Consider the following 57211-nt stretch of genomic DNA (forward strand, 5'->3'; position numbering starts at 1 on the left):
CGGCGAGCTTTCCCGGGGCGAAGGCGGTGACGTCGATGATGCGGTCGGCCACCGCTTCGCGCACATCATGGTCGTGGAAGATGCCGAGCAGGGCGACGCCTGCCGCCTTCTTGGCGGCGATGAGTTCGATCACCACATCGCGGTTCCTGGCGTCGAGCGAAGCGGTCGGCTCGTCGAGCAGCAGGATCGGGTGCCCGGTGATGAAGCCGCGCGCGATGTTGACGCGCTGCTGCTCGCCGCCGGAGAAGGTCGCCGGCGGCAATGCCCAGAGTTTTTCCGGCAGGTTGAGCCGCGCCAGCAAGGCGCGCGCCTTGCTTCTTGCTGCTTCGCGATCCTCGCCGCGCTCCACCAGCGGCTCGGCGACGACGTCGAGCGCCGGTACGCGCGGCACGGTGCGCAGGAACTGGCTGACATAGCCGATGGTCTGGCGGCGCACGGCAAGCACGGTGCGTGGGCTGGCGCTGGCGAGATCGATGAGCCCGTCTTCGTGCGTGACGATGATCTGGCCTTCGTCGACGGCGTAATTGCCGTAGAGCATCTTCAGGATCGAGCTCTTGCCGGCCCCGGACGGGCCGCCGAGCACGGTGCATTCACCGGCGCGGATCGAGAAGGAGACACCGGCGACGACAGGCAGTTTGATGCCGTCGCGCAGATGCATGGTGAAGCTCTTGGCGAGATCGGAGACAACGAGAGGCGTCGGCATCAGAAGGTACTCCAATCGTTATTCGTTTGCGGGCAGGACAGAGGGGGGTGACTTGGCGCCATCGTCAAACCTGCAGAATCGAGGAAACAAGCAATTGCGTGTACGGCGCGCGCGGGTCGTCGAGCACACGGTCGGTGAGGCCGCTTTCGACGACGCGGCCGTCTTTCATCACTATCATGCGCTGGGACAAAAGCCGCGCCACCGCGAGGTCGTGGGTGACGACGATGGCGGCGAGGCCGAGATCGGTGACGAGGCCGCGCAAGAGATCGAGCAGGCGCGCCTGCACCGAGACGTCGAGGCCGCCTGTCGGTTCATCCATGAACACCAGCCGCGGGCCGGTGACGAGGTTGCGGGCAATCTGCAGGCGCTGGCGCATGCCGCCGGAAAAGGCGCGCGGCTCGTCGTCGATGCGGTCTTCCTCGATCTCGACGCGCGACAGCCAGTCAACGGCGGTGGCGCGGATCTTGCCGTAGTGGCGGTCGCCCACCGCCATCAGCCGCTCGCCGACATTGGCGCCGGCCGACACCGTCATGCGCAAGCCGTCGGCCGGATTCTGGTGGACAAAGCCCCAGTCGGTGCGCATCAGGAAGCGGCGCTCGGCCTCGCTCATGCGGTAGAGTTCGCGGAACTGGCCGTCGCGCATGCGGTAGCTGGCGGTGCCGGATGAGGGCAGCAGCCGCGTCGACAGGCAGTTGAGCAATGTCGTCTTGCCGGAGCCGGATTCGCCCACGACAGCCAGGACTTCGCCCGGCCACAGATCGAAGGTGACGTTGTCGCAGCCGACGCGCGAGCCGTAGAATTTCGAGAGCGCCGAAACGCGCAGCAAGGGTTCGTCGGTCATTGTATCTCCTTACCCTCCCCCTTGTGGGGAGGGTCGGCGCGCAGCGCCGGGGTGGGGGCTGCCGATGGGTCGCTACCCCCACCCGCGCCTTCGGCGCGACCTCCCCACAAGGGGGAGGTAGGGGTGCTGCGCCGCTTCTCGCAGTGGTCGGTGTCGGAGCAGACGAACATGTGGCCGCCGTGGTCGTCGAGGATGACCTCGTCGAGATAAACGTTCTCGGCGCCGCACAACGCGCAGGGCTGGTCGAAGGTCTGCACCTCGAACGGATGATCCTCGAAGTCGAGGCTGACCACATCAGTGAAGGGCGGCAGCGCGTAGATGCGCTTCTCGCGGCCGGCGCCGAACAGCTGCAAAGCCGGCGAGCGGTGCATCTTGGGATTGTCGAATTTCGGTGTCGGAGACGGGTCCATCACATAGCGGCCCTCGACCTTCACCGGATAGGCATAGGTGGTGGCGATGCGGCCGTGCTTGGCGATGTCCTCATAGAGCTTCACATGCATGAGGCCGTATTCCTCCAGCGCATGCATTTTGCGCGTTTCGGTCTCGCGTGGCTCGAGAAAGCGCAGGGGCTCGGGGATCGGTACCTGGTAGACCAGCACCTGGCCTGCGGCGAGTGGATATTCGGGAATGCGGTGGCGGGTCTGGATGATGCTGGCGCTGGCGGTATCGGTCGTAACCGCCACATTGGCGACCTTCTTGAAAAAGGCGCGGATCGAGACCGCATTGGTGGTGTCGTCGGCGCCCTGGTCGATGACCTTCAGCACATCGTCGGGGCCGATGATCGAAGCGGTAACCTGGACGCCGCCGGTGCCCCAGCCATAGGGCATCGGCATTTCGCGCGAGGCGAACGGCACCTGATAGCCGGGAATGGCGATGCCCTTGAGGATCGCGCGGCGGATCATCCGCTTGGTCTGTTCGTCGAGATAAGCGAAGTTGTAGCTGGCGATGTCGGTCGGTTGCGCGCTCATTCCGCGGCCTCTTTCTTCTCTTCAATCTTGCCGGGATTTTCGCGGGCGTCGTACTCGGCGCGCATGCGGCGCACGAGGTCGAGTTCGGCCTGGAAGTCGACATAATGCGGCAGCTTCAGATGTTCGACGAAGCCGGTCGCCTGGACGTTGTCGGAGTGCGAGATGACGAATTCCTCGTCCTGGGCGGCGGCGACAATGTCCTCGCCGAGTTCGCTTGCACGAAGAGCGCGGTCGCAGAGTGCCATGGCCATCGCCTTGCGCTCGCTCTGGCCGAAGACCAGCCCGTAGCCGCGTGTGAATTGCGGTGGCGCCTTGGCCGAGCCCTTGAACTGATTGACCATCTGGCATTCGGTAACGCGCGCGGTACCGAGCGGCACCGCGAAAGGCAGTTCGGGCACGTCGAGCTCCAGCTCGACCTCGCCGATGCGGATCTCGCCGACGAAGGGATGGTTGCGGGCATAGCCGCGCTGCGTGGAATAGCCGAGCGCCAGCAGGAAGCCCTCGTCGCCGCGCGACAGCGCCTGCAGGCGGATGTCGCGAGCCATCGGGAACTCCAGCGGCTCGCGGGTGATGTCGCCGGGGACATGGTCCTGCGGCATGTCTCCGTCCGGCTCGATCAGCCCATCGCGAGCGAGGATCGCCGAGACGCGCGGCATTGCCTGCGCTTCCGTCTCGCGCCGCAAGGGCGCGGCGACATCGGCGCCGGCGGCAAGCTCGGGATCGAGCAGCCGGTGCGTGTAGTCGAAGGTGGGCCCAAGCAACTGGCCGCCGGGCAGGTCCTTGTAGGTCGCCGAAACGCGGCGTTCGACCAGCATGGTGGCGGTGTCGATGGCATTTGTATAGCCAAAGCGCGGCAGCGTGGTGCGGTAGGCCCGCACCAGGAAGATCGCCTCGATCATGTCGCCGCGCGCCTGCACGATAGCGAGTGCGGCGAGTTCGCGATCGTAAAGCGAGCCTTCGCTCATCACCCGGTCGACGCCGAGCGCCAGCTGTTCGACGATCTGGTCGAGGCGCAGTGCCGGTACCGAGCGGTCACCGCGCCGACGGTCAGCGAGCAGGCTGTGGGCGTTGGCGATCGCGGCTTCGCCGCCTTTTACCGCAACATACATCGCTAGGCCTCCGTCGTCTTGATGCGTGTCGTACGCGGCAGGCAGGCGAGGCTGTCATGTGCCGCCAGGATGATGTCGACGCCGCGCGGAAAGCGGTTGATGTTCTGCTTCCACTGCTCGATGAAATGACGCGGCATGCGGGCCGGCGCGATCGTCGCCGTCTTCTCGATGCCAGGACCTTCGAGCAGCAGCGGCGTGCCTGACGTGAGATCGCCGACCTGCAGGATCAATGTGGTCGAGCGGTCGGGATAGTCCTGCGTGCCTTGCGAGAAACCGTCGAGCGCCATCATCTCGGCCGGCGAGGCCACAAACGCGAAATGCGCGTCGGCCGGGGTGTTGGCCAGCGGCGCACCGCTGTGAAAGCCGAGCCAGGACATGACCGCTGCCGAGGCATGCAGGGCCGGGTCGAGCCAGAGCGGCGTGTCATTGTCGCACAATGCCAGCGCAACCGCGCCCGATGTCGCCGAAAGCGGCGCCGGCGGGCGGGCCAGGGCCGGCAAGGGTTGCACGCTGCCCGGCCGCGCCATTGCGTCCATGACGGCGCGAAACACCGTCTGGGCGTTGAACACCGGATCGGCGAACCCGCCCTCGATCGATTGCGCTGCGATATCCATCAATCTTCTCCGCGAACCATGGTGAAGAAATCCACCTTCGTTGCCGCCGTTTCGGCGCGGCGCCTTTCTCGTGCCGTGGTCAAGGCAGCCCGCAGCGGCGCGAGAAGGCCCGTTTCGACCGCCTCTCGGTGGGCGGGGTCCTGCCACAGCGCGTCGGCGATGGCCGCCAGCTTCGCCTTCTGCTTGTCGCGGCCGAGCGCATAGCAATGGCCGACCTGTCCGGACGGCAGGCGCACTGTGGCGCGGGTCACGGTGGCCTCGCCGACATTGAACGGCGCGCCGCCGCCGCCGATGCGGCCGCGCATGGTAACCAGGCCGGTCTCGGGACCGCGCAGCAGTTCGGCCTCGGCAGGCAGGCCGGATTCGTTCCAGAGGCGAACGATGTCGTCGCCGCTGGACTGCGCCAGGGTTGCCATGGCCGCCTTGCGTTCGGCCTGGTCGCGCGCTTCCTGTCCTCGCATCAGCAACATCCTTGCTTCTAATTTGTCTATTGATATAGACAACCATACGAATTATACCCATTACCTAACGCGAGTCCATGACGGGTGCGTGACAGGGGCCGGCCAGGGGCGAAACCGTGAACGGAAAACACGTGGCTGACGGTATCGAGCGGCGCAGCGGCGTCTCGTTGTGGCGCCAGATCGCCGACCGAATCCTGCAATCGATCGCTGCCGGCGATTTCGCCGAGAATGCCGCGCTGCCGCCGGAGGTGGCGCTGGCCGAGCGCTATGGCGTCAACCGTCACACGGTGCGCAGCGCCATCGCGGCGCTCGTGCAAGACGGGGTACTGCGGGCCGAGCAGGGGCGCGGCACTTTCGTGCTGTCGCGCAAGCGGCTGTCCTATCCCATCGGCGCGCGCACGCGATTTTCAACCGGCTTGCAGGGCCAGGCGTCGGAGCGGCATATCGTGCTCCTGTCCTCATCGGTCGAGCCGGCCAGCCGGCGCGTCGCCGAAGCCCTGGGCCTTGCCAGGGGATCGGATGTGATTCGCCTGGAGACGCGCGGCGAGGCCGATGGGAAGCCGGTGTCGCGCGCTTCCGGCTGGTTCGACGCCAAGCGCTTCGCCGGCATCGATGTGGCCATGGCCGAGACCGGGTCGATCACCGCATCGCTCAAGCGTTTCGGCATAGACGATTATCTCAGGCAATCGACGGTGCTGTCGGCGCGTCACGCCGATGCTTCCGACCTTGCCGACCTCGATCTGCAGCCGGGCGGCATCGTGCTGGTCACGATCGCCGTCAACATGACGCCGGACGGCCGGCCGATCCAATTCGCCGAGGCGCGCTTCCCGGCAGAGCGGGTGGAGCTGAAACTGTCGGCGCTGTAGGGCGTGTCGGCCTTATACTAACGCTGGTACCAGACCAGCTCGGTTGTCAGCGGCTTGGCGTTTGGGGGTCGACCTGCGCGGGGCGTCGTCAACTCAGGCCGGGTTCACCGCCTGCCATCTTATGCCCCCACCTCGATCACGGCCTTGATCAGGCCGGATTTCTCATGCGCCCAGCGGGCGAGGTCACGTGGCGTGTCGGCAAGCGTGGTGCGGTGGGTGACGAGCTTGGCCAGCGGCACCGCGCCATCGCGGATCGAAGCGGCGACGTGGTCGAAATCGGCCCGCAAGGCATTGCGGCTGCCGACAAGCGTCATCTCGCGCTTGTGGAATTCGGGGTCGGAAAAGGCGATGTCGTCCTTGACGACGCTGACCAGCACCAATGTCCCGCCATGCGCGACATGAGCGAAGGCCGACTGCACCGAGCCGGTGTTGCCGGTGGCGTCGAAGACCACGTCGAAGCCTTCGCCTGATGTCGCTTCGCTGACCAGATCGGATGCCGCGCCGCGCGACCCGTCGAGGGTCTTGAAGCCGAGTTCATTGGCGGCGAAGCGGAGCCTTTCGCTGCTCATGTCGAGCAGCGTCACGTCGAGCCCGGCGATGCGGGCGAAGATGGCGGTGCCGAGCCCGATCGGTCCGGCGCCGATGACGAGCGTCCGTGCGCCGGGATCGGCACGCGAGCGCCGCACCGCATGGGCGCCGATGGCCAGGAATTCGACGGCCGCGGCATCGGCCAACGACAGGCCGTTGGCTGGATAGAGGTTTTGTTCCGGGATAAGGATCTGTTCGCACATGGCGCCGTCGCGATGCACGCCGAGCACTTCGATCCGGACACAGCAATTGGGTTTACCGTGCCGGCAGGCGATGCATTTGCCGCACGCCAGATAGGGATTGATGATGACCGGCTCGCCCGTGGCAAGACTAACGCCTTCGCCCGCCTCGACGATGGTCCCCGACACTTCATGGCCCATGATGCGGGGGTAGGCGAGGAAGGGATGCTTGCCCTCGAAGATGTGGTAGTCGGTGCCGCAGATGCCGACATGGCTGACCGCCACCAGCGCCCAGCCGGGAGGCGGCGAGCCAGCCGCGGGACGGTCTTCCACGACAAGGTCGCCGGGCGAACGGCAGACAACGGCTTTCATGCTTCAATCCAGTCGGTTCATGGAATCGCCGGCCGATTTTTCGACCCGGCCGGCGATCGATTTTACTTGCCACCTCGGCGGCGCAGGCCGTCGAAGTAGACGATGACGATGATCAACATGCCGGTGATGACGCGCTGCCAGAACGTGTTGACGTTGAGCAGGTTGGCGCCGTTGTTGATGGTGGAGAGGATGAACGAGCCGATCAGCGGCCCGTGCACCGAACCGATGGCGCCGAACAGCGACGTGCCGCCGATCACCGACGAGGCGATGGCTTGCAGCTCGTAGGTGTCGCCCTGCGTCGGATTGCCGATGCCGATGCGGGACGCGAGCAGCACGCCGACGAAGGCCGCGCACAGGCCGGACAGCACATAGGCCATGTAGATCGTGCGCGGCACGTTGACGCCGGAGAGGCGCGCGGCTTCCGCGTTCGAGCCGACGGAGAAGAGATAGCGTCCCCATCGCGTGTGGTGCAGGAAGACGTAGGAGGGCAGCGCAACCACGATCACCATCCAGAACAGATAGGGGATCCCCAGCAGCGAGCCGCGCGAAAACGCCTGGAACGCGTCGCTGTTGATCGATATCGAATTGCCATTGGTCATCAGGAGACCGATGCCGCGCAGCGAGGTCATGGTCGCCAGCGTGATGATGAAGGGCGGCAGGCCCATCCTGACGATGCCGAAACCGTGGAACAGGCCGATGGCGACCCCCACCAGCAGCGTCGCCAGAACCGCGATCCAGACCGGCCAGCCGGCATTGATCAGCAGTGCGACGATGACGGTGGCGAAGCCGACGATGGCGCCGACGGAAAGGTCGATGCCGCCGGTGATGATGACGAAGGTCTGGCCGACGGCCAGGATGGCGATCAGAGAACCCTGGCGCAGCAGGTTGGTGATGTTGAGCGCCGAAGCGAAGGACGGCGTGGCGACCGCCAGGATGACCCACATCAGAAGCAGCAGGCCAAGCAGCGTCAGCCCGAACAGGGCATTGTAGTTGCGCTTCGGCTTTTCGGCAGGGATCGCCTCGGTGCTCATGTCTGTCCTCCCGTCTTTTCTTGTTTCTCGGCCAGGGCCTGGCTCAGAATGTCCTCGTGATCGGCGGTGCGGAAACCATGCGTGGCCACCAGCTTGCCGCGCCTGAACACATGCAGCGTGTCAGCCAGTTCGTAGACCTCAGGCAGATAGGACGAGATCAGGATGATGCCCGCGCCCTTGGACAACAGCACACTGAACAGCCGGTAGATCTCGGCCTTGGTGCCTACATCGACGCCGACCGTCGGCTCGTCGAAGATGAACAGTTTGGCGCCGTGCGCCAGCCACTTGCCGATGACGATCTTCTGCTGGTTGCCGCCCGACAGGCTGGAGGCCAGCGCGCCGCGCGTCGGCGTCTTGATCCTGAGGTCGGCGATCTGCCGGTCCGCCTCGGCCTTCTCCTGCGCAGACGAGATCAGCAGATTTTTCGATATGCGTTTGTAGATCGGCAAATTGAGATTCAATGCGACCGGCAGGTTGAGACACAGGCCCTGGTCGCGGCGGCTTTCCGGTGCCAGCGCCATGCCGAGCTTGATGGCGTCGTGCTCGGAGTTGACCTGCACCTCCTTGCCTTCCCACAACACCTGGCCGGCCGATTTGCGGTGGCGGCCGTAGAGGGTGGTGACGAATTCGCTGCGGCCGGCTCCGATCAGGCCGTAGAGCCCGACGATCTCTCCCGCGCGCACCGACAGAGAGACATTCTCGAAACCCTTGCCGGACAGATTCCGCGCCTCGGCGATGACGGCGCCCGGCGTGAAATGCTCCTTGTGATAGATCTGCTCGATCGAGCGGTTGATCATCAGCTTGACCAGCTCCGGCTCATTGGTCTCGGCGATGTTGCGGGTGCCGACCAGCGTGCCGTCACGCAGCACCGAGACGCGGTCGGCGAGCTCGAACACCTCCTCCATGCGATGGCTGATGTAGATGATGGTGACGCCTTCACCCTTCAGGCGGCGGATCAGCGTGAACAGCTGGTCGGCCTCCTTGCGGGTGAGGTACGCGGTGGGCTCGTCGAAAATCAGGAATTTGGTGCCGCGCACGGTGGCGCGGGCGGCGGCGATCAGCTGCTGCTGGCCGATGGTGAGATCGCCGAGCACGACATGCGCCGGCAGGTCGAAGCCGAGACCGTCGATGATCTTCTGCGCTTCCCTGACCATGGCTCGCTGCTGGAGGATGCCGAAGCGCGAATTCTCCTCGCCGAGGAACATGTTGGCGGCGACGGTCAGGTGACGGCAGAGCACGACTTCCTGGTGCACGGCGTTGATGCCGAGCGCCATGGCTTCGTGCGGCGTCGCCAGGGCAGCCGGCTTGCCTTCCCACACAACCTCTCCGGAGGTGCGCGGGATGACGCCGGTCAGAAGTTTGATCAGGGTCGATTTGCCGGCACCGTTCTCGCCGACGATGGCGTGGATCTCTCCCGCCTTGAAGGCCAGGGTCACAGGCTTCAGCGCATGCGTGCCGGGATACCGCTTTTCCAGACCCTGCAGCTCGAGGATCGTCCTGCCGGGCTCTAGCACGGGGGCCGGATGCAGTTCCTGCGCGGTCGACGTCATGGCAATCCTCCCTGTTGTTTCCGGGGCGCAGAGGCCCCGGAAACAGTTGCGCGTGCCGATGCTCAGTTGAGCTTCGGGTTGAGCAGCGCGTCGATCTTGGGATCCTTCATGTTGGCCTTGGTGACCAGGTTGGCGCCGGTGTCGACATTGGTCTCGACCTTTTCGCCCTTGGAGGCGGCAAGCGCGGTCTTGATGCCGTCATAGCCCATCCGGTAGGGATCCTGGACGACGAGGGCGGAAATGACGCCGTCGTTGAGGAACTTGATCAGCTTCTCGTCGCTGTCGAAGCCAACCAGCGCCAGCTTGCCGCCGAGGCTGTTTTCGGCGACAGCCTGCCCGACGCCCTGCGCCATGATCAGGTTGGAAGCGAAAATACCCTTGAGGTTCGGATTGGCGGTGATCAGGTCGGTGGCGATGTTGAGGCCGGTGGTGGCCTGGCCGTCGGCATATTTGTCGGCGACCAGCTTCAGGCCCGGATATTTCGCCTTGAGCTGTTCGATGAAGCCCTGCTTGCGCTGTTCGAGCGAGCCGGCGCCAGGCGTGTTGGTGATCAGGGCAACGTCGCCCTCGATCTTGCCGCCATTGGCTTCGCCGATGGCCGCTGCGAGGCCGTCAGCGGCGACGCGGCCGCCCTGGACGTTGTCAGTGGTCAGGAAGGAGGTGAAGGCCTTGGAGTCGGCGCCGGAATCGATGCCGATAACCTTGACCTTGGCGGCGGCTTCGTCGATCGGCTTGCCGAGCGCCTTGAACTCGGTCGGCGAGATGACGATCGCCGCCGGATTGCTGGCGACGGCGTTTTCGAGGATCGAGATCTGGCCGTTTACGTCGGTCTCTGCCTGGGCGCCGAGCTCCGGCACGTTGACGCCGAGATCCTTGCCGGCCTTGCGGGCCCCGGCCAGGACGATCTGCCAGTAGAAGGACGTGGTGTCCTTGACGATGATCGGAATGGTCGCGTCCGCCGCCGAAACCGGCGCCGAGTGCATGACGCCGGCAAGCATCGACGCGGCCGCCAGCGCCATGACAGCGCGGCGATTGAGAATGCTGGTCACGAATTTCATGGAATTCCTCCCTAGGTCGCCCGGTGAACGATACGGAAGCTCGGTTCGGATAGGCGTAGCCAAACAGAACTTTATCAATAAAAAACAGTTGCAGTATTTTGATAGTGCATCGATCCGGTCGATGCAAGCGGTGTTTATGCCATCCTCGGGGCATGGCGGTCATGACAGCACTGGCGCCTTGCTCTCCCCACGCTGCCCGACGCTTCCGTTTCGTGTGACTAACGTATGGAATATTAATTCCATAAATTAGTCAATATAGAATGCCCGTTCCTTCTTCGGTTCGCGGGATCGTGAAGCCCCGCGATCGCACGCCTTCGCCCGGGCGGGCCGGCGGCTTCATGCCAATTCCTGCACCACGGTGTAGGGGCGGTATCTGGCGTAGTCCGCCTGAGGCACGTCGACATCGAGCAGTTCGAGATTTCGGGTCAGGTTCGCCAGCTTGGCGGTGCCGGTCAGCACGGTGGCGACCGAGGATTCCTGGAGGGGGAACTGGAACGCGGCGGCGGCGAGCGGGTAACCACCTTCGGCGGCGATCCGCTCCATCGCGCCGACGCGGTCGAGCACGTCACCGCTGGCGGGCTTGTAGTCGAAATGGGCGCCCTGCACCGGTCCGGTCGCCAATATGCCGGAGTTGAATACACCGCCGATGACCAGCGAAGTCTGTCGGGCGCGGCAGAGCGGCAAAAGTTCGGCTTCGGCGCTGCGATCGAGCAAGGAATAGCGGCTGGCGAGCAGGATACAATCGAGCGGCGCGCGACGCATCACGTCGAGACATATCCGGACTTCGTTGACGCCGAGCCCGTAGGCGGAAATGACGCCGGAGTTTTTCAGTTCTTCGAGCGCCTTGAGCCCACCGTCCATCAACTGGCGAAAGTGCATTTTGGTCTTCTCGACGCCATGCGTGTACACGCCGATGTCGTGCACAAACAGGATGTCTATCCTGTTTAGACCAAGCCGCGCATAGCTGAAGTCGACCGAGCGCATGATGCCGTCATAGGAATAGTCGTAGTCGAGCGCGAAGGGCAGCGGATCGACATAGGAGTGATCGGGAACCTGATCCTCCGGAACGGGCCGGAACAGGCGCCCGACCTTGGTCGACAGCACATAGGAATCGCGCGGCTTATAGCGCAGGAAGTCGCCGAAACGCCGCTCCGACAGGCCGAAACCATAGAAGGGCGCGGTGTCGAAATAGCGCAGGCCCGCCTCCCACGCGCCTTGCAACGTTTCCATCGCCGCCTCGCGCGAACAGGCGCGGTAGAGCCCGCCGATCGCGGCACCGCCGAAGCTTACTTCGGTGACCTCGAGCGCCGTCTGGCCGATGCGGCGTTTTTCCATGCACAACCTCCCCGTTGCCCGCCATTATCCGGCGCGGCAGATTCCAAGACCTCAAGCCGCAGCATTCCAGGAAAGTTCGCGGCCACTTTCCGGACTGCGCGACTTCAAAGAGTTAGAGCGTCGCGCCGAGATGCCAGGGCACGAACTCGTTGTCGCCGTAACCGAAATCCTCGCTCTTGGTCTTGCGGCCGGAGGCCGTCTCGACGATCAGTTCGAAGATCTCGCGGCCCATGCCGGCGATGGTCTTCTCGCCGGAGGCGATGACGCCGCAATTGACGTCCATGTCCTCTTCCATCTGATGATACATGGTCGAGTTGGTGGCGACCTTGATCGACGGCGTCGGCCGGCAGCCGAAGCAGGAGCCGCGGCCGGTGGTGAAGACGATGATGTTGGCGCCGCCCGCCACCTGGCCGGTGGCGGACACCGGGTCGTAGCCGGGCGTGTCCATGAACACCAGCCCGCTGCCGGTGACCTTTTCGGCATAGCCGAAGACGCCGTTGAGCGGCGTCTGGCCGCCCTTGGCGACCGCGCCCAACGACTTCTCCAGGATGGTGGTGAGGCCGCCGCGCTTGTTGCCGGGCGAGGGGTTGTTGTCGATCGAGGCGCCGTGCTTGGCGACGTGGTCTTCCCACCACTTGACGTAGCCATCGAGCTTCTTGGCGATCTCGGGCGTCGCGGCGCGATAGGCGAGCAGATGTTCGGCGCCGTAGATTTCCGTCGTCTCGGAGAGAATACCGATGCCGCCGACGCCGGCCAGGATGTCTACCGCAGCGCCCAGCGCCGGATTGGCCGTGATGCCCGACATGCCGTCGGAGCCGCCGCATTGCAGGCCGACGACGATCTCGCTCACGGGGATCGGTTCGCGCTTGAGCTCGCCGACTTCCTCGGCGATCTCGGCCAGTACGCCCATGGCCTTTTCGACCGATTTGCGCGACCCGCCGGCGTCCTGGATGTTGAAATGGCGTTTACCGGCGGCTGCACCCTTCTGGCCGTACAGCGTGAGCTGGTTGACCTCGCAGCCGAGCCCGACCATCAGCACGCCGCCGAAATTGGGGTGGCGGGCATAGCCGGCCAATGTGCGGTGCAGCACCATCATCCCGTCGCCGGTGGCGCTCATGCCGCAGCCCTGGCCGTGGACGATCGGGACGAAGCCGTCGATGCCGGGATATTTTGGCAGCAGCGTGCGGTTGGCCGCGTCGGCGATGGCGTGGCAGACGGTGGCCGAACAGTTGACGCTGGCGATGATGCCGATGAAGTTGCGCGTGCCGGCGCGGCCGTCGGCGCGGCGATAACCCATGAAGGTGCGGGCGCGGTCGGCCTCGGTCGCATGCTCGGCCTCGCTTGGCGGCACCACCGGCAGGCGGCCGGCCTCGAACACCAGATTGTGCGAATGGACATGCTCGCCGGGCGCGATGTCCTGCGTGGCGCGGCCGATCGCCTGGGCATATTTGACCACGGCGGACCCGGCGGGAATCGGCTTGATCGCCACCTTGTGGCCGGGCTCGATGATAGCGGCGGCAAGCGCTCCGCCGGGCAGCGCGGTGCCGGTCTCGATGCGGCCATTGGCGACCGCGACATTGTCGGCTGGGGACAGAAGAATTGAGTTGGAGGCGTTCACGGGCGTTTCCTGGGGTGATCCTGGGAGGCGCGGATTGACACGCGCTTGTTAAGAGTTAATGTCTTTTATCGTGAAAAAACAGTTTTACGTCAATTGTTTTTTCCGGCAGTTCCTGTGCGCCTGGATGAGTAGCGGCGCTGCAACAGGTAAGCGAGCCCCTCGGCAAAGCGATTCCGCTTTCGAGGGCGATAGGAACGTCATATTTGCGCTTCAAGCCGGCCGCCGCAAGCGCCGGCCAGCGATGGGTCAGGGCATGTCGAAGAGCAACAACGTCTACAAGGATGCCTATAACAGGTGCCTCAGGCTGCTCGACGAGACGCGCAGCCTGCCTTCGGAACCGGAACTGGGTACGCTGCTCGGCGTCAGCCGCACCACAGTGCGCAGCATCCTGGCGCGCATGGAAGAAACCGGGCTGATCGCCTGGAACAAGCGCGCCAAGACGGTGCTGCGTGAAACCCGCCCCGATGATTTCTTTCCCGAGGAAGAGACCGACACGCTGGCCGAGATCATCGAGCGGTCGTTCATGCGCAGGCTGCTTGCCGGCGGCGCCGAGGCCGGCATGCAGATCAACGAGCTCGAACTGGCGCGCGAGATCGGCGTCGGCACCACCAGCGTGCGCGAGTTCCTGATCCGCTTCTCCCGCTTCGGCCTGATCGAGAAGCGCCGTAACAGCCATTGGGTGCTGAAGGGTTTCACCCGCGCCTTCGCGCTGGAGTTGACGGAAATCCGCGAGATGTTCGAGCTGCGCTCGGCATCGGCGTTCACCGCACTGCCGCAGGACAGCGCGGTGTGGGTCGATCTCGACAATCTCGAAGAGGAACACCGCGGCCTCGCCCGTGACATCGCCACGCGCTTCAACGAGTTCTCGGAGCTCGACGAGCGCTTCCATCGGCTGATCCACCGCGCCTCGCACAACCGCTTCATCGTCGATTTCTATGATGTCATCGCCATGATCTTCCATTACCACTACCAGTGGAACAAGGCGCAGGAGCGCGAGCGCAACGAAATCGCGATCGGCGAGCATCTGGCTTATATCGCGGCGCTCAAATCACGCGACCTGGGCAAGGTCGATGCCGCCTGCCGCAAGCATTTGAAGTCGGCGCGCCAGACGCTGCTGACCTCGATCCCCGAGAGCCGGCACCCACAGAGGCCCTGATCGCGCCGCGTTGCCGCAGCACCGATTTGCCGATTTTCCGTCTCTTGCTGCCGTGGTAGACATCTTCCGGTGATCGCTTGAAGATGCAGATGGTTTGAACAGGCAAGTCATTTGACCAAAAAGGGGAGACGGTGGAGCATTCCGGTCGCGCTTGTCGCGGCCTACCTGCTGCTGCTTCAGTCGACGCTGAGCGCATTCGCCTTCGCCACCGGACCGGCCGCCTCGCAAATCGACGCCTTCGGCAACGTCATCTGCACCCACGAGGGCACTGCCCAGCTTCCCGATGGCGGCCCGCATCCGTCACATCTGCCGGCATGCTGCATGCTGGGCTGCAGCATGGTTTCAGCGGCCTTTGCGCCGCCACCCGATGCCGGGCTTGCGCTGGCCTCGCTTTCGTTCGAAGCCGTCGTTTTCATCTTTCCGGCGGCCACGCATCTCGATTTCGCGCGCCAACGCTCGCCGTCGAATCCGCGCGCGCCGCCGCTTTCGGCCTGAGCCTGCTGTACGCCCGGCGGAACCTTCCGCCGGTGCTTTCATCCAAAGAACGAATCGTTCGCGACCGGCCAACGGCGCGATCCCCTATTCATGGAGCAAACCATGTCCCAAGCTTTTCATATCGCGGCGCCTCCTTCGGGCGGCCGCACCAAATTCCTGCGCCGTTTCAATGAACGTGTCGGCCTTGCCGTGCTGGCGTTTGTGCTCTTGTTCTTCGGTGCCCAGGCCGTCTGCGCGCATGAATTCAAGGCCGGCGATCTCGAGATCGAGCATCCCTGGTCGCGCGCGACACCCACAGGCGCCAAGGTGGCCGGCGGCTATTTCACCATCACCAACAAGGGCAATGCACCCGACCGGCTGCTGTCGATTTCCTCCGACGTCTCCGAAAAAGCAGAGCTGCATGAAATGGGAGTCAAGGACGGCGTCATGACCATGCGGCCGGTGACGGGCGGCCTGGAAATCCCGGCCGGCGGCAAGGTGGCGCTAGCACCCGGCGGCTATCACCTGATGTTCATCGGCCTGAAGCGGCAACCCAAGCAGGGCGAAGAATTCGCCGCCACGCTGACCTTCGAAAAGGCTGGCGCCGTGAACGTCGAGTTCGCTGTCGAAGGCATGGGCGGCGGCATGGACGACCACGCCAATTGACCGCGCCATCCACAACTAGTGAATTCAGAGGGACCATCATGAACAAGTATCTTTTGTCGGCCGGCGCGCTTCTGGCGCTGGGAACCAGTGCCGCCTTCGCGCATATCACGCTCGAAACACAGGAAGCGGCGGTCGGTTCGACCTACAAGGCCATCCTGCGGGTGCCGCATGGCTGTGACGGCAAGGCGACGACCGCCGTGCGCGTGCAGATCCCGGAAGGGGTGATCGCGGTGAAGCCGATGCCGAAGCCCGGCTGGACGCTGCAGACCAAGAAGGGCAAGTACGAGAAATCCTACCAGCTCTACGGCCAGGCGGTGGCCGACGGCGTCAAGGAGGTCGATTGGAGCGGCGGCAATCTGCCAGACGAATTCTACGACGAGTTCGTCTTCCGTGCGATGCTGACGGCAGACCTCCCGGCGGGTCAGAAACTCTATTTCCCGGTGGTGCAGGAGTGCGATGGCGCCGCCGACCGCTGGATCGAAATCCCGGCGGCCGGGCAGGACGAAGACGCCCTGGAGAACCCCGCGCCCGGCATCGAGCTCACGCCGAAAAAGTAAGCTCTCGCGGTGCGCTCCATTGTCAGGAGCGCGCCGCATTTCATGGCAATGACATGACGGTGATATTCCCTTCCAGGACGGTTCGCGCGACCGGCAAGCTCATCGGCCGAGCTGCCATAGGGCTGCTGACCTTGGCCATGCTGATTGCCGTGGCCACGACAAATCAGGCCTTTGCGCACGCCGCGCTGATCAAGACCGATCCGGCCGACGGCGCCGTGCTGTCGCAGGCCCCGGCGCAATTCGCGCTGACTTTCAGCGAACCGGTCTCGCCACTGGTGCTGACGCTGGTGAAGCCCGACGGCACGCCCGTTCCGCTGACGTCCTTCCGCCTCAGCGACCAGACCGTCGTCATCGACGATCCGCAGGCACTCGGATCGGGCACGCATGTGCTGAGCTGGCGGGTCATCTCCGCCGACGGTCATCCGGTCGGCGGCTCTCTGCTTTTTTCCGTCGGCGCGGCGAGCCAGCCGCCGACTGTTTCCGAAGCCGTCGACTGGCAATTGCGCTCGGCGATCTGGATCGGCAAGGTCTGCCTCTATATCGGCCTGTTCCTCGGCGTCGGCGGCGCCTTCGCTCTCGCCTGGCTGGCGCGAAGTGGCCGCGCCGGACAGCGCTGCGTCGCCGCCGCAATCCTGTGCGGGCTTGTCGCGGCACCCATGTCGCTTGGCTTTCAAGGGCTGGATGCGCTCGGCGCACCGCTCTCGCATATGGCGCAGCCGGCCATCTGGACCGCCGGTCTCGGCACCAGCTTCGGCTGGACGGTGTTGATCGCGTTGATCGCGCTGGGGCTCGGCCTTTTGTCGCTGGCCGGACCGCGCGCGGCCGCCAGGCCCCTCGCGCTCGCCGGCCTGGCCGGAACGGGCCTCGCGCTCGCGGCCAGCGGCCACGCGAGTGCCGCCGAGCCGCAATGGCTGACGCGGCCGATGGTGTTCCTGCATGGCGCGGGCATTGCCTTCTGGGCCGGCGCGCTGGCGCCGCTCGGACTCGCGCTGAAACGGCAGGATGCCGAAGCCGTCACGTTCCTTCGCCGGTTCTCCGCCGCTATCATGCCGGTGGTGGCCTTGCTTGCCGCCGCCGGCGTGGTGCTGGCCGTCATCCAGGTGCAAACACCCGCAGCGCTGGTCAACACCGCCTATGGCCGGCTGCTGCTGGTCAAGCTTGCGCTGCTGGTCTTCCTGTTCACGCTCGCCGCCGTCAACCGCTGGAGATTGACGGCAATGGCCGAGGCGGGGGCGACGGAAGTGCGGCGCAGGCTCACCCGTTCGATCGGCGTCGAAATACTGATCGTACTCGCCATCTTCGGTGTTGCCGCCGGCTGGCGCTTCACGCCGCCGCCACGGGCGCTGGCGATTGCCGCGGCGCAGCCGGTGTCGGTTCATATCCACGCGCTGAAGGCGATGGCCGACCTCAGCATCACGCCCGGCCATGCCGGGCCGGTCGCCGCCTCGATGATCATCATGACCGGCGATTTCGGGCCGCTCGACGCCAAGGAGGTGACGCTGGTGCTGTCGAAGCCGGACTCCGGCATCGAGCCGCTGAAGCGGGCCGCGACAAAGCCCGGCGACGGCAGCTGGCGTGTCGACGATCTCGTCATCCCGGTCCCTGGCCGGTGGATGGCGCGCATCGACATACTGGTCTCCGATTTCGAGATGGTGAAGATCGAGGCGCCGGTAGACATCAGGCCGTGATGGCTCTCCAACACAATTCGGCGAGGCGGTTGACGCGAGCCTGAAGGCCCGTCAATCATCCTGGCAGGATGCATCTTGGCAAAAACCCGGGCAATCGCGGGCTCGAACAAACAAGATCCGAAAGCAGGGAAGAAACATGGAAAAAGCCGAAATTGGCCTGATCGGCCTTGGCACGATGGGCTCCAACCTGGCGCTCAACATCGCCGAGCACGGGCACCGCATCGCTGTGTTCAATCGCACCAAGGCGCGTACGGATGCCTTTGTCGAGAATGCCGGCGCGCTCAGGGATATGGTTGTCCCCTGCTACAGCCTGGAAGAACTCGCCGCCGCGATCCGGCCGCCGCGTCCGATCATCATCATGGTGCTGGCCGGCAAGCCGGTCGATGAACAGATCGCCGCATTGCGCGGCGTGCTGTCCCATGACGACATCGTCATCGATGCCGGCAACGCCAATTTCCGCGACACGATGCGGCGCTTTTCCGAGCTGGCGGGCTCCGGCCTCACCTTCATCGGCATGGGCGTGTCCGGCGGCGAGGAGGGTGCGCGCCACGGGCCGTCGATCATGGTCGGCGGCACCGAGGAGTCCTGGAAGCGCGTCGAGAAGGTGCTGACGGCAATCTCCGCCAAGTTCAAGGACGAGCCATGCGCGGCCTGGCTCGGCACCGACGGCGCCGGCCATTTCGTCAAGACCATTCACAACGGCATCGAATATGCCGACATGCAGATGATCGGCGAGATCTACGGCATCCTGCGCGACGGCCTGGGCATGGCGCCGAAGGAGATCGGCGCCGTATTCGCCGGCTGGAACAAGGGCCGGCTCAACTCCTACCTGATCGAGATCACCGCCAAGGTGCTGGCGTCAGATGATCCCAAGACCGGCAAGCCGGTGGTCGACATCATCCTCGACCGCGCCGGCCAGAAGGGCACCGGCAAATGGTCGGTTATCGAGGCACAGCAACTCGGCATTCCGGCGACCGCCATCGAGGCGGCGGTGGCGGCACGCGTCCTGTCATCGATCAAGGACGAGCGGCTTGCGGCGGAAAAAGCCTATGGCAACATCGGCGTCACCAGGATTTCGGGCGACAAGGCAGACCTGCTCAAGGATCTGGAACTGGCGCTGTTCGCCGGCAAGATATCAGCCTACGCGCAAGGCTTCGCCGTGATGAGCGGCGCTTCGAAGGCGTTCAACTGGAACCTGCCGATGCCGACCATCGCCAAGATCTGGCGTGCCGGCTGCATCATCCGATCGCAGATGCTCGACACCATGGCCGAAGCCTTCGGCCGCGGCGGCGCTTCGACCAATCTCCTGATGGCGCCGGCCTTCATCACCATGATGCAGGAGGCGCATCCGTCACTGCGGCGTGTCGTGGCCAGGGCTTCCGAAGCCGGATCGCCGGTGCCGGCGCTGTCTTCGGCCCTTGCCTATTTCGACAGCTATCGCCAGGGCCGCGGGACCTCGAACCTGATCCAGGCACAGCGTGATTTCTTCGGTGCGCATGGCTTCGAGCGTATCGATGACAAGGGCGCCTTCCATGGACCCTGGGGGAGCGGCGCCGCCGGCTAGCGGTTCAGCGTTTCGCGGAACGGCGTACCGCTCTATCTCTTTGTTTTTTGGGCAATGCCTTAGGAAAGCTACGCGGGAATTGCTCTGGCGGCGGGGCTTCAATCAGCCGCGATAGGCCACAACTTCGCCCGGCGCGCTGAGTGACTGCAGCGAGCCGGGCGCCGCGCCGCCGATCCAGCCGAGCACGGCGCGGGCGAGCTCGGAGCCGGCCAGCCGGAAGTTCTCGTTGACGATCAGCAGTTCCCGGCGGAACAGATGCAGCAGTTCCGACGATTGCTTCGACACCACGTCGATGTCGCGGCCGAGTTTCAACCCGGCGTCCTCGATGCCGGCAACAATGGCAAGCGTGGCGGCCGCGGCGCTGCTGACGATGCCGTCCGGCCTGATGTCGCGCCGCATCAGCTGCGCGGTCCTCATCCTGATCTGCTCGATCGAGTGGTCGATCGAAACGGTGTTGAACGGCACCTCCGAGGCGCCGACTTCGCTCAGCGCGTCGGCAAAGCCGTTCACGGTGTGGCCGTGATAGGTCAGGCCTACCGGCGGCGTCACCAGAGCCAGCCGACGCCGGCCCAGGCCGGCCAGATGGCGCACCGCCTCGGCCGCGAAGGCGTAATTGTCGAAATCATGATAGGGGTGCACGAGCCCCATATCGGTGCGGCCGTGCGTTGCAAAAGGTATGCCGCGCTCCAGCATGTAGCGGGCCCTTGGATCGTTGGGCTGCGTGCGCGAAATGATGACGCCGTCGGCGGAGCCGGTCTCGACGAGATAACGCACCGGATCCAGCGGATCCTGTGAGCGCGAGTAGGGCGTGACGATCAGATGGTAGGGCGTATCGGCGATGACTTCGGTGACGCCGTAGATGATGTCCGAGACAAAGCTCATGATCTCGTGCTCGGTGTTGAGCACGAGGCTGATGACGTTGGTCTTGCCGGTTCGCAGGCGCACGCCGGCGCGGTTCGGCCGGTAACCGATCTGCTTGGCCACGAGCTGGACGCGGCGCCTGGTCTCGGCGCCGATCTCCGGCGCGTCCTTCAGCGCCCGCGACACGGTGGTGACGCCGAGCCCGGTCATGAAGGCAAGCGTCTTCAGCGTCGGCCGCTCCCTGGCCGACGTCTCGTCATCGCTGTCCGTGCGCCGTCTGTCCATTCGTCCCGCCCCGTCAGGCGCTTAGCAGCCGCCGGCCAGGCCGGCAATCGCCGCCGTCGCTCCCATGGCGCGTCTCCTTAGCTGAACAAGCCTATACTGAAACGTTACAGATTGTCACGACCGGTGTTCGACCAGGCTGTGGCCGAGGTCGAAAGTCCGCATGGGCTCGCCGCCGAAAAGCGTTGGGAATCAGCAGGAAAGGCATTGGGAGCAAGCTTCTTGCGAGCTTTCTGTCTTGCCATGTGGGATTTTGCGTATTGCGCTGCACAACGGGCTCCATCCCGAAAGGATTTTGTTCGCGGCTCGAAAAATATCGAACTGACTTTCAAGGGAAGGGTTGCGCATATCTTGCAATTGCCGTATCGAAAATCTGTAACGTTTCAGATTCTGGGAGGAAACCGAAATGCGATACAAATTCCTGACCGCCGCGCTTGCGGCGACGGTGGCGTTGAATTTTGCCGGGCCGGCGGCCGCAACCGATCTGGAAGTCACCCATTGGTGGACATCCGGCGGCGAGGCCGCGGCGGTCGCCGAACTCGCCAAGGCCTTCGACGCAACCGGCAACCACTGGGTCGACGGCGCCATCGCCGGGTCCGGCGGCACGGCGCGGCCGATCATGATCAGCCGCATCACCGGCGGCGACCCGATGGGTGCCACCCAGTTCAATCACGGCCGGCAGGCGGAAGAGCTGGTGCAGGCAGGCCTGATGCGCGACCTCACCGATGTCGCCACCAAGGGCAAGTGGACCGAGGTCGTGCGGCCGAAGAGCCTGCTCGACGGTTGTACCATCGACGGCAAGATCTATTGCGTGCCGGTCAATATTCACTCCTGGCAGTGGCTGTGGCTGTCGAACGCGGCCTTCGAGAAGGCGGGCGTGCCGGTGCCGAAGAACTGGAACGAATATGTCGCCGCCGCCCCGGCGCTGGAAAAGGCCGGCATCGTCCCGCTCGCGGTCGGCGGGCAGGCCTGGCAGGCATCGGGCGCCTTCGACGTACTGCTCGCCGCAGTGGGCGGCACCGACACCTTCCTCAAGGTCTACAAGGACAAGGATGCGACGTTCGCCGCCGGTCCCGAAGTCGCCAAGGTCTTCAAGGCGGCCGACGATGCGCGCAAGATGGCCAAGAACACCAATGTCCAGGACTGGAACCAGGCGACCAACATGGTCATCACCGGCAAGGCCGGCGGCCAGATCATGGGCGACTGGGCGCAGGGCGAATTCCAGGTCGCCGGCAAGACCGCCGGCAAGGACTATACCTGCCTTCCCGGGCTTGGCCTGAACGAGGTCATCGCCACCGGCGGCGACGCCTTCTACTTCCCGCTGCTCAAGGACCCCGACAAGTCCAAGGCGCAGGAAGTGCTGGCCGAGACCTTGCTCGATCCCAAGACCCAGGTCGCCTTCAATCTCAAGAAAGGCTCGCTGCCGGTGCGCGGCGACGTCGACCTCAACGCGGCCAATGATTGCATGAAGAAGGGCCTCGACATCCTGGCCAAGGGCGCTGTCATGCCCTGGACGGACCAACTGCTCTCGCAGGACAGCCAGAAGCAGAAGGAGGACCTGTTCTCGGAGTTCTTCGCCAAGCCCGACATGACGCTCGAAGAGGCGCAGAAGCGCTTCGCCGACATCATCGCCTCGGCCGATTGACCGCCGACGAGCCGTCTCGCTCCCGACCCGGCCACCGCAGGGCCGGGAGCGAGGCGTGCTGACCTTGCCGCCCTTACCCGATCCAGCATGGCTGCACCGATGAGCAAGAGCGAACGCCCGAGCCAACTCTTCCGCAATCTCAATGCGAAGGTCGCCTCGATCCCGATGATCCTCACCGCGCTGGTGGTGTTTGTCGGCGGCACGGCCTGGACGGTGCTTTATTCCTTCACCAATTCGAAGCTTCTGCCGCGGCTGCATTTCGTCGGGCTCGACCAGTACTACCGGCTGTGGGCGACGCCGCGCTGGCTCGTCTCGATCGAGAATCTCTTGATCTACGGCGTGCTGTCGCTCGTCTTCTCGCTGGTAATCGGCTTCCTGCTTGCGGCCCTGCTCGACCAGAAGATCCGTTTCGAGGACACGTTCCGCACCATCTTTCTCTATCCCTTCGCGCTTTCCTTCATCGTCACCGGCCTCGTCTGGCAATGGCTGCTCAATCCCGATTTCGGCATTCAGGGAGTGGTTCGCGACCTCGGCTGGACGAGCTTCAATTTCGATCCGCTCTACAATTCGAGCATCGTCATCTACGGCATATTGATCGCCGCGCTGTGGCAAGGCACCGGGCTGATCATGTGCCTGATGCTGGCCGGCCTGCGCGGCATCGACGAGGACATCTGGAAGGCCGCGCGGGTGGACGGCATCCCCACCTGGAAGACCTATCTCTTCATCATCATCCCGATGATGCGACCGGTCTTCATAACCACGCTGGTGATCATCGCGTCGGGCATCGTCAAGGTCTACGACCTCGTCGTCGCGCAGACCAGCGGCGGTCCCGGCATTTCCTCTGAAGTGCCAGCCAAATATGTCTACGACTACATGTTCTTCGCCCAGAACCTCGGCCAGGGTTTTGCCGCCTCGACCATGATGCTCTTGTCGGTGATGATCGTCATCGTGCCGTGGGCCTATCTCGAATTCGGGGGCCGCAAGCGTGTCTGATCATGCCGTCTCCCTGGCCGCGTCCCCCGCCGCCATTCGCGCCGATGCCTCGGGGCCGAGCGGACCGAAGCCCCGGCACATGTTGTCGCGCCGCAACATCTTCCTGTACGGCACGCTCATCGTGGTGGCGCTCTATTACCTGCTGCCGCTCTACGTGATGGTTGTCACCTCGCTCAAGGGCATGCCGGAAATTCGTCTCGGCAACATCTTCTCGCCGCCGGTCGAGATCACGTTCGAGCCGTGGGTCAAGGCATGGTCGCAGGCCTGCACCGGTCTCAACTGCGACGGTCTCTCTCGCGGCTTCTGGAACTCGGTGCGCATCACCGTCCCCTCGGTGATCCTGTCGATCGCAATCGCCTCGGTGAACGGCTACGCGCTGGCCAATTGGCGCTTCAAGGGCGCCGACACGTTCTTCGTCATCCTGATCGTCGGGGCCTTCATCCCCTATCAGGTGATGATCTATCCGATCGTCATCATCCTGCGCGAGATCGGCCTCTATGGCAGCCTGAGCGGCCTGGTGATCGTGCATTCCATTTTCGGCATGCCAATCCTGACGCTCTTGTTCCGCAACTATTTCACCTCCATGCCGGAGGAACTGTTCAGGGCTGCGCGCGTCGATGGCGCCGGCTTCTGGGGCATTTATCTGCGCATCATGTTGCCGATGTCGCTGCCGATCTTCGTCGTCGCCGTCATCCTGCAGGTGACCGGCATCTGGAACGACTTCCTGTTCGGCGTCGTCTATACGCGCCCCGACACCTATCCGATGACGGTGCAGCTCAACAACATCGTCAACTCGGTGCAGGGGGTGAAGGAATACAATGTCAACATGGCCGCCACCATCCTGACCGGGCTGGTGCCGCTGGTCGTCTACTTTATTTCCGGCAAATTGTTCGTGCGCGGCATTGCCGCCGGCGCGGTGAAAGGGTGATGTCGATGGCGGCAAACGGCACCAGCGTTTCGATCCAGGACCTGTCGCTGAACTTCGGCTTGGTCTCGGTGCTGCAGACGCTCAACCTCGACGTCGCCGAGGGCGAGTTCATAGTGCTGCTCGGACCCTCGGGTTGCGGCAAGTCGACCTTGCTCAACTGCATCGCCGGACTGCTCGACATTTCGGACGGCCGCATCTTCATCAAGGGCAAGAACGTCACCTGGGAAGAGCCCAAGGACCGCGGCATCGGCATGGTGTTCCAGTCCTACGCACTCTATCCGCAGATGACGGTGGAGAAGAACTTGTCCTTCGGGCTGCGCGTCGCGGGCGTGCCCAAGGACGAGATCGCGAGGCGCATAGCGCGCGCCGCCGAGATCCTGCAGATCGAGCCGCTGTTGCAGCGCAAGCCTGCGGCGCTCTCCGGCGGCCAGCGCCAACGCGTGGCGATCGGGCGCGCGCTGGTGCGCGACGTCGACGTGTTCCTGTTCGACGAGCCACTGTCGAACCTGGACGCCAAGCTGCGCTCCGAACTGCGCGTCGAGATCAAGCTTTTGCACCGCAAATTGCAGAACACCATGATCTACGTCACGCATGACCAGATCGAGGCGATGACGCTGGCCGACCGTATCGCGGTCATGCGCGGCGGCGTCATCCAACAACTCGACGCGCCGCAGACCATCTATAACAAACCGGTCAACCGCTTCGTCGCCGGCTTCCTCGGTTCGCCGGCGATGAACTTCATTGACGGCAGGCTCGAGAAAGACGCTGGCAACTGGTTTTTCGTGGCCGACAATCTCAAGGTTCCACTCGGCACCTATCATTTCGACAAGCAACCGGAAGCCGGCCCTGCCGTGTTCGGCATCAGGCCCGAGCATGTCAGCCTGAACAGCGGCACGGGCTGGCCATTCTCGACGGCGGCCAATGTCGAGGTGGTCGAACCGATGGGGTCCGACACGCTGGTGTGGCTGAAGCTTGCAAAGCAGAATTTCAGCGTCCGGGTCACCTCGGAACGGACCCCCAAAAACGATGAGGCGGTGACGGTGGGCTTCGACCCGATGCGCGCCTCGCTCTTCGACGCCCAAACCGGCAGCCGCATCTAAAGCCCGATAACCATCCCCCAAGCAGAACGGACAAAGACGATGAACTGGTCATTCCAACTTTACAGCGCGCGCAATTTTCAGCCCTGGGAAGGCGTGCTCGAGATGCTCGGCAAGCTCGGCTACACAGAGGTCGAAGGCTTCGGCGGCGTCTATGACGATCCCAAGGCCTTCCGCGCTCAACTCGACAAAAACGGCCTTGCCATGCCGACCGGGCATTTCTCCATCGATGCGCTGGAGAAGGATTTCGACGGCGTGCGCAGGATAGCTGAAGCGCTCGGCATCAAGCTTTTGATCTGCCCCTATCTCATGCCTGAGTCCAGGCCGTCGGACGCTGCCGGCTGGCGCGGCTTCGGCGAACGCCTTGCCAAGGTCGGCGAGACGGCGAAGAAGGCCGGCTACGGCTTTGCCTGGCACAATCATGATTTCGAGTTCAAGAAACTCGCCGACGGCTCGCTGCCGCAGGATCACATCCTGGCTTCCGCGCCCGACATCGGCTGGGAGATGGATGTCGCCTGGGTGGTGCGCGGCGGCGCCGATCCGCTGCCCTGGATCGAAAGGCACGGCAAGCGCATCGTTGCCGTTCACGTCAAGGACATGGCAAGGCCGGGCGAGGGGCTGGACGAGGACGGCTGGTCGGATGTCGGCCACGGCACGATCGACTGGGCCGGCCTGATCAAGGCGCTGCGGGCCAAGAGCGCGGCCAAATATTTCGTCATGGAACAGGACAATCCCAATGACATCGAGCGCTTCGCCCGCCGTTCGATCGCAACCGTAACGGCCTATTAGGAACAAGCATCATGGCAAACAAACTTGGCGTCGGCGTCATCGGCTGCGGCAACATCTCGAAAGCATATTTCTCGCTGGCGCCGCTGTTTCGCGGCATCAGGATGCGGGCTTGCGCCGATATCAACATGGGCGCCGCGAAAGCGCGGGCGAAGGAGTTCAAGCTGCGCGCCGAGACGGTCGAGGACCTGCTCAAGGCCGACGACATCGACATCATCGTCAACCTGACCATTCCGGCCGTGCACTACGAAGTGTCGAAACAGGTGCTCGACGCGGGCAAGCATGTCTATTCGGAAAAGCCCTTCGTGCTTTCGGTCAAGGAGGGGCTCGACTTGAAGAAGCGGGCGGAGAAGAAGGGACTTCGCATCGGCTCGGCACCCGACACCTTCTTCGGCGGCGCGCATCAGTTGGTGCGCAACCTGATCGATACCGGCAAGCTCGGCAGGATCACCAGCGGCACCTGCCATGTCATGGGGCACGGCATGGAGCACTGGCACCCCAATCCGGACTTCTTCTTCCAGCCGGGTGCCGGCCCCGTGCTCGACATCGGGCCGTATTACATCACCAATCTGATCCAGCTGATCGGACCGGTGAAGCAGGTGGCGGCCTTCGCCACAACCCCGGCCAAGGAACGCACGATCAGTTCGAAGCCGCGCGCGGGCGAAAGGATCCCGGTCAACACGCCGACCACCATCCACGGCCTGCTGGAGTTCGAGAACGGAGCCGTGATCACGCTCAACACCAGCTGGGACGTCTGGAGCCACGGCCATGCGCCGATGGAGCTCTATGGCGAGATGGGGAGCGTGTTCGTGCCGGATCCGAACTTCTTCGGCGGCGACGTGCGCTTCACCGAAGCGGCCAAGCCGGTCAAGAAGCTGCCGAAATGGCAGCATCCGTTCGGCGTGCCCAACGAGATGCATTCGCAGGGCATGATGGCCAATTATCGCACCGCCGGTCTCGCCGACATGGCGATTGCGATCTCCGAGGGCAGGCCGCACCGCTGCTCGATGGAGCTGGCGCTGCACGCCGTCGACGTCATGACGGGAATCCTGCGCTCGGGCGAAACCGGCAAGTTCGTCGCCATGCAGACCACCTGCGAACGTCCAGCCGCGCTCGGCATCAAGGAAGCCAAGGCGCTGATGGCGAAGAAGAGCTAGATCGCGGATTATCGATAATTTTGATGAACCCTCTCCCCGTTTTCGCGGGGAGAGGGTAAGGGTTGGGGCGCAGGGCCTGCGCGTCGCGTTCGCGATGACAGTGCCCAGTCCATCCAGCTTCGAGGATTTTCCCCATGCCCTATGTCGCCGCCGAAAACCGCTATGAAAAAATGGTCTATAACCGCTGCGGGCGGTCCGGCCTGAAGCTGCCGGCGATCTCGCTGGGGCTGTGGCACAATTTCGGCAACGACACGCCGCACACGACCAAGCAGGCGATCGTGCGCAAGGCCTTCGACCTCGGCATCACGCATTTCGACCTCGCCAACAATTACGGGCCGCCGTCCGGCTCGGCCGAAATTGCATTCGGTGAGATACTGCGCACCGACTTCGCCGCCTACCGCGACGAACTCATCATCTCGACCAAGGCCGGCTACGAGATGTGGGCGGGGCCCTACGGCCAATGGGGTGGACGCAAATATTTGCTGGCCAGCCTCGACCAGAGCCTGAAGCGGATGGGGCTCGACTATGTCGACATCTTCTATTCGCACCGCTTCGATCCGGATACGCCGCTGGAGGAAACGATGGGCGCGCTCGACCATGCGGTGCGCGCGGGCAAGGCGCTCTATGTCGGCATCTCGTCCTACAATTCGCAGCGCACGCGCGAGGCGGCCGATATACTGAAGCGGCTCGGCACGCCTTGCGTAATCCATCAGCCGAGTTATTCGATGCTGAACCGCTGGGTCGAGGACGATGGCCTGCTCGATACGCTCGATGGGCTGGGCGTCGGCTCGATCGTGTTCTCGCCGCTGGCACAGGGCATGCTGACCGACAAATATCTCGGCGGCATCCCCGAGGGCAGCCGTGCCTCCCAGGGCAAGTCGCTGCGGCCGGCCTTCATCAACGACAAGACCATCGCCAACATACAGGCGTTGAACGCGATCGCGGGCCGTCGTGGCCAGACGCTGGCGCAGATGGCGCTGGCGTGGGTGCTGCGCAAGGGCAAGGTGACATCGGCGCTGATCGGCGCCAGCCGGCCGGAGCAGGTGGAGGACTGTGTCGGCGCGCTGGAGGCGCCCGACTTCAGCGACGCCGAGCTTGCCGAGATCGACAATTACGCGCGCGAGTCCGACATCAATCTGTGGGCAGCCTCGGCCGAGCGCAACGGCCCGCCGAGGAAGTAGGCATGGAAGCCGGTAGACGACGGCGGGAGCCCTCCCGCCGTTGTCTTCGCGGAATGCCGCGCCAGCGCGTTTCAACAGAGGAGTAGCAAAGACAGCGGTTCGTCGCTATCTGAACGGGGGCGGCCGTTTGCATATGGAAACGACGTGTATGTGACACGAGGCAGGTCGGAAACAGGATCATGGCGGCAAGGGATGTGCTGACGAAGAACCAGCTGTGCGTGCTCGAGAAACTCGAGGCCGCCAGCGGGCCGCTCAGCGCCTACACCTTGCTTGACCAACTGCGCGAGCGGGGTTTCCGCGCGCCCCTGCAGGTCTACCGCGCGCTCGACACGCTGGTGAAGTCCGGCTTCGTGCATCGGCTGGAAAGCCTCAATTCCTTCGTCGCCTGCGTCGAACCGCACGATCACAGCCATTCCATGACCGCCTTCGCCATCTGCGACACATGTGGCCAGGTGAGCGAAATGTCCGACCATGATGTCGGTCACCGGCTGGACGAATGGGTGCGCTCCACCGGCTTTGCCGCCAAGAAGGCGGTGATCGAGTTCCGCGGGACCTGTGCCAAGTGCCGGGCGCAAGCTGCCTGAAATGTGTTGATATTCAGGTGATGTCGGCTGGCGCTAGTGCGCCTCGTCCCAATTGTTCGCCGCTCGAGCGTCCACATGCAGCGGCACCGACATGGACACCGCCGGCATGGCCGCGTTCTCCATGACATGGCGCACGACGGGGATCGTCGCCTCGACTTCCGCCTCGATCGTCTCGAAGATCAGCTCGTCATGCACCTGCAAGAGCATGCGGGCCGAAAGCCTGGCCTTCTCCAGCGCCTCGTCCATGCGCACCATGGCGCGGCGGATGATGTCGGCGGCGGTGCCTTGCAGGCGCGCGTTGATCGAGGCGCGCTCGTTGAAGGCGCGGATCGAGGGATTGGAGGACCGGATCTCGGGGTAGTGGATGCGGCGGCCGAAGATCGTCTCGACGAAACCGTGCTCGCGGGCATAGGCCTTGGTCTCTTCGATATAGTCGCGGATGCCGGGGAAGCGCTCGAAATATTTTTTGATGTAGTTGCTGGCCTCCTCGCGCGGGATCGACAGCTGGTTGGCGAGGCCGAAGGCCGAGATGCCGTAGATGATGCCGAAATTGATCGCCTTGGCGCGGCGGCGCACTTCCGAAGGCATGCCCTCCACGGGCACGTTGAACATTTCCGAGGCGGTGATGGCGTGGATGTCGGCGCCGTCGGCGAAGGCCTGCCGCAATTGCGGGATCTCGGCGACATGGGCGAGCACGCGCAATTCGATCTGGCTGTAGTCGGCCGAAACCAGGCGGTTGCCCTTGTCGGCGATGAAGGCTGTTCTGATCCTGCGGCCTTCGGCGGTGCGCACCGGGATGTTCTGCAGGTTCGGGTCGGAGGATGACAGGCGCCCCGTCGTCGTCGCGGCGAGCGCGTAGGAGGTGTGGACCCGCTTGGTGTCCGGGTTGACGAAGCCGGGCAGCGCATCGGTGTAAGTCGATTTCAGCTTGGTCAGCTGGCGCCAGTCGACGATCTTGCGCGGCAGTTCGTGGCCTTCCGCGGCAAGGTCTTCCAGAAGTTGCGCCGAGGTCGACCATTGGCCGGTCTTGGTCTTGGAGCCGCCGGGCAGACCCATGCGGCCGAACAGGATGTCGCCGAGCTGCTTGGGCGAGCCGATGTTGATGCGCTCGCCGACGAGCTGATAGATTTCTTCCTCGAGCCGGGCTGCGCCCTGCGCCAGTTCGCCCGACAGCCGCGACAGGATCTGCCGGTCGACCGAGATGCCGCGCTGTTCCATGCGCGCCAGCACCGGCACCAGCGGCCGTTCCAGCCGCTCATAGACCGACACCAGGCCCTTGGCGGCGAGCCGCGGCTTCAGCACCAGCCAGAGCCTGAGCGTCACATCGGCGTCCTCGGCCGCGTGGGCGGTCGCCTTGTCGACGTCGACCTGGTCGAAGCCGACGGAATTTTTCCCGGAGCCGGTCACGTCCTTGAGCTGAAGCGGACTATGGCCCAGCCATTTCTCGGCAAGCGCGTCCATGCCGTGGCCATGCGAGGTGCCGGCATCGAGCACGTAGGAGATCAGCATGGTGTCGTCGAAAGGGCCGACGTCGATACCGTAGCGGCTCATGATGACGAGATCGTATTTCAGGTTCTGCGCGATCTTGAGGACAGACTTGTCCTCGAGCAGCGGTTTCAGCACGGCCAGCGCCTCGCGCAGCGGGATCTGGTTGTCGATCGGACCACCGCCGAGCAGGTCGCCATTTCCGCTCCTGTGGGCGAACGGCACATAGGCGGCGCGACCTGGCGCCGTCGCCAGCGACAAGCCGATCAGTTCGGCCTGCATCGGATCGGGCGACGTCGCGCGGGCATCGAAGGCGACGATGCCGGTCTCCAGCGCCTCGGCGACCCAGGCCTTCAGGCTGGCGACGTCGCGGATGCACTGATAGGCCGAAATGTCGATCTTGCGGGCGGTGGCGGCCTCCAGGCGAAGCGCCGACAGAAGCGAGGGGGTGTTGCCCTCCTTCGTGCCGCCGGCTGCGGCCAGGGCCGTCTCGCCGTCCTGCTTCGCCTCGGCGCTGGGCGCGACTGGCGCGCCGGCGCCGACGTCCGGCCCATGCGCGGAGTCGGCGCGTTCGACCGTCACAGCGATCGCCTGGACGTCGCTTGCCTCGGTTCCCGTCGTTTCCGCCACGCGGCGGGTCAGCGAAGAGAATTCCATGGTCTTGAGGAAGCCGATCAGCTTCGGCCCGTCCGGCGCGTGCAGGACGAATTCGTCCAGCCCCTCGGCCACCGGCACATCGTTCTTCAACGTCACCAGTTGGCGCGAGATGCGCGCCTTGTCGGCATTGGCGATGATGGATTCGCGTCGTTTCTCCTGCTTGATCTCGCCGGCGCGCTCAAGCAGTCCGTCTAGGTCGCCGAACTGTTCGAGCAATTGCGCCGCGGTCTTCGGTCCGATGCCCGGCACGCCGGGAACATTGTCGACGGAATCGCCGGTCAATGCCTGCAGGTCGATCATCTTCTCCGGCGGCACGCCCCATTTCTCGATGACCTCGGGAATGCCGATCTGGCGATCCTTCATCGGATCGTACATGCTCACCGTCGGGCCGACCAACTGCATCAGGTCCTTGTCGGAGGAGATGATGGTGGTGTCGCCGCCGGCCTCGCAGGCCAGCCGGCAATAGGTCGCGATGAGGTCGTCGGCCTCGAACCCTTCCATCTCGAGACAGGGCAGGTTGAACGCCCTGGTCGCCTGGCGGATGAGGCCGAATTGCGGGATCAGGTCTTCCGGCGGCGCCGAACGGTTGGCCTTGTATTCGGGATAGAGATCGTTGCGGAAGGTTTTCGACGAATAGTCGAAAATGACGGCGAAATGCGTCGGCACGATGCCGACATCGGTGTTGCGGGCATCCTGCATCAGCTTCCAAAGCATGTTGCAGAAGCCGGACACGGCGCCGACCGGCAGGCCGTCGGACTTGCGGGTCAGCGGCGGCAACGCATGATAGGCACGGAAGATGTAGCCGGAGCCGTCGACAAGAAAGAGATGATCGCCTTTTTTCATGCGGGCAGGGATAGCGCGGCGCGGCGGCTTGGTCCATGCCAAAGGCACCGCTTCCAGCAACACCCTGACAGGCAGGCGACAGGTTGGTTGGAAAGAGGTGAAATCGGCATTATTTTCGCCCGCGGGACTGCCTGGCTCCGTCCGTCCAACGGCCGCTCACGGCCATGTTACAAAAGTGTAATATTCGTGCCCTTGAATCGCCACGTTCGAGGACACAGATAAATGGCATCGGCAATTTTCGCCGACGTCCGGAGCAAGGCCCGTCCCCCGCCTATCCCGGACACCTGCGGCAGCCTATCCCCCCTCTCCGGGCTGCCGCATCGTTTCGAGTAGAAGGGCCGCCGTGGTTCCCCCTCCACCACGGCGGTCTTTTTTGTTTCGAATACGCGCTTGGAGCCCGTGGTCCAATGGTCCCGGGCTTTTCGTTTGTCCGCTCTGCCTTTAGGGTTCCGGCACTGAATCGAAAGGCTCATCAATGTCAATTTCCCCCGTTCTCGACCGTCTCGACAAGAATCTCGACCAGAGCCTGGAGCGCCTGTTCGGCCTGCTCCGGATCAGGTCGATCTCCACCGATCCGGCCTATGCCGCCGATTGCCGCAGGGCGGCCGAATGGCTGGTGGAAGAACTCAAGGTGATCGGCTTCGACGCCAGCGTCCGCGACACGCCCGGCCACCCGATGGTGGTTGCGCATCATGACGGGCCGGCCGGTTCGCCGCATGTGCTGTTCTATGGCCACTATGACGTACAGCCGGTCGATCCGATCGAGCTTTGGGAAAACGAACCGTTCGCGCCGGCGGTCAAGGAGATCGAGCCCGGCCACAAGGTGATCACCGGGCGCGGCTCGGCCGACGACAAGGGTCAGTTGATGACCTTCGTCGAGGCTTGCCGGGCCTGGAAGCAGGTGCATGGCAATCTGCCGTGCCGCATCACCATCCTGTTCGAGGGCGAGGAGGAGTCGGGCTCGCCGTCGCTGAAGCCCTTCCTCGAAGCCAATGCCGATGAACTCAAGGCTGATTTCGCGCTGGTCTGCGATACCAGCATGTGGGACCGCGACACGCCGTCGATCTGCGTGGGGCTGCGCGGGCTGGTCGGCGAGGAGATCACCGTGAAGGCCGCCGACCGCGACCTGCATTCGGGTCTCTATGGCGGCGCCGCTGCCAACCCGATCCGCATCCTGGCAAAGGTGCTGGCCGACATTCACGACAAGGACGGCCATATCACCATCCCGGGCTTCTATGACGGCGTCGAGGAAACGCCCTCGCAGATCCTGAAATCATGGGAAACGCTGGGCGAAACGGCCGAGACGTTCCTTGGCCCCGTCGGCCTGTCGATCCCGTCGGGCGAAAAGGGCCGCTCGCTGCTGGAACTCACCTGGGCACGGCCGACGGCCGAGTTCAACGGCGTCACCGGCGGCTATACCGGCAAGGGCTTCAAGACGGTGATTGCGGCGCAGGCCTCGGCGAAAGTATCTTTCCGCCTCGTCCACAAGCAGGATCCCAAGAAGATCCGCGCCGCCTTCCAGCAATTCGTCAGGGAGCGCATTCCGGCCGACTGTTCGGTCGAATTCCACCCGCATGGTGGCTCGCCGGCGATCCAGCTTTCCTACGACTCGCCGTTCCTGGCCAAGGCCAAGACGGCGCTGTCGGACGAATGGCCGAAGCCGGCGGTGACGATCGGCAGCGGCGGCTCGATCCCCGTGGTCGGCGATTTCCAGACCTATCTCGGCATGGAATCGCTGCTGGTCGGTTTCGGCCTCGACGACGACCGCATCCACTCGCCCAACGAAAAGTACGAGTTGAGTTCGTTCCACAAGGGCCAGCGCTCCTGGGCACGCATTCTGGACGCGCTGACGCGCTGAGCCGGGAACTCACGAAAGGCGGGAAAATCAAGTTTATGTTGATTTTTCCACCGATCACGGCAAGGACGGGTTGCCAGCGCAACGTGCTGGAGCGCGCGCGTCCGCTCGATGGATGCGCGATGCCGAAAGCGCGACCCCGGAGAAGACGATGAGCGATATCCGTTTCCACAAAAACGATCTGCCCGACCTGTCCCGCTACAATGTCGGGGCGGTTGCCATCGATACGGAAACGCTGGGACTGAACCCGCATCGCGACCGGTTGTGCGTGGTGCAGATTTCACCCGGCGACGGCAGCGCCGACGTCATCCAGATCGCGCCGGGCCAAAAGGAAGCGCCGAACCTCGTCAAGCTCTTGGGAAACCACAGCGTGACCAAGCTGTTCCACTATGGGCGCTTCGACCTTGCCGTGCTCTACCATGCATTCGGTGTGATGCCCGAGCCGGTATTCTGCACCAAGATCGCCTCGCGGCTGACCCGCACCTACACCGACCGGCATGGGCTCAAGGACATCTGCTTCGAGCTTCTGGGCGTCGGCCTGTCCAAGGCGCAGCAATCGTCGGACTGGGCGGCCGAAACGCTGTCGCCCGAACAACTCGAATACGCCGCATCCGACGTGCTCTATCTGCACCGGCTGCGCGACGTGCTGGCGGCGCGGCTGGCGCGCGAGGATCGCACGAAAGAGGCCGACGCCTGTTTCCGCTTCCTGCCAACACGCGCCAAGCTTGACCTCATGGGCTGGGACGAAGAGGATATTTTCGCTCATAGCTGACGGCGTCGCGGCGCTGCCGCCGATGTTCCGTCCGGGACCAGATGCCGGCCGTCGTGTTCCGTCGGCTCGAAAAGAGGGATGACATGGCGGATAGGAAGCCCATATCGACCGCGCCCACCGACGGCTCCAAGGTCACCGTGACCTGGAAGGACGGCGACGGCGTGCTCAACGAATCCATCGCGCAATACCGGGACGGCGGCTGGTGGGTCTACATCGACAGCGATACGCAGAAGAAGGTCGAGCCGACGAGCTGGCGGCCCGCCGGGAGCGACGACGGCGACCAATGAGCAGGCCGCTGGCGAGGGCGGCGGCTTTCGCATAGCCTGAAGCCATTGATATCGAGGCCGATTCGGGGCTTTCCGCTCCGCGCTCGCCTCTTGCTCGGAGGGAAATCGCCATGGGCGTCGAAAGCCTGCTCGTCTTCATCATCATCGGTGCCATCGCCGGCTGGCTCGCCGGTCTCATCGTCTCCGGTTTCGGCTTCGGCCTGATCGGCAACATCATCGTCGGCATCATCGGCGCGTTCATCGCGGGCTGGCTGTTCCCGCGGATCGGCTTGTCCATCGGCGGCGGCATCCTCGCCTCGATCATCCACGCCACGATCGGCGCCATCATCCTGCTGATCCTGGTCAGGGTCCTGAAGCGAGCCTGAGGCCGGGCACCGAGGAGCGCGCCATGAAACAGAATACGCTTTATCTCGTCATTGGCGCGCTCGTCGTCGTGGTCATCGCGCTCGGCGTCTACGTCTACCGCGAACAGACCAAGCCGAAAGGCGTTGAACTCAAGATCGACGACAAGGGCATCTCGATCCAGCAGAACTGAACGGAGCCCGGGCTTGCCGGCTCCGCATTGCTCCCCACGCCTGACTATCGCTGCCTGCCGGATTTAACCCGCCTTTAAACCGCCGCATCTACTCTGCAACCCGAACGCCATAGGCATCGGGATATCAAGCGCAGCGCATGGCGAACCGCAGAGACAGCCGCATCGAACCCAGTTTCGAGGGACCGCCACAAGCGAGATCCCAGACCGGTCTTTCGGTGAGCGAGGAGGATCGCGTCGTGCCCAGCAACCGCAAAGCCTCCGCCAAACGCAAACCGCCAAAGGCAAAATCGTCGCGTGCCAGGCGCGGCAGGAGCCGGCGCGGCCTGTTCGGCGTGCTCGGCCGGCTGGTCTACTGGTGCTTCGTGCTGGCCATCTGGGGCGGCATCGCCGTGGCCGGCGTCGTCGTCTACTACGGTGCCAAGATGCCGGCGGCCACGACCTGGTCGATCCCCGATCGCGCGCCCAATATCAAGATCGTCTCCGCCGACGGCCAACTGCTCGCCAATCGCGGCATGAGCGGCGGCGAGGCGGTCGGCCTGCACGAAATGTCGCCCTACATCCCCGAGGCGGTCATCGCCATCGAGGACCGCCGCTTCTATTCGCATTTCGGCGTCGATCCGATCGGCCTGTCGCGCGCCATGGTCGCCAACCTCGCCGGCGGGCATTTCTCGCAAGGCGGTTCGACGCTGACGCAGCAACTGGCCAAGAACCTGTTCCTGACGCCAGACCGGACGTTGGAGCGCAAGGTGCAGGAGGTGCTGCTGGCGCTGTGGCTGGAGCACAAGCACACCAAGGACCAGATCCTCGAAATGTACCTCAACCGGGTCTATTTCGGCTCGGGCGCCTATGGCGTCGAAGCGGCCTCGCGCCGTTATTTCGGCAAGAGCGCGCGCGATGTCACCTTGTCGGAGGCGGCGCTGCTTGCCGGTCTCCTGAAGGCGCCGTCGCGACTGTCGCCGGCGCGCGATCCCAAGGCCGCCGAGGACCGCGCGCAGCTGGTGCTCGCCGCTATGCGCGACGAAGGCAAGATCAGCGCCAAGGAACTGACCACGGCGATGAGCGCGCCGGCGACGCGCGCGCCGTCCTACTGGACAGGCTCGGAAAACTACGTCGCCGACACCATCATGGAAGAGCTGCCCGATCTGATCGGCGACGTGCGCGGCGACATCGTCATCGATTCCACCGTCGACCTGAACCTGCAGAAGCTCGCGGAACAATCGATCCGCCGGCTGATCGATGAAAGCGGCAAGAAGCTCAACGTCACCCAGGGCGCGCTGGTGTCGATCGACGATTCGGGCGCGGTGCGTGCCATGGTCGGCGGCTACGATTATTCGACCAGCCAGTTCGACCGCGCCTCGGAAGCGCGCCGGCAGCCCGGTTCGGCGTTCAAGCCGTTCGTCTACATGGCCGCCCTCGAGGCCGGCCGCACGCCCGACAGCGTGCGCAACGATGCGCCGATCAAGATCGGCAAATGGACACCCGACAATTACGGCGGCAAGTATTTCGGGAAGGTGACGCTGGCAACCGCCTTGGCGAAGTCGCTGAACTCGGTGGCGGCCCAGCTGACCATGGAAGTGGGGCCGGACGCAGTGGTCGAGGCGGCGCATCGCATGGGCATCCAGTCCGATCTGCAGGCCAACACCTCGATCGCGCTAGGCACGTCGGAAGTGACGCCGCTGGAGCTGACCTCGGCCTATGTGCCTTTCGCCAATGGCGGCTACAAGCCGGACATCCATTTCATCCGCCGCGTGACATCAGCCGAGGGCAAGGTGCTGTACGACGCCGGCAGCGGCAGCGCGCCGCGCGTGGTGAAGCCCGAGATCGTCGGCATGATGAACTCGATGATGACCGGGACGGTGGAGATCGGCACGGCCAGGAAGGCGGCCTTCACCTGGCCGTCGGCCGGCAAGACCGGCACCAGCCAGAATTCGCGCGACGCCTGGTTCGTCGGCTACACCGCCAATCTCACCACCGGCGTATGGTTCGGCAATGACGACGGCAGCCCGATGAAGAAGGTCACCGGCGGCGCGCTGCCGGCGCAGGCCTGGCACGAGTTCATGGTCGCCGCGCATGAGGGCGTGCCCGTGCGGCCGCTGCCTGGTACCTGGAAATCGACGCCGGCCGATAGGATCGTGCCGGACGAAATCCCGTCGGCCGATGCGACACAGCCGGCTCCGAAGCCGCAAGCGCCTGTCGGCCAGTCGGCGCCCGCTGCCGTCGCGGCGCAGCCAGCGCCGGTTCGCGCGCCCCGCCCGGCCCAGACGGTCGACGCCGACGGTTTCGATATGCCGGGCGACTCCGGAACCACCGCCTCGGTCGGACATCCGGTGCCGCCGGGCAGTGTCGGCGGTCCGCTCAAGAAGCGGCAGACGTCGATCCTCGACATTCTCGGCGGAGGCTAGCGGCAACTCGCCTCTCGCCAGCGCCACACCGTTCGGCTACACCTCCCGACATGGCAGAGATCGACACCAGGAAGACCATTGTGCTGACCGGCGCCAGCCGTGGCATCGGCCATGCCACGGTCAAGCGTTTCTCGCGCGAGGGCTGGCGCGTCATCACCTGCTCGCGCCAAGCGTTTGCCGAGGATTGCCCGTGGCCGGCCGGGCCCGAGGACCACATCAAGGTCGATCTCGCCGACCAGGAGGATGTCGGCATCGCCGTCTCCGAAATCCGCCACCGGCTCGAGGCGCATGGCGGGCAGCTGCACGCGCTGGTCAACAATGCCGGCATTTCGCCAAAGCTCAAGGACGGCAACAGCCGCATGAACTCCATCGACACGCCGATGCATGTCTGGCGCGACGTGTTCCAGGTCAATTTCTTCGCGCCGATCATGCTGGCGCGCGGGCTGTTCAAGGAACTGGCATCGGCGAAAGGGTCGATCGTCAACGTCACCTCGATCGCCGGCACCCGGGTGCACCCCTTCGCCGGCACCGCCTATGCGACATCGAAGGCGGCGCTCGGCTCGCTGACGCGCGAGATGGCGCATGATTTCGGCCCGCACGGGATCCGCGTCAACGCCATTGCGCCGGGCGAAATCGACACCGCGATCCTGTCGCCGGGCACGGACAAGATCGTCGAGACCATTCCGCTCAGGCGGCTGGGCACCACGGCCGAGGTCGCCGACATCATCTTCTTCCTGTGCTCCGGGCAGGCGTCTTATGTGACCGGCTCGGAAATCCACATTAATGGCGGCCAGCACGTGTGATGGGGCAGGTCTCAGCCTAGGGATCGTTCATCCGGTCATGGTGAGAACGGCCTTGCCGCTGAAGCTGCGCTGTCGCAGAGCGTCCAGGGCTTGGGCGATGTCGGTCCATGGCATGGTCAGGGCGACGCGGGTTTCCAGCCGGCCGGCCGCAACGAGAGCGAGCAGCGAGGCGATGTCCGAGCCAATGCCCGCGCCAGACGTGTAGTAGGCGAAAGTCTGAAGCCTCGCCCCCTCGTGACCCGGAACGAACTGGCGGAACCCAATTGGCGTGAGTTCGCCACTGCTCGAGCCGAACATGACCATCGTCCCGCCAGGAGCGACGCGTTCGATCGCGTGGGCAAGGCTTTGGCCGCCGACCGATTCGGTGATCAGCGAGAACGGCCCCTCAGCCAGTTCGATCGCCTCGACGACTTGCCCGGCACCCAGGCGGCGGAGATCCTCGCCATGCCGGGAGGCCGCGACCGCGGTCACGCTCGCGCCCTGTTCGCGCGCGATCTGGATCTGGAAACGGCCGACCGCTCCACTTGCGCCGGTGATCAGGACCCGTTGGCCGGCAAGGTCGCCGCCATGGCGCAAAGTCCTGAGCGCGGTGGTGCCCGCGACCGGAAGCGTGGCCGCGGAAACGAAGCTGACGTCATCCGGCAGGACGGCGAGGCGGTCAGTCGAAACCGCGACGCGTTCGGCCCAGCCCGCCTGGTCGACCAGAGCCGCGACCCGGGCGCCCACGGCTGGCCCGGAGCCGTCGGCCGCTGGCCGTTCGACGATCCCGACGAGGTCCTGGCCGGGTATCCAGCCGTCCGGGCGTATGGTGAGCAGGCGCAATTCGCCGCGATTCAACGAGGTTGTGTGGACCGAGACAAGCGCCTCGTTTGCGAGAGGCCGTGGGTCCTCGACCTCGGCAAGCGTCAGTCCGGCGGGGCTGTCGGAAGACATGACTAGGGCGAGCATGAGACGTACCTTCCTGCTGGTTTGTGGATGCAAAGCGCGGTGGCATCCTGATCAACCGGGTGCATGGGCAAGCTGGAACCTATCGACTTCCCAGCTTGAAGAATTTAGCTATCGTGGCGTTTAATCGCTAAAAGCCGTCAATCATGAGACAACCTCTTCGTTACCCATGGCTCGATTTCAATGTGGATGACGTCCTCGCACCGGCAATCGCCGTGCGCGTCGACGTTACCGAAACCAGGGCCGAAGTCCCCTCCCATCGGCATCGCAAAGGCCAACTCGTCTTCGCGCTCGGCGGTGGCGTCACATGCCGCGTCCCGAGCGGCCTGTGGATGGTGCCGCCGCATTGCGGGGTGTGGATTCCCGGCGACATGGAGCACAGCAATATCGCGACCGCCAACGCCCGGATCTTCTTCGTCTACATCGAGCCGGGAGCCGCCGAATTGCCGGACCGGTGCTGCACCCTTTCGGTCTCGCCGCTGCTGCGCGAACTGATCATCGAACTGTCCGATGGCGTGGGGGATGATGAGGCGAGGGATGCGCTTTTGATCATGACGCTGCTTGCCGAGCTGCCGCGCATGCCTGTCCAGCGGCTGCATCTGCCGATCTCATCCGAGCCGCGATTGAGGCGGATCGCCGAAGCGTTGGCGCAGGATCCCGCCGACCGCAGCACATTGTCGCAATGGGCCAGCCGGGTTGCGCTCAGCGAGAGCAGTCTCGCCCGTCTCGTCGTGAAGGAGACTGGCCTAAGCTTCGGACGCTGGCGCCAGCAGTTGCATCTGATCGTCGCAATTCGAGAACTGGCCTCCGGTGCGAGCGTGCAGCAGGTCTCCGGCGATCTCGGCTATGATTCCGTCACCGCCTTCATCACCATGTTCAAAAAGGCGCTTGGCAAGCCGCCGGCAAAATACCTCGGCAGCGTCGCGCAAAATGGCGGCTCTGCCTTCGTGGCGTGATCAACCTGGCTGCAGGCGGAGCACCTCGAGCATCCATTGTTGGACCAGGCGACGCCTTGTAGATTCGAACGACACCTTGGAGATGGAAACATGGCGCTCAAGCGGATGGACAACGTAGGAATCGTCGTCGAAGACCTCGGAGAGGCGGTTGATTTCTTTCGCGAACTCGGCCTCGAGCTTGAAGGACGGGCCACGATCGAAGGAGAATGGGCCGGACGTGTCACCGGACTGGGCGATCAGCATGTCGAGATTGCCATGATGCGCACACCGGACGGCCATAGCCGGCTCGAGCTCTCCCGCTTCCTCAGGCCGCCTGTCGTCGCAGATCACCGGAACGCCCCGGTCAACGCCCTAGGGTACCTGCGCGTCATGTTCACCGTGGATGACATCGACGAGACGCTTGAAAGGCTCCGCACGCGCGGCGCGCAGCTCGTAGGCGAAGTAGTCCAGTATAAAGACGTGTATCGGCTCTGCTACATCCGTGGGCCTGAGGGGTTGCTCATCGGACTCGCCCAAGAACTCGGTTAAGCGCAATACGAAGAAATGGCAGGAGTGGCCGATGTCAGCGGGCGCGTCCAAGGCCGCCCCACCTGTTCGAGGTCCAGCCCTCCACGGTCGGCCGCGTTCTCGCTAAGCACGGATTAGGTCCGTGCAGGATCGGCTCAGGCGGCGGACGGTTCAGCCGCCCGCGGCTTGTGACCAAGCACCTCTTCCACGATGCCGCGCGCGATCTCGCGTTCGCCCATGATCACCGTATCGGCGCCGAGCCCTTTGAGATGCTCGACCTCGGCATCGGAATGGGCGCGGGCGACGACGTTGATGGCGGGATTGGCGGCGCGCGCACGCAGAACGATCTGACCGGCCTCGAAGGCATTGGGGATGGCCAGGATCAGCCGTTTCGCGCCTTCGGGATTGGCGGCTGCAAACACTTCGGCATTGGCGGCGTTGCCCGCCACTGTCTCGGTGCCCTCGGCCTTGAGCTTCACCAGTGTCTTGTCGGCATCCTCGACCACCAGGAAGGGCAGGGCGGCTTCCTTCAACGCAGCGCCGACGAGACTGCCGACACGGCCGTAGCCGATCAGGATCGCGTGGCCGCTAAGGGCTGTTCTTGGCGGCGGCCCATCTTCCTGCTTCGCCGCCGAGGCGACGGAAGCCACCTGGCCGGGCTCCGTCGCCGGGCCGACCGGTTTGGGCTCCACAGGCGGCGCCGTCCTGGCGGCGCGGGCCTCGAGCCATGGCTTCATCCAGTCGATGACCAGAAACATCACCGGGTTGAGCACGATCGAAAGGATGGCGCCCGCCAGGATGAGATCGCGCCCCTGTTCGGGCAGCAGTTTCAGCCCGACGCCGAGTTCGGCCAGGATGAAGGAGAACTCGCCGATCTGGGCAAGGCTCGCCGAAATCATCAGCGCCGTCGCCAGGGGATAACCGAAGGCGACGACGATGAGGAAGGCCGCCAGCGACTTGCCGACGACGATGATGGCGAGCGTTGCCAGAATCGGCAAGCCGTTGCTGAACAGGCTGAACGGGTCGAACAGCATACCGACCGAGACGAAGAACAGCACCGAGAAGGCATCGCGCAGCGGCAGCGATTCCTCCGCGGCGCGGTGGCTGAGTTCGGACTCGCTCATGATCATGCCGGCGAAGAAAGCGCCCAGTGCCAGCGAGACGCCGAACAGCTTGGCCGCGCCGAAGGCGACGCCAAGCGCTATCGCCAGCACCGAAAGCCGAAACAGCTCGCGCGAGCCGGTATGGGCGACATAGTGCAGGATCCAGGGAATGACGCGGCGGCCTACCACCAGCATGACGATGACGAAGGCGGCGACCTTGGCCAGCGTGATGCCGACGACGCCCCAGATGCCGTAGCTCGCGGGCAGCGACAGCAGGCCGCTCGCATGGGCATCCGCCTGCTCCTGGCCGCCAAGCACGCCGGCAAGCGCCGGCAAAAGCACCAGGGCCAGCACCATGGCCAGGTCCTCGACGATCAGCCAGCCGACGGCAATGCGGCCGCGCTCGGTCTCGATCAGGCGGCGCTCCTGCAGGGCGCGCAGCAGCACCACGGTCGAGGCCACCGACAGCGCCAGGCCGAAGACCAGTCCTGCTCCAGCCGACCAGCCGAGCATCCAGGAAAGCCCCGCGCCGAGTGCCGTGGCAAAGCCGATCTGGACGATGGCGCCGGGCACGGCGATGGCGCGGACCGACAGGAGATCCTTCAGCGAAAAATGCAGGCCGACGCCGAACATCAACAGGATGACGCCGATTTCGGCGAGCTCATTGGCAAGGCCGGCGTCAGCGACGAAACCGGGCGTGTTCGGCCCAACCAGCACGCCGGCCACGAGATAGCCGACCAGCGGCGGAATGCGGAAGCGGTTGGCGAGAGCGCCGAAGACGAAAGCGAGCCCCAGACCGGCTACGATGGTGGCGATAAGGGGAGTGTCATGCGGCATTGTCTATGGAGCGCCTTTCAAGCCAGCGATGCAGGATATGCGCCGCCCGAAGCCGCCGCCTGTTTGCAATATGGTGGATTGGGTGTCGGCCACGCAACCCCGCTAAACCGGGAATTGCCGGTGAAGCGACAAATACCTCGCCGGTGGGCAAGCAAGCCGGAATTCGAAGGTCAGCCGAAATCATGCGCCGCAACGGCGGCGCTCGATCGCCAACGATCAAGCTGCCCGCAACAGGGCCTCGATCTCGAATACCGCGTGGTTGGTCAGCGTCTTGGGAATTTCCGCGCTGACCTTGTCGCTGACTTCCTTGTGCAGGATCTTGCGCATCGCGCCGAGCACGAGCGGCGGCGCGATGAGGATGATTTCGTCAAAAGAGCCTCGATGAGCCAGCTTGTAGAGCCGTTCGGCGAGTTCGTCGGCAAAGCGCTCCTTGCCGATCCGATGCCAATCCGTCTCCTCGACCGCGCTGCGGTGAACCGAGGGACCGTCATTGTAGCGACCGGGACTGTCGCTGCCTTGCTCGCGCGTTGGCGGGTTGTCCTGCCTCACTTCCTGCACCACTTCGAGGTTCGGAAATTTGGTGTCACCTGCATTTCTGAGGAAGAGCGCTTTTTCTCCGTCGGCCACCATGATCCAGATGCCGTGCTTCAACTTGATCGCGCTCATGACGCCGGGCTCCTTCCTTCGCTGCCGCCACGCTTGGCTTCACGCCGCGGCCAGGTATGATTTTGAATTGCGCATGCGGAAGGAACGCGCCTCGATCCGGTAATGTTCCAGCCAAAAAGCCAGGTCATACGGGCGCTCCGTCGAGGTGGAGGCGCGCGCACGACCGCCAGGCAGCTTTAATCTACTAAATTAGTAGAATTTAGAAAAAACGGTTTTGTCATAAAGCGCGTTCGGCCCAAAAAAGAGGAGAAATCAAGGCCCGCGACAGCGGCTTGATGCCGGTCTCCGCAACAAGGTGGAATATTTTTCTCTTGGCTGCGGCCCTTTAGAAAAAGCGATTGCATCCCGGAAGGTGATGCGCGAGTGGGTTTCTTCAGCTTTTTCGCGCCCACGCGTAGAAGTGAAGACCAGATCAGGATTCCGTTCGTATCCATGCCGCAGCCCGCCCCCAAGCTCAATGCCTTCCCCGTCTTCGTACGGGTCGAGGACGAAGCCGTAACGATCGTCGGCGGCGGCGACGAAGCGTTGGCCAAGGCACGATTGCTTGGGCAGTCCAGCGCTACGCTGCGCATCGTCGCGGAGAGCGCCTCACCGGACATGCTCGGCTTCATCGCGCAGAGCGGCGCCACCCACATCGCGGCCTATGAGGCGAGTCGGCTGGAAGGCTCGGTGATGGTGTTCGCTGCCAGCGGCGATGAGGCGCTCGACCGGCGCGTTGTCCAGGATGCGCGCCGGCTCGGCATCCCCGTCAATGCGGTGGACCGGCCGGAGCTTTGCGATTTTTTCACCCCGGCGCTGGTCAATCGCGCACCGGTCGCGATCGCCATCGGCACGGAAGGCGCTGGGCCGGTGCTGGCGCAAATGCTGCGTGCCCGCATCGACCGCATGCTGTCGCCCTCGTTGGGCAGGTTGGCGGCTCTCGCCGCGTCCTTCCGGGCCGCCGCTGAAAGCCTGCCCAGGGGCAATTCGCGCCGCCGGTTCTGGAGCGAGTTCTTCGGCGGTGCGCCGGCGCGCGCCGTCGAAGCTGGCAAGCTTTCGCAGGCGCATGACGCAGCCGCCGATCTTCTGCGTTCGGCTGCATCCGCTTCAGGCCATATCGCCCTGGTTGGCGCGGGCCCCGGTGCCGAGGACCTTTTGACGCTGCGTGCGCATCGCCTGCTGATGGAGGCCGATGTCATCGTCCACGACGCGCTGGTGCCGGAGGCTGTCGTCGCCATGGGCCGACGCGACGCCGAGCGGCTGGCGGTCGGCAAACGCAAGGGCTGTCACACCAAGAGCCAGGCCGAGATCAATGCGCTGCTGGTCGAGCTTGGCCGCGAAGGCAAGCGTGTGGTGCGGCTGAAGTCGGGCGATCCCCTGGTGTTCGGCCGGGCCGGCGAGGAGATGGCGGCGCTGCGTGATGCCGGCATCGCCTATGAGGTGGTTCCGGGCGTTACCGCTGCTTTCGCTGCCGCCGCCGATTTCGAATTGCCGCTGACGCTGCGTGGGGTTTCCTCCTCGATGGTGTTCACCACCGGTCATGATCTCAAGGGCAATTCGCTGCCCGACTGGGCCAAGCTTGCCATTTCGGGTGCCACCGTTGCTGTCTATATGGGCCGCTCGGTGGCCGCGGAGGTTGCCGGCCGGCTGATCGAGGCCGGGCTTTCGCCCGATACGGCGGTAGCCGTGGTCGAGAATGCCAGCCTCGGCAATCGCCGCCGTTTCCACGGCACGCTTGCCGACCTGCCGTCGTTGGAAGCGCGCTCCGATCTCTCAGGTCCGGTCATGACCATCATCGGCGATGCGGTCGCCGGCGCCAATTTCGAACGGTCCGAACCGCTCGCGGCACACAGGCATGAAGGTGCGCCCATAGCTGCCACCGAGGGAGTTCAGCAATGAAGATACTGACCGCCAACCGGCTCGCCGACGGCATCGCCGTCTGGTACGCAGACGGCGGCTGGGCCGAGAGGGCGGACCATGCCGACCTCGCCCATGACAAGGCGGCCGAGGATCGCCTGGAAGCGATCGGTGCCAAGGCCCACGCCGACAACGAAGTCCTCGACGTCAACCTCATCGATGCCGAAATCGTGAACGGCGTTGTCGAGCCGGTGCGGTTGCGCGAGAAGATCCGCGCCGCGGGCCCGACCATTCGCAACGATCTTGGCAAGCAGGCCTCCCGGGCGGCGTAAGCCCAGACCAGAAGTGAACACGGGCGGACGCGCCCTGAAAGACGAAGCATGTACCGCTACGATGAGTTCGATCACGATTTTGTCCAGGCCCGCGTCGCCGAGTTCAGCGACCAGGTCCAGCGCCGGCTCGCCGGCGAGATCACCGAGGACCAGTTCCGGCCGCTCAGGCTGATGAACGGCGTCTACCTGCAATTGCACGCCTATATGCTGCGCATCGCGGTGCCCTATGGCACGCTGAACAGCAAGCAGTTGCGCATGCTCGGCCACATCGCGCGCAAATACGACAAGGGCTACGGCCATTTCACCACGCGCCAGAACATCCAGTTCCACTGGCCGGCGCTGTCCGACATTCCTGCAATCCTGGCGGATCTGGCGAGTGTCGAGATGCACGCCATCCAGACCAGCGGCAATTGTATCCGCAACGTCACCGCGGACCATTTCGCGGGTGCGGCGGCCGACGAGGTCGCCGATCCGCGTCCCTATGCGGAAATCCTGCGCCAGTGGTCATCTGTTCATCCGGAGTTTTCCTACCTGCCGCGCAAGTTCAAGATCGCGGTAACCGGCGCGGAGCGCGACCGCGCCGCCATCCAGACCCATGACATCGGCCTGCACCTGAAGAAGAACGCGGCCGGCGAGCTCGGCTTCGCCGTCTATGTCGGCGGCGGCCAGGGGCGCACGCCGATGGTCGCCAGGAAGATCCGCGATTTCCTGCCGGAAGCCGACCTTTTGTCCTACTGCACGGCGATCCTGCGCGTTTACAACCTGCATGGCCGCCGCGACAACAAGTTCAAGGCGCGCATCAAGATCCTGGTCCACGAGACCGGCGTCGAGGAGATCACGCGCCAGGTAGAGGCGGAATGGCAGCAATTGAAGGATGCCGAGTTGAAGCTGCCGGAAGCAGACATCCGCGCCATCGACGTCTATTTCGCGCCGCCAGCGCTGACCGCGCGGCCGGACGGCGACGAGGCTGTAAAGCTGGCACGCCTCGATTCCAAGGGCTTCTCGGATTGGCTCGACCAGAACGTGGTGACGCATCGCCACCCCGACTATGCGGCGGTGACCATCTCGCTGAAGGGTATCGGCGAAGTGCCGGGCGATGCGACCGACAGCCAGATGGAAGCGATTGCCGATATCGCCGAGAAGTATGGATACGACGAGTTGCGCGTCAGCCACGAGCAGAACCTGATCCTGCCGCATGTGGCGCGCGCCGACCTGAAGGCGGTCTATGACGCGCTGGTCGATATCGGCCTGGCGACCGCCAATTCGAACCTGATATCGGACATCATCTCGTGCCCGGGCCTCGACTATTGCGCGCTGGCCACAGCGCGTTCGATCCCGATCGCGCAGGAGATCTCGCGTCGCTTCGCCTCGCTGGAGCGGCAGCGCGAGATCGGCGAGTTGAAGCTGAAGATCTCCGGCTGCATCAATGCCTGCGGCCATCACCATGTCGGACATATCGGCATTCTCGGAGTCGAAAAGAAAGGCACCGAGCTGTACCAGGTGACGCTTGGCGGTTCGGCCGACGAGAACACTTCGGTGGGCGAGATCATCGGCCGCGGCTTCTCGTCGGAAGAGATCACCGACGCCATCGAGCAGATCGTCGAGACCTATCTCGGCCTTCGGCTCAACTCACAAGAGAAATTCATCGACGCCTACCGCCGTGTCGGTCCCGCGCCGTTCAAGGAGGCGCTCTATGCTGGCGAAGCCAAGGCCGCTTGACCCTATCGTCGACGCCGATGACGGCATCGCCGCCAAAGCGGCGGGGTTTGACGCGCTTTACGGCCACCTGAATCCGCTCGACATCATCGAACGCGCGGCAGGCGACCTGTTTCACGACGAGATTGCCGCGGTGTCTTCCTTCGGTGCCGATTCGGCCGTGCTACTGCACATGATTTCCGAAGTCGATCGCTCGCTGCCGGTCATCTTTCTCGATACCGGCAAGCATTTCGAGGAGACGCTCGGCTATCGCGACGCCCTGGTCGCCGATTTCGGGTTGACCAACATCCAGGTGATCAAGCCCGACGAGGCAGCACTCGAGCGGATCGATCCGACCGGCAATCTGCACCAGACTAATACCGACGCCTGCTGCGATGTGCGCAAGGTCGAGCCGCTGGCTCGGGGCGTAGCGCCTTTCCGCGCCTGGTTCACCGGCCGCAAACGCTTCCAGGCCTCGACGCGCGCAGCACTTCCGGTGTTCGAGGCGGTCGGCCCACGTATCCGCATCAATCCGCTGGCGCACTGGACGACGTCGGACCAGGCGGACTACATGCGCGCGCATGCACTGCGGGAAAATCCGCTGGTCGCCTATGGCTATCTGTCGATCGGCTGCTTCCCGTGCACCCAGCCGGTGCAGCCGGGCGAGGACGCGCGCAGCGGCCGCTGGGCCGGCCATGCCAAGACCGAGTGCGGCATTCACCTGTCGGGACTGGAGAAGTCGCTGACCGACGCATCGTTATAGGGTATGCTGATATTCAGGTGAGGCCGGCCTGCAAACGGCGGCTTCGGGGGCTCACGTACTACAAGTACGCTCCGCTCCGGCTCTCGGAAGCTACCGTTTTCGACTCGGGCCTGCTTGAATCTCCACACCCCCTTGAGCTCTTTGAATTTTAGGAAATTTCGATGACTGAACCGACGATACCGGAGACCCGCCTCTGGACCCCGACGGGTTTTCGGGAGGATGAGTGGGCTCATGCCGAAGGCGCGGAAGCGCTGTCCGGCAATGGCCGCTTCATCCTGCCGCTGCAGGCGTTTCTCGATCTCGATCCGGAGGTGCGCCGGTCGGCCAAGGAAAGGATCGGTGTCGTGCTGCAACCCGGCGATCAGCTCGAAAGGATTGCTGGCCTGCTCGACCAACTGTCGCTGGTGGCGCTGGCTTTTCCGTCGTTCAGCGATGGCCGCTCCTTCTCAAAGGGCGAATTGCTGCGCAGCCGACATCATTTCGAAGGTGCCGTGCGCGCCACCGGCCAGGTGCTGGTCGACCAACTGCCGCATATGCTGCGGCTCGGTTTCGATGAATTCGAAATCTCCAATCCCGTGCTCTTGAAGCGGCTGGACGAAGGCCGCACCGGCGGATTGGGACTCTACTACCAGCCTGCCGCCGTGCCGAAGCCCAAGGGACCAAAATACTCCTGGCGTCGGCTGCGTGCCGGGTGACGTCACGACACTTCCAGCGACAGGTTTGCGGCCGCCTGTCCTCTCCCGTCACGACGACAGGAGGTGCCGCCGGCGGATCGGGGACAGCAGAGCCAGGCAGAAGATGGCTACGCCGCCATCCGTGCCTGGCGAAACGACACCAGCTTGCCGCTGTTTTCATCCCACAGCGCCAGCTTGACGCAGCGCAGGCTCTCAAGAAGGGTGATGCGGCCTATGCCGCGCAGTTCCGGATAATCGCGCAGCACTTCCTGCAGGCGGTAGCCTGGCACCTTCGCGGAGAGGTGATGGACATGATGGACACCGATGTTGCCGGTGAACCAGTTCAGCACCGGCGGCAGGTCATAATAGGAGGATCCGTGCAAGGCGGCACGCTGGAACTCCCACTCATCGTCCTTCGCCCATTCGGTCTCCTCGAACTGGTGCTGGACATAGAACAGCCAGATGCCGGCGGATCCGGCAAGGATGACGATCGGCAGGTGGACGACCAGAAAAGCGCCAATACCGACGAACCATATCAGGATCGACGCTGCCAGAACGATGGCGAGGTTGGTGGCCATCGAGGATACCCAGGGCTTCAGGCCACCGCGCATCATCCCGACCGGCAGCCTTTGCTCGAAGATGAAGAGCCATATCGGCCCCAGTCCGAACATGACCAGGGGATGGCGATAGAGACGATAGGCGAGGCGACCTCTCCAGGACATCCGCCGGTACTCCGCGACCGTCAACGTCTTGATATCGCCAACGCCGCGCTCGTCGAGATTACCCGCGCTGGCATGATGGGTGGCATGAGCACTCCGCCAGCAATCATAAGGCGTCAGCGTAAGCACGCCCAGGACGCGGCCTATCCAGTCATCGGCGGTGCGGTTGGCGAAGAAAGATCCGTGCCCGCAATCGTGCTGGATCATGAAAATCCGCACCAGGAAGCCCGCCGCCGGCAAGATCAGCACCAGCCCCCACCAATGGCCATAGGCAAAGGCGATCGAGGACAGCGCCCAGAGTGCTGCGAAAGGGATCAGGGTGATCGCCAGTTCGACGGCGCTGCGCCGCCTGTCCGGCTTCTTGTAGCGCGCCAGGATCTTCAACCAGGCGCGCTTACTGTTGGCGGCAGTCTCAGGGGAAATCATGTTCATCATGAAGCATAGGCGGAGGGGCCCGGCTCCCGCAAGGCTAATCACGAGAAATTACCGCGCGTAATTGTCGCGATGGGGCGCGGGATCCTCGATCCAGGCCGCGACTTCAGGTTCTGTTCTAACCCTTGCAACTCTGCCAACCCGGATCGCATCCGGTCACATGCATCAATGGCGCGCGCCGCCAGCCATGCTGTTTTCCAGGCCGTCGAGACGTTCGAGCTGGTCCCGGAAGCGGTCGGGAATGTCTTTCTCGGCGCGAAAGGCCGGCAGCGCATGCAGAAAGCGTCTCACCGCCGCCGTGCCTAGCTGGCGCCGGATTTCGGCGGCGATCCGATCTTTCTTTTCGCCCTTGTCGCGGGGTGTCATTTCAAAAATCCTGTGTCGGTTCGAAAATCCTCCAGCCAGCAAATGGTTCCCCGATCGCGCCGCCGGGGCAAGCAAAGGTGGAAGCTATGGTAAAGTTTGAATTAAAATCGAAGCATCGCACTGATCGCCATTCGGTTTGAACGGCTGGGCGCGTGCCTTCGCTTACCCCTTGATTTTTGCCCACCAAACCTCGATATCGGGCTCAAAATCCACACTATTCGAGATGATGGGAAACGGCGATGAGCGACCAGGCAAAAGACGAACGCGCGCCCGACGAAATTGAGGCGACCGAAGCCAATGCCGAGCGCACGGAAGGTGGCGTCGATGGCGATTATGAAGCGGTTGTGCGGCTCCTGAAGGAGAATGAAGAGCTGAAGGACAGGGCGCTTCGCGTTGCGGCCGAGATGGAGAACCTGCGTCGCCGCACCGCGCGCGACGTGCATGACGCGCGTACCTATGCGGTCGCGAACTTCGCCCGCGACATGCTGTCGGTTTCGGACAATCTGCGCCGCGCGCTGGACGCGATTCCCGCCGAGGCCAAGGCGTCCGGCGATGCGGGTTTCAAGGCGCTGATCGACGGCGTCGATCTCACCGAGCGTGCCATGCTGTCCGCACTGGAGCGGCACGGCGTCAAGAAGCTCGCGCCGGAAGGCGAGAAGTTCGATCCCAATTTCCACCAGGCCATGTTCGAAGTGCCCAATCCCGATGTGCCGGCCAACACGGTGGTGCAGGTCGTGCAGCCGGGCTATTCGATCGGGGAGCGGGTGCTGCGCCCGGCCATGGTCGGCGTTGCCAAGGGCGGCCCGAAAATCGCCGCCGGCGAAGCGCCGGTCGAGCCGGGGCCCGTCAACGAGCAGGCGGAGAAGGATGCGTAGTTAGGGGAATAGGGCAGTAAGGCAGTAAGGCAGTAAGGCAGTAAGGCAGTAAGGGGCGTATCAACAGTACGGCTTCGTGCTAAACATACTCCCCTACTCCCCTGCTGCCTTACTCCCTGGTCCCGCCCTTGAACCCCATCGCGCTTCTCGACTATGCCGGCGTTGCGGTCTTCGCGGCGACAGGTGCGCTTGCCGCGTCGCGCAAGCAGCTCGACGTTATCGGCTTCCTTTTCCTGGCGTGCGTCACCGGCATCGGCGGCGGCACTCTTCGCGACGTCATCCTTAACCTGCCGGTTTTCTGGATCGCCAATTCCAGCTATGCTCTGATCTGCGCGGCGGTTGCGGTGCTGGTGTTTTTCAGCGCACACCGTGTCGAATCCCGCTGGAAGTGGCTGCTCTGGCTCGACGCCGTCGGGCTAGCCGCTTTTTCGGTGATGGGTGCGGCCAAAGGGTTGGCCATCACCGGTTCGCCGGTCGTTTCCGTCATCACCGGCGTGCTGACCGCCACATTCGGCGGCATCCTGCGCGACGTGCTGGCAGGGGAGCCTTCGGTGCTGCTGAGGCCGGAAATCTATGTTACGGCCGCCCTGGTTGGCGCGTCGATCTTCACATTGGGCGATGTCGCCGGACTGCCGCAGATCGTGTCAGGCTTGGCCGGTTTCGCCGCGGCATTCGCCGTGCGCGGCGGCGCGCTCAAATTCGGCTGGTCGTTTGCGTCCTACAAGAGCCGGCCCGGCAGGCGGCCGGAGGATATTTCGTGAGAGAAGGGATTAGGGATTAGTCAGTGGATGAATCATGATGTCTTCACTACTGCCTACTGCCTACTGCTCACGCCGCAAAACGCTGCGCTTCCCCGCCGTAATAATTGACGTAGCGGGCGCCGATCTCCTTGACCGGCATCACCACGAACACATCGACCGTCGAGAATTCACGATCGATGACGCAGCCGTCGCCGATGCGGGCGCCGACCCTGAGATAGCCCTTGACCAAGGGCGGCATCGCAGCGATCGCTGCCTTGGCATTGACCGCCTCGATCGGCATCAGGTCCATGGAACAATAGCGCCCGGCGACGGCGCGCACGTCCCAAGCCGAATTCGTGCGGCAGTGATGCGCCAGATAGGTGAGCGCCTCGGCATGGGCCGCCGGCACCGTGCCCTGGAAAGACGCACAGCCGGTCATCACGCCAATGCCGTAGTGGTTGATGTAGGCCCAGATGCCTTGCCACAACGCCTCGATGGTGCGCTTCGAACGGTATTCCGGCAGGACGCAGGAGCGGCCGAGCTCGAGAAAGCGCTGGCCGGGGTGACGGGCGATGAGCTTGGTCAGCTCGAACTCGCCTTCGGAATAGAAGCCGCCGGCGGCCGCAGCGATTTCTTGCCGCAGCAGCCGGTAGGTCCCGACGATGCGGCGATGTTCGGGGCCGGAAAGCGAGGTATCGAAGACGAGCAGGTGATCGCAGTGCGGATCGAAGCGGTCGGCATCACGGCGGTCCTGCACCTGAAACAGGTTCTTCCTGGCGCCAAGCTCGTCGTAGAATACCCGGTAGCGCACTTCCTGCGCGGCCGCGATCTCGGCCTCGTTGCGGGCCAGCCGCACTTCGAGGTTGCCGATACGGCCGAGCGCTGCGCCCTTTGTGACGGAATCGACATTGCGCCCGGCAAGCAAGGCGCCGCCGGCGTTCGGCCGAGTGTCACATTCCGGCATAACTGTATGCACGAGTGATTCTCCTTCGAGCCATCCCTCTTGGCACGGGGATACGGTGTAGGTGCAACAGGATTGTGACAGTACCGTGATACGGCGTCGCGGGCAATACTTCGTCGGCTGGCGAATACGGTCAACCGGCTACGTTATGCAAAAGCAAGGTGGCGCCGCTCGGCAGGAGATGGATGAAAAAAAGTCTCAGGCGGCGACCTGCCCCTCGATGGCGTCGACCAGTGCATCGGGGTCGAGCGGCTTGGTGACAAAGCCGCTGGCGCCGTGGGCGAGCACCGCATGGCGGGTCTTTTCCTGGCTGTCGGCCGACAGCACCATGATGGGCACTGGCGGCACGGCGGTCTCCTCCTCATGACGGCGGATGGCGGCGATGGCGTCCATCCCATCCATCACCGGCATGTGCAGGTCCATCAGCACCACGTCGAAGCGGTGTTTGTGTCCGGCACCGGTAACGGCCTCGACCGCCGCCTTGCCGTTGCCGACAACCTTGACGCGATGACCGGCCTTCAGCAGCGTGGCGCGAGCGAGCATGGCGTTGATGTCATTGTCCTCGGCGATCAGCACCGACAGGCCACGCTGGCGATCACTGGCGGCGCGAAGCGCCGGCGGGTGGGGCTTTTCCGGCCGTGTCGGGGCAAGCGCCGGCGCATGACTGCTCAGAAGCACACGCAAAAGTGTTCCGCCTCGCACCGGTCTGGCGAGGAAGGTCGCGTAGCCGCTGGCGCGGAACTCGCCGAGCATGCCGCGATCGGTCGGGGCGATCAGCGTGATGGCTTCGCAATCGGAAAAACCGCTTTGGCGCAGCCGCTTGAGCAGTCTTCCGTCGCCCTCTTCCATGGCCGCGTCGACCAGCAGCACGTCGCAATCGCCGGAGAACGATGCCGCCTGCGCCACGGTGGTGGCGATATCGACCGCGCCGCCGTTGGCGCGGATGCTGCGGGCGATGGCGTCGGCCTCGACGATATTTCTCGACAGGATTACCGCGTGCCTGCCCTGAAGCGCGTCCATGCGGCCCGGTGGTGGCTCGCTCGCGGAGATGGCCGGGATATCGAAGACGAATTCCGAACCCTGACCCAGCCGGCTGGAGACGGAAATCGTGCCGCCCATGGCGGTCACCAGGCGCTTGGAGATGGCAAGACCGAGACCGGCTCCGCCATGCGCGCGCGTCGAGGTACCGTCGGCCTGCTCGAACTCCTCGAAAATGCGCTCCATGTCGTCTTCATGCAGGCCTGGCCCGGTATCCGCGATGGTGAAGCATATGCGGTCGGTGGTTTCAGTGCGGGCGCGCGCTATACTCACCAGCACCCCGCCGCTGTCGGTGAACTTGATGGCGTTGCCGATCAGGTTGAGCAGCACCTGCCTGACCCGGCCCGGATCTGCGGTGATCAATTGCGGCACGTCGGGCTCGACATGGCAGCCGAGGCCGATATCCTTGGAGAAGGCGCGCGCGGCGAGGAGCTCGACAACGTTGTCGGCGATCTCGCGCACCGACATTGGCTGCGGTTCGGGATCGAAGCGTCCCGCCTCGATCTTGGAATAGTCGAGCAGGTCCTCGATGAGGGCCAGCAGCGCGCTGGCCGAGGTCGAAATGGCGCCGACATAGGTCTGCTGCTCCGGCGACAGGCTGGTATCGGCCAACAGCCTGGCCATGCCCATGATGCCGTTCATCGGCGTGCGGATTTCATGGCTGACGGTGGCGAGGAAGCGCGATTTGGCCTGGCTTGCGTATTCGGCCCGCTCGCGCGCGGTGATCAGCGAGGATTCGGCACGCTTGCGGGCGGTGATGTCGCGGGCGATGGCGCGATGCGAGACAGCACCGCTGTCCTTGTCGCGCACCGACAGTTCGATCCACGAGAACCAGCGCGAACCCCCGGGCGTGCGGATGGCGACGTCGGTGGAACTCAGACATTCATGGTCGGAAAACGCGGCGTCGGGAACGATACCGACTTCGATGCCGAGTTCCGCCAGGGTCTTGCCGGCGAGGTCGCGCTGGTCGACCTCGACGAGATCGGCGAACACCTTGTTGGCATAGACGATATAGCCGTCGCGGTCGCGATGAATGACGAGATCGCCAAGCGCGTCGATCAGGCCGCGAAAGCGCTCTTCGCTCTCCTGCATCTCCCACATGCGATCGGCCAGCGTCTCGATCTCGGCACGGCTGCGAGCCGTGGTTTCATCAAGCAGCGCGGCGGTGCGGTATTCGTTCCTTCTGGCGCGCAGGTGCAGGCCGAAGCCGGCAAGGCCGGTCGCCAGCAAAGCGAGGCTGATGAAGATCGGCGCGCCGGTCAGGTGCGTCAGCCCCGCCAGCATGATGATGGCGACGAAGGTCAACAGCGGCAAGCCTTCGCGGCCGGCCAATCGCGGCTGATTCCTGGCCTGTTGCGGCTCAGGCGCCAGCGGCGGTGCGGCGACGAACCGCCGCGCCGACGCCGGCGCGGGTACCGCATCGACGTCTTCGCCAGTCTCCGCTTCCTGGATGCCGGATTCCGCGACCATGCGAAAACCCTACCGGACAGAAATTATGGAAGCCTGCGGGGGATCGTTCGAATTTTAGCGGATAGGTTGTTTTACCCCGGCGAACTCACTGCATGTCGACGACGACGCGGCCGCGGATCTTGCCGTCGACGATGTCGCGCGCGGCGTCGATGATGTTGTCGAAGCCGATGGTCGTGGACAGGCTGGCGAGCTTGCGCAGATCCAGGTCGGCGCCGATGCGGCGCCAGGCCTCGAGCCGCACCGGTTTCGGCGCCATCACCGAATCGATGCCGAGCAGCGAAACGCCGCGCAGGATGAAAGGTGCCACGCTCGACGGCAGGTCCATGCCGCCGGCCAGGCCGCAGGCCGCGACGGCACCGCCATAGGAGGTCATAGAGAGCACATTGGCCAGTGTGTGGCTGCCGACGGAATCGATGCCGCCCGCCCAACGCTCCTTGGCGAGCGGCTTGGTCGGCTGGCTGAGTTCGTCGCGCGATATCACCTCCGCGGCGCCAAGATCGATGAGATACGGGCTTTCGGCATTGCGCCCTGTCGAGGCAATGACGTGATAGCCCAGGCTGGACAGGATGGAGACCGCGACCGAGCCGACGCCGCCGGCCGCGCCCGTCACCACCACGGGCCCGCGATCGGGCACGATGCCGTGCCGCTCCAGTGCCATGACGCACAGCATTGCGGTATAGCCGGCGGTGCCGACCGCCATCGCGTCATGCGCGCTGATGCCGTCGGGGAGCGGCACCAACCAGTCGCCGTTGACGCGGGCGCGCCCGGCATAGGCGCCAAAATGCGTCTCGCCGACACCCCAGCCGTTCAGGATGACCTTGTCTCCCTTGCGCCAGTCGGGATGGGAAGAGGATAAGACCGTTCCGGCGAAATCGATGCCTGGCACCAAGGGCCAGCGGCGAATGACCGGCGCCTTGCCTGATATTGCGAGCCCATCCTTGTAGTTCACCGTCGTCGTTTCGACTGCGACGGTGACGTCACCGTCCATGAGATCGGCTTCGGTGAGGTCGGTCACCGCCACCGACTGTTTCTTTTCGGCGTCGCGCGAAACGAGGATGGCTTTGAAGGTTTCGGGCATTTTTCTCTCCTCGATCTATCGACGTTTGGACTCTGCTGCGGCGGCCGCGCCGGGTCAATCGCTCAGGCGTCGGGACCCTGGGGCTTGGGCTGGCGCCGCCAGCCCAAAACTTCGTCAAGCACGACCAGCGCGGCGCCGACCGAAATGAAGGCATCGGCGAGATTGAACACGGCGAAGGACCAGACCGGAGTGTGGAACAGGATGTAGTCGATGACGTGGCCGTAGACGGCACGGTCGATCAGATTGCCAAGCGCGCCACCGATGATCAGGGCAAAGCCGGTGCGGGCAATCACATGGCCCGAGGGCGTGTGCGTGGCCAGATACAGCACGAAGGCAACGACGAGAACGGCGATGATCACCAGCCCGGTATCGCCGAAGGATGAGAACATCGAGAAGGCGATGCCGGTATTATAGGTGCGAAACAGCGCCAGGAAGGGCAGGAGATCGAGCTTTTCCTGAAAGGGAAGGCCGATCTCGACCAAATGTTTTATCCACTGGTCGAGCGCGATGGCCGCGACGACCAGCAGCGCATAGGGAGACCATGATTTCACGATTGGGCAACCCTCATTGCGAATCCACCATCGGGTCCAGTTTCAGCGCGCCGCGGCGGATCTCGAACAGCATGACGCCGGTGGCGACGGCAAGATTGAGCGAATCGGCACGCCCT

General features: G+C 64.2%; 54 protein-coding genes and 1 pseudogene (2 of these 55 cut by a window edge). 31 read left to right on the plus strand and 24 right to left on the minus strand.

What is annotated here, in order from left to right; translation table 11 throughout:
• The 6 genes and pseudogenes from phnL to phnG all read right to left on the minus strand — a co-directional run.
• Positions 1-703, minus strand: partial view of a phosphonate C-P lyase system protein PhnL gene (gene phnL / locus FJ443_RS16750; protein WP_140664946.1) — the 5' portion only. Its footprint begins 5 nt before the window's first position; the window shows 703 of its 708 coding nt (coding positions 1-703); the start codon lies at positions 701-703; its stop codon lies off the left edge, out of view.
• A gap of 64 nt (positions 704-767) precedes the next feature.
• The gene (gene phnK, locus FJ443_RS16755) at positions 768-1544 is read right to left on the minus strand and encodes a phosphonate C-P lyase system protein PhnK (protein WP_140664949.1); all 777 of its coding nucleotides are present in this window, start codon (positions 1542-1544) and stop codon (positions 768-770) included.
• 128 nt (positions 1545-1672) lie between these two features.
• A pseudogene (locus FJ443_RS16760) lies at positions 1673-2512 on the minus strand (alpha-D-ribose 1-methylphosphonate 5-phosphate C-P-lyase PhnJ); the annotation flags it as partial.
• Positions 2509-3621, minus strand: coding sequence for a carbon-phosphorus lyase complex subunit PhnI (locus FJ443_RS16765; RefSeq protein ID WP_140584116.1), 1113 nt, complete (start codon positions 3619-3621; stop codon positions 2509-2511). The gene FJ443_RS16765 and the pseudogene FJ443_RS16760, both read right to left, overlap by 4 nt.
• Before the next feature lie 2 nt (positions 3622-3623).
• A complete protein-coding gene (gene phnH / locus FJ443_RS16770; protein ID WP_140500314.1) occupies positions 3624-4235 on the minus strand; it encodes a phosphonate C-P lyase system protein PhnH in 612 nt (203 codons plus the stop codon).
• Positions 4235-4696, minus strand: coding sequence for a phosphonate C-P lyase system protein PhnG (phnG, locus tag FJ443_RS16775; RefSeq protein ID WP_140500313.1), 462 nt, complete (start codon positions 4694-4696; stop codon positions 4235-4237). The genes phnH and phnG overlap by 1 nt, the downstream gene beginning before the upstream one ends.
• Positions 4697-4812: 116 nt before the next feature.
• Here phnG and phnF point away from each other — a divergent pair, with 116 nt between their 5' ends.
• The gene (phnF, locus tag FJ443_RS16780; RefSeq protein WP_140664952.1) at positions 4813-5562 is read left to right on the plus strand and encodes a phosphonate metabolism transcriptional regulator PhnF; all 750 of its coding nucleotides are present in this window, start codon (positions 4813-4815) and stop codon (positions 5560-5562) included.
• A gap of 119 nt (positions 5563-5681) precedes the next feature.
• Here the strand turns inward: phnF and FJ443_RS16785 are convergent, their stop codons facing one another.
• The 6 genes from FJ443_RS16785 to FJ443_RS16810 form a co-directional block, all read right to left on the minus strand.
• Positions 5682-6701, minus strand: coding sequence for a zinc-binding alcohol dehydrogenase family protein (locus FJ443_RS16785; protein ID WP_140664955.1), 1020 nt, complete (start codon positions 6699-6701; stop codon positions 5682-5684).
• 62 nt (positions 6702-6763) lie between these two features.
• Complete coding sequence (locus tag FJ443_RS16790) at positions 6764-7732, minus strand: ABC transporter permease (protein ID WP_140500307.1); 969 nt, start codon at positions 7730-7732, stop codon at positions 6764-6766.
• The gene (locus tag FJ443_RS16795; protein ID WP_140500305.1) at positions 7729-9282 is read right to left on the minus strand and encodes a sugar ABC transporter ATP-binding protein; all 1554 of its coding nucleotides are present in this window, start codon (positions 9280-9282) and stop codon (positions 7729-7731) included. The genes FJ443_RS16790 and FJ443_RS16795 overlap by 4 nt, the downstream gene beginning before the upstream one ends.
• A 62-nt stretch (positions 9283-9344) precedes the next feature.
• Positions 9345-10340 (minus strand): ABC transporter substrate-binding protein, encoded by a 996-nt coding sequence (locus FJ443_RS16800; protein ID WP_140664958.1) that lies wholly within the window; start codon positions 10338-10340, stop codon positions 9345-9347.
• A gap of 336 nt (positions 10341-10676) precedes the next feature.
• Positions 10677-11675 carry an aldo/keto reductase gene (locus tag FJ443_RS16805; RefSeq protein WP_140522562.1) on the minus strand — a complete coding sequence of 333 codons (999 nt, stop codon included), beginning with the start codon at positions 11673-11675 and terminating at the stop codon, positions 10677-10679.
• 112 nt (positions 11676-11787) lie between these two features.
• Positions 11788-13293, minus strand: a complete 1506-nt coding sequence (locus FJ443_RS16810; protein ID WP_140513784.1) for an altronate dehydratase family protein — start codon at positions 13291-13293, stop codon at positions 11788-11790.
• 253 nt (positions 13294-13546) lie between these two features.
• On the opposite strand from FJ443_RS16810, the gene FJ443_RS16815 reads away from it, so the two are divergent.
• From FJ443_RS16815 to gndA, 6 genes are all read left to right on the plus strand, one after another.
• Positions 13547-14449, plus strand: a complete 903-nt coding sequence (locus FJ443_RS16815; RefSeq protein ID WP_140558357.1) for a GntR family transcriptional regulator — start codon at positions 13547-13549, stop codon at positions 14447-14449.
• 138 nt (positions 14450-14587) lie between these two features.
• Positions 14588-14944 (plus strand): DUF2946 family protein, encoded by a 357-nt coding sequence (locus FJ443_RS16820; protein WP_140549462.1) that lies wholly within the window; start codon positions 14588-14590, stop codon positions 14942-14944.
• A 102-nt stretch (positions 14945-15046) separates the two neighbouring features.
• Positions 15047-15589 (plus strand): copper chaperone PCu(A)C, encoded by a 543-nt coding sequence (locus FJ443_RS16825; protein ID WP_140522558.1) that lies wholly within the window; start codon positions 15047-15049, stop codon positions 15587-15589.
• Positions 15590-15627: 38 nt separating this feature from the next.
• Positions 15628-16146 (plus strand): YcnI family protein, encoded by a 519-nt coding sequence (locus tag FJ443_RS16830; RefSeq protein ID WP_140664960.1) that lies wholly within the window; start codon positions 15628-15630, stop codon positions 16144-16146.
• 53 nt (positions 16147-16199) lie between these two features.
• Entirely contained in the window at positions 16200-17834 is a 1635-nt protein-coding gene (locus tag FJ443_RS16835) for a copper resistance CopC/CopD family protein (protein ID WP_140664963.1), read from the plus strand.
• A gap of 115 nt (positions 17835-17949) precedes the next feature.
• A complete protein-coding gene (gene gndA / locus FJ443_RS16840; protein ID WP_281405498.1) occupies positions 17950-19398 on the plus strand; it encodes an NADP-dependent phosphogluconate dehydrogenase in 1449 nt (482 codons plus the stop codon).
• A gap of 102 nt (positions 19399-19500) precedes the next feature.
• Here the strand turns inward: gndA and FJ443_RS16845 are convergent, their stop codons facing one another.
• Positions 19501-20544, minus strand: coding sequence for a LacI family transcriptional regulator (locus tag FJ443_RS16845; RefSeq protein ID WP_140500287.1), 1044 nt, complete (start codon positions 20542-20544; stop codon positions 19501-19503).
• Positions 20545-20947: 403 nt separating this feature from the next.
• On the opposite strand from FJ443_RS16845, the gene FJ443_RS16850 reads away from it, so the two are divergent.
• The 8 genes from FJ443_RS16850 to FJ443_RS16885 all read left to right on the plus strand — a co-directional run bounded on the left by FJ443_RS16850 (position 20948) and on the right by FJ443_RS16885 (position 28912).
• On the plus strand, positions 20948-22186 hold the full coding sequence (locus FJ443_RS16850) for an ABC transporter substrate-binding protein (protein WP_140500285.1): 1239 nt from the start codon (positions 20948-20950) through the stop codon (positions 22184-22186).
• 99 nt (positions 22187-22285) lie between these two features.
• Positions 22286-23179, plus strand: coding sequence for a sugar ABC transporter permease (locus FJ443_RS16855; protein WP_140500283.1), 894 nt, complete (start codon positions 22286-22288; stop codon positions 23177-23179).
• The gene (locus FJ443_RS16860; RefSeq protein ID WP_140657266.1) at positions 23172-24107 is read left to right on the plus strand and encodes a carbohydrate ABC transporter permease; all 936 of its coding nucleotides are present in this window, start codon (positions 23172-23174) and stop codon (positions 24105-24107) included. Before FJ443_RS16855 ends, FJ443_RS16860 begins: the two co-directional genes overlap by 8 nt.
• Positions 24107-25207, plus strand: a complete 1101-nt coding sequence (gene ugpC / locus FJ443_RS16865) for a sn-glycerol-3-phosphate ABC transporter ATP-binding protein UgpC (RefSeq protein WP_181168322.1) — start codon at positions 24107-24109, stop codon at positions 25205-25207. Before FJ443_RS16860 ends, ugpC begins: the two co-directional genes overlap by 1 nt.
• 39 nt (positions 25208-25246) lie before the next feature.
• Positions 25247-25993 (plus strand): sugar phosphate isomerase/epimerase, encoded by a 747-nt coding sequence (locus FJ443_RS16870; RefSeq protein ID WP_140664965.1) that lies wholly within the window; start codon positions 25247-25249, stop codon positions 25991-25993.
• 11 nt (positions 25994-26004) lie between these two features.
• On the plus strand, positions 26005-27147 hold the full coding sequence (locus FJ443_RS16875; RefSeq protein ID WP_140566058.1) for a Gfo/Idh/MocA family oxidoreductase: 1143 nt from the start codon (positions 26005-26007) through the stop codon (positions 27145-27147).
• Between the two features lie 134 nt (positions 27148-27281).
• Positions 27282-28328: an L-glyceraldehyde 3-phosphate reductase gene (mgrA, locus tag FJ443_RS16880; RefSeq protein WP_140664968.1), complete on the plus strand. Its 1047-nt coding sequence runs from the start codon at positions 27282-27284 to the stop codon at positions 28326-28328.
• Positions 28329-28507: 179 nt separating this feature from the next.
• On the plus strand, positions 28508-28912 hold the full coding sequence (locus tag FJ443_RS16885; protein WP_140500273.1) for a Fur family transcriptional regulator: 405 nt from the start codon (positions 28508-28510) through the stop codon (positions 28910-28912).
• Between the two features lie 33 nt (positions 28913-28945).
• Here FJ443_RS16885 and polA read toward each other — a convergent pair whose 3' ends face one another.
• Complete coding sequence (gene polA, locus FJ443_RS16890) at positions 28946-31897, minus strand: DNA polymerase I (RefSeq protein WP_181169822.1); 2952 nt, start codon at positions 31895-31897, stop codon at positions 28946-28948.
• A gap of 475 nt (positions 31898-32372) precedes the next feature.
• Here polA and FJ443_RS16895 point away from each other — a divergent pair, with 475 nt between their 5' ends.
• The 7 genes from FJ443_RS16895 (at position 32373) to FJ443_RS16925 (ending at position 38551) form a co-directional block, all read left to right on the plus strand.
• Positions 32373-33755, plus strand: coding sequence for a M20/M25/M40 family metallo-hydrolase (locus FJ443_RS16895; protein WP_140664971.1), 1383 nt, complete (start codon positions 32373-32375; stop codon positions 33753-33755).
• 148 nt (positions 33756-33903) lie between these two features.
• The gene (locus tag FJ443_RS16900; protein ID WP_140500266.1) at positions 33904-34524 is read left to right on the plus strand and encodes a ribonuclease D; all 621 of its coding nucleotides are present in this window, start codon (positions 33904-33906) and stop codon (positions 34522-34524) included.
• A gap of 83 nt (positions 34525-34607) precedes the next feature.
• The gene (locus tag FJ443_RS16905; protein WP_140547282.1) at positions 34608-34811 is read left to right on the plus strand and encodes a hypothetical protein; all 204 of its coding nucleotides are present in this window, start codon (positions 34608-34610) and stop codon (positions 34809-34811) included.
• Positions 34812-34921: 110 nt separating this feature from the next.
• The gene (locus tag FJ443_RS16910; RefSeq protein WP_140500262.1) at positions 34922-35176 is read left to right on the plus strand and encodes a GlsB/YeaQ/YmgE family stress response membrane protein; all 255 of its coding nucleotides are present in this window, start codon (positions 34922-34924) and stop codon (positions 35174-35176) included.
• A 23-nt stretch (positions 35177-35199) separates the two neighbouring features.
• On the plus strand, positions 35200-35346 hold the full coding sequence (locus tag FJ443_RS16915; RefSeq protein WP_140500260.1) for a hypothetical protein: 147 nt from the start codon (positions 35200-35202) through the stop codon (positions 35344-35346).
• A gap of 137 nt (positions 35347-35483) precedes the next feature.
• Positions 35484-37748 carry a transglycosylase domain-containing protein gene (locus FJ443_RS16920; protein ID WP_140500258.1) on the plus strand — a complete coding sequence of 755 codons (2265 nt, stop codon included), beginning with the start codon at positions 35484-35486 and terminating at the stop codon, positions 37746-37748.
• 50 nt (positions 37749-37798) lie between these two features.
• The gene (locus FJ443_RS16925) at positions 37799-38551 is read left to right on the plus strand and encodes an SDR family oxidoreductase (protein ID WP_140500256.1); all 753 of its coding nucleotides are present in this window, start codon (positions 37799-37801) and stop codon (positions 38549-38551) included.
• Between the two features lie 27 nt (positions 38552-38578).
• On the opposite strand, the gene FJ443_RS16930 is transcribed toward FJ443_RS16925, so the two are convergent.
• Positions 38579-39499: a zinc-binding dehydrogenase gene (locus FJ443_RS16930; RefSeq protein WP_140664974.1), complete on the minus strand. Its 921-nt coding sequence runs from the start codon at positions 39497-39499 to the stop codon at positions 38579-38581.
• A 143-nt stretch (positions 39500-39642) separates the two neighbouring features.
• Here FJ443_RS16930 and FJ443_RS16935 point away from each other — a divergent pair, with 143 nt between their 5' ends.
• Together FJ443_RS16935 and FJ443_RS16940 are read left to right on the plus strand one after the other, a co-directional pair.
• Entirely contained in the window at positions 39643-40452 is an 810-nt protein-coding gene (locus FJ443_RS16935) for a helix-turn-helix transcriptional regulator (RefSeq protein WP_140522536.1), read from the plus strand.
• A 90-nt stretch (positions 40453-40542) separates the two neighbouring features.
• Positions 40543-40980 (plus strand): VOC family protein, encoded by a 438-nt coding sequence (locus FJ443_RS16940; RefSeq protein ID WP_140500250.1) that lies wholly within the window; start codon positions 40543-40545, stop codon positions 40978-40980.
• 134 nt (positions 40981-41114) lie between these two features.
• Here FJ443_RS16940 and FJ443_RS16945 read toward each other — a convergent pair whose 3' ends face one another.
• Positions 41115-42899: a cation:proton antiporter gene (locus FJ443_RS16945; RefSeq protein ID WP_140560241.1), complete on the minus strand. Its 1785-nt coding sequence runs from the start codon at positions 42897-42899 to the stop codon at positions 41115-41117.
• Positions 42900-43115: 216 nt separating this feature from the next.
• Positions 43116-43565, minus strand: a complete 450-nt coding sequence (locus tag FJ443_RS16950; RefSeq protein ID WP_140500246.1) for a host attachment family protein — start codon at positions 43563-43565, stop codon at positions 43116-43118.
• Between the two features lie 432 nt (positions 43566-43997).
• On the opposite strand from FJ443_RS16950, the gene cysG reads away from it, so the two are divergent.
• The 5 genes from cysG (at position 43998) to FJ443_RS16975 (ending at position 48886) form a co-directional block, all read left to right on the plus strand.
• A complete protein-coding gene (gene cysG, locus FJ443_RS16955; RefSeq protein ID WP_140558382.1) occupies positions 43998-45443 on the plus strand; it encodes a siroheme synthase CysG in 1446 nt (481 codons plus the stop codon).
• Positions 45440-45733 carry a DUF2849 domain-containing protein gene (locus tag FJ443_RS16960; protein ID WP_140500242.1) on the plus strand — a complete coding sequence of 98 codons (294 nt, stop codon included), beginning with the start codon at positions 45440-45442 and terminating at the stop codon, positions 45731-45733. The genes cysG and FJ443_RS16960 overlap by 4 nt, the downstream gene beginning before the upstream one ends.
• A 48-nt stretch (positions 45734-45781) precedes the next feature.
• Positions 45782-47452: a nitrite/sulfite reductase gene (locus FJ443_RS16965; protein WP_140664977.1), complete on the plus strand. Its 1671-nt coding sequence runs from the start codon at positions 45782-45784 to the stop codon at positions 47450-47452.
• Positions 47427-48191, plus strand: a complete 765-nt coding sequence (locus FJ443_RS16970; protein ID WP_140500238.1) for a phosphoadenylyl-sulfate reductase — start codon at positions 47427-47429, stop codon at positions 48189-48191. Before FJ443_RS16965 ends, FJ443_RS16970 begins: the two co-directional genes overlap by 26 nt.
• A gap of 161 nt (positions 48192-48352) precedes the next feature.
• On the plus strand, positions 48353-48886 hold the full coding sequence (locus tag FJ443_RS16975) for a DUF934 domain-containing protein (RefSeq protein WP_140500236.1): 534 nt from the start codon (positions 48353-48355) through the stop codon (positions 48884-48886).
• Positions 48887-48993: 107 nt separating this feature from the next.
• Here the strand turns inward: FJ443_RS16975 and FJ443_RS16980 are convergent, their stop codons facing one another.
• On the minus strand, positions 48994-50016 hold the full coding sequence (locus FJ443_RS16980) for a fatty acid desaturase (protein WP_140500460.1): 1023 nt from the start codon (positions 50014-50016) through the stop codon (positions 48994-48996).
• Positions 50017-50181: 165 nt separating this feature from the next.
• Positions 50182-50382 carry a hypothetical protein gene (locus FJ443_RS16985; RefSeq protein WP_140500234.1) on the minus strand — a complete coding sequence of 67 codons (201 nt, stop codon included), beginning with the start codon at positions 50380-50382 and terminating at the stop codon, positions 50182-50184.
• Between the two features lie 239 nt (positions 50383-50621).
• Here FJ443_RS16985 and grpE point away from each other — a divergent pair, with 239 nt between their 5' ends.
• Positions 50622-51257: a nucleotide exchange factor GrpE gene (gene grpE / locus FJ443_RS16990; RefSeq protein ID WP_140500232.1), complete on the plus strand. Its 636-nt coding sequence runs from the start codon at positions 50622-50624 to the stop codon at positions 51255-51257.
• 128 nt (positions 51258-51385) lie between these two features.
• On the plus strand, positions 51386-52018 hold the full coding sequence (locus FJ443_RS16995; protein WP_140513762.1) for a trimeric intracellular cation channel family protein: 633 nt from the start codon (positions 51386-51388) through the stop codon (positions 52016-52018).
• 67 nt (positions 52019-52085) lie between these two features.
• On the opposite strand, the gene FJ443_RS17000 is transcribed toward FJ443_RS16995, so the two are convergent.
• The 5 genes from FJ443_RS17000 to FJ443_RS17020 form a co-directional block, all read right to left on the minus strand.
• Positions 52086-52973, minus strand: a complete 888-nt coding sequence (locus tag FJ443_RS17000; RefSeq protein WP_140500229.1) for a GNAT family N-acetyltransferase — start codon at positions 52971-52973, stop codon at positions 52086-52088.
• A 183-nt stretch (positions 52974-53156) separates the two neighbouring features.
• Positions 53157-55466, minus strand: a complete 2310-nt coding sequence (locus tag FJ443_RS17005) for a PAS domain-containing hybrid sensor histidine kinase/response regulator (RefSeq protein ID WP_140664980.1) — start codon at positions 55464-55466, stop codon at positions 53157-53159.
• Between the two features lie 85 nt (positions 55467-55551).
• A complete protein-coding gene (locus FJ443_RS17010) occupies positions 55552-56544 on the minus strand; it encodes an MDR family oxidoreductase (protein WP_140664983.1) in 993 nt (330 codons plus the stop codon).
• Positions 56545-56606: 62 nt separating this feature from the next.
• Positions 56607-57095, minus strand: a complete 489-nt coding sequence (lspA, locus tag FJ443_RS17015; protein ID WP_140664986.1) for a signal peptidase II — start codon at positions 57093-57095, stop codon at positions 56607-56609.
• A 13-nt stretch (positions 57096-57108) separates the two neighbouring features.
• A protein-coding gene (locus FJ443_RS17020) for an RNA methyltransferase (protein WP_140664990.1) crosses the window boundary here: on the minus strand, positions 57109-57211 show its 3' portion. 758 nt of this gene lie beyond the right edge of the window; the window shows 103 of its 861 coding nt (coding positions 759-861); the start codon falls outside the window, past its right edge; it ends in the stop codon at positions 57109-57111.

The organism is Mesorhizobium sp. B2-6-1, assembly GCF_006440475.1.
In the GTDB taxonomy this organism is placed as follows: Bacteria; Pseudomonadota; Alphaproteobacteria; order Rhizobiales; family Rhizobiaceae; genus Mesorhizobium.

Bases quoted from the DNA above. Each gene is read 5' to 3' on its own strand.
- phnK (WP_140664949.1), bottom strand. From the start codon at position 1,544: ATGACCGACGAACCCTTGCTGCGCGTTTCGGCGCTCTCGAAATTCTAC.
- FJ443_RS16765 (WP_140584116.1), bottom strand. From the start codon at position 3,621: ATGTATGTTGCGGTAAAAGGCGGCGAAGCCGCGATCGCCAACGCCCAC.
- phnH (WP_140500314.1), bottom strand. From the start codon at position 4,235: ATGGATATCGCAGCGCAATCGATCGAGGGCGGGTTCGCCGATCCGGTG.
- phnG (WP_140500313.1), bottom strand. From the start codon at position 4,696: ATGCGAGGACAGGAAGCGCGCGACCAGGCCGAACGCAAGGCGGCCATG.
- FJ443_RS16785 (WP_140664955.1), bottom strand. From the start codon at position 6,701: ATGAAAGCCGTTGTCTGCCGTTCGCCCGGCGACCTTGTCGTGGAAGAC.
- FJ443_RS16790 (WP_140500307.1), bottom strand. From the start codon at position 7,732: ATGAGCACCGAGGCGATCCCTGCCGAAAAGCCGAAGCGCAACTACAAT.
- FJ443_RS16795 (WP_140500305.1), bottom strand. From the start codon at position 9,282: ATGACGTCGACCGCGCAGGAACTGCATCCGGCCCCCGTGCTAGAGCCC.
- FJ443_RS16800 (WP_140664958.1), bottom strand. From the start codon at position 10,340: ATGAAATTCGTGACCAGCATTCTCAATCGCCGCGCTGTCATGGCGCTG.
- FJ443_RS16805 (WP_140522562.1), bottom strand. From the start codon at position 11,675: ATGGAAAAACGCCGCATCGGCCAGACGGCGCTCGAGGTCACCGAAGTA.
- FJ443_RS16815 (WP_140558357.1), top strand. From the start codon at position 13,547: ATGTCGAAGAGCAACAACGTCTACAAGGATGCCTATAACAGGTGCCTC.
- FJ443_RS16825 (WP_140522558.1), top strand. From the start codon at position 15,047: ATGTCCCAAGCTTTTCATATCGCGGCGCCTCCTTCGGGCGGCCGCACC.
- FJ443_RS16830 (WP_140664960.1), top strand. From the start codon at position 15,628: ATGAACAAGTATCTTTTGTCGGCCGGCGCGCTTCTGGCGCTGGGAACC.
- FJ443_RS16835 (WP_140664963.1), top strand. From the start codon at position 16,200: ATGACGGTGATATTCCCTTCCAGGACGGTTCGCGCGACCGGCAAGCTC.
- FJ443_RS16845 (WP_140500287.1), bottom strand. From the start codon at position 20,544: ATGGACAGACGGCGCACGGACAGCGATGACGAGACGTCGGCCAGGGAG.
- FJ443_RS16850 (WP_140500285.1), top strand. From the start codon at position 20,948: ATGCGATACAAATTCCTGACCGCCGCGCTTGCGGCGACGGTGGCGTTG.
- FJ443_RS16855 (WP_140500283.1), top strand. From the start codon at position 22,286: ATGAGCAAGAGCGAACGCCCGAGCCAACTCTTCCGCAATCTCAATGCG.
- ugpC (WP_181168322.1), top strand. From the start codon at position 24,107: ATGTCGATGGCGGCAAACGGCACCAGCGTTTCGATCCAGGACCTGTCG.
- FJ443_RS16870 (WP_140664965.1), top strand. From the start codon at position 25,247: ATGAACTGGTCATTCCAACTTTACAGCGCGCGCAATTTTCAGCCCTGG.
- FJ443_RS16875 (WP_140566058.1), top strand. From the start codon at position 26,005: ATGGCAAACAAACTTGGCGTCGGCGTCATCGGCTGCGGCAACATCTCG.
- mgrA (WP_140664968.1), top strand. From the start codon at position 27,282: ATGCCCTATGTCGCCGCCGAAAACCGCTATGAAAAAATGGTCTATAAC.
- FJ443_RS16885 (WP_140500273.1), top strand. From the start codon at position 28,508: ATGGCGGCAAGGGATGTGCTGACGAAGAACCAGCTGTGCGTGCTCGAG.
- polA (WP_181169822.1), bottom strand. From the start codon at position 31,897: ATGAAAAAAGGCGATCATCTCTTTCTTGTCGACGGCTCCGGCTACATC.
- FJ443_RS16895 (WP_140664971.1), top strand. From the start codon at position 32,373: ATGTCAATTTCCCCCGTTCTCGACCGTCTCGACAAGAATCTCGACCAG.
- FJ443_RS16900 (WP_140500266.1), top strand. From the start codon at position 33,904: ATGAGCGATATCCGTTTCCACAAAAACGATCTGCCCGACCTGTCCCGC.
- FJ443_RS16905 (WP_140547282.1), top strand. From the start codon at position 34,608: ATGGCGGATAGGAAGCCCATATCGACCGCGCCCACCGACGGCTCCAAG.
- FJ443_RS16910 (WP_140500262.1), top strand. From the start codon at position 34,922: ATGGGCGTCGAAAGCCTGCTCGTCTTCATCATCATCGGTGCCATCGCC.
- FJ443_RS16915 (WP_140500260.1), top strand. From the start codon at position 35,200: ATGAAACAGAATACGCTTTATCTCGTCATTGGCGCGCTCGTCGTCGTG.
- FJ443_RS16920 (WP_140500258.1), top strand. From the start codon at position 35,484: ATGGCGAACCGCAGAGACAGCCGCATCGAACCCAGTTTCGAGGGACCG.
- FJ443_RS16925 (WP_140500256.1), top strand. From the start codon at position 37,799: ATGGCAGAGATCGACACCAGGAAGACCATTGTGCTGACCGGCGCCAGC.
- FJ443_RS16930 (WP_140664974.1), bottom strand. From the start codon at position 39,499: ATGCTCGCCCTAGTCATGTCTTCCGACAGCCCCGCCGGACTGACGCTT.
- FJ443_RS16935 (WP_140522536.1), top strand. From the start codon at position 39,643: ATGAGACAACCTCTTCGTTACCCATGGCTCGATTTCAATGTGGATGAC.
- FJ443_RS16940 (WP_140500250.1), top strand. From the start codon at position 40,543: ATGGCGCTCAAGCGGATGGACAACGTAGGAATCGTCGTCGAAGACCTC.
- FJ443_RS16945 (WP_140560241.1), bottom strand. From the start codon at position 42,899: ATGCCGCATGACACTCCCCTTATCGCCACCATCGTAGCCGGTCTGGGG.
- FJ443_RS16950 (WP_140500246.1), bottom strand. From the start codon at position 43,565: ATGAGCGCGATCAAGTTGAAGCACGGCATCTGGATCATGGTGGCCGAC.
- cysG (WP_140558382.1), top strand. From the start codon at position 43,998: ATGCCGCAGCCCGCCCCCAAGCTCAATGCCTTCCCCGTCTTCGTACGG.
- FJ443_RS16960 (WP_140500242.1), top strand. From the start codon at position 45,440: ATGAAGATACTGACCGCCAACCGGCTCGCCGACGGCATCGCCGTCTGG.
- FJ443_RS16965 (WP_140664977.1), top strand. From the start codon at position 45,782: ATGTACCGCTACGATGAGTTCGATCACGATTTTGTCCAGGCCCGCGTC.
- FJ443_RS16970 (WP_140500238.1), top strand. From the start codon at position 47,427: ATGCTGGCGAAGCCAAGGCCGCTTGACCCTATCGTCGACGCCGATGAC.
- FJ443_RS16975 (WP_140500236.1), top strand. From the start codon at position 48,353: ATGACTGAACCGACGATACCGGAGACCCGCCTCTGGACCCCGACGGGT.
- FJ443_RS16980 (WP_140500460.1), bottom strand. From the start codon at position 50,016: ATGAACATGATTTCCCCTGAGACTGCCGCCAACAGTAAGCGCGCCTGG.
- FJ443_RS16985 (WP_140500234.1), bottom strand. From the start codon at position 50,382: ATGACACCCCGCGACAAGGGCGAAAAGAAAGATCGGATCGCCGCCGAA.
- grpE (WP_140500232.1), top strand. From the start codon at position 50,622: ATGAGCGACCAGGCAAAAGACGAACGCGCGCCCGACGAAATTGAGGCG.
- FJ443_RS17005 (WP_140664980.1), bottom strand. From the start codon at position 55,466: ATGGTCGCGGAATCCGGCATCCAGGAAGCGGAGACTGGCGAAGACGTC.
- FJ443_RS17010 (WP_140664983.1), bottom strand. From the start codon at position 56,544: ATGCCCGAAACCTTCAAAGCCATCCTCGTTTCGCGCGACGCCGAAAAG.